This window comes from Erwinia sp. PME.40.26/001 (assembly GCF_055556675.1).
In genome coordinates this window covers 1-56855 of the sequence record NZ_JBVHNP010000014.1, presented here as the reverse complement: position 1 = coordinate 56855, position 56855 = coordinate 1, and the positions used below count along the sequence as shown (strand labels likewise).

The 56855-nt window shown below is 54.1% G+C and carries 54 protein-coding genes, 2 tRNA genes and 3 pseudogenes (1 of these 59 running past the window's edge); 25 read left to right on the top strand and 34 right to left on the bottom strand.

Translation table 11 applies throughout. The features are described 5' to 3' along the window. From ACZ3HG_RS22110 to ACZ3HG_RS22055, 12 genes and pseudogenes are all read right to left on the bottom strand, one after another. Nucleotides 1-162, bottom strand: partial view of a DUF3304 domain-containing protein gene (locus tag ACZ3HG_RS22110; RefSeq protein WP_465334438.1) — the 5' portion only. 372 nt of this gene lie to the left of the window's left edge; the window shows 162 of its 534 coding nt (coding positions 1-162); the start codon lies at nt 160-162; its stop codon lies beyond the left edge, outside the window. 217 nt (nt 163-379) lie between these two features. Beyond that, nucleotides 380-913: a DUF3304 domain-containing protein gene (locus ACZ3HG_RS22105; RefSeq protein WP_465334436.1), complete on the bottom strand. Its 534-nt coding sequence runs from the start codon at nt 911-913 to the stop codon at nt 380-382. A gap of 203 nt (nt 914-1116) precedes the next feature. Next, nucleotides 1117-1650: a DUF3304 domain-containing protein gene (locus ACZ3HG_RS22100; RefSeq protein ID WP_465334434.1), complete on the bottom strand. Its 534-nt coding sequence runs from the start codon at nt 1648-1650 to the stop codon at nt 1117-1119. 60 nt (nt 1651-1710) lie between these two features. Further along, nucleotides 1711-1929: a YceK/YidQ family lipoprotein gene (locus ACZ3HG_RS22095; protein ID WP_465334432.1), complete on the bottom strand. Its 219-nt coding sequence runs from the start codon at nt 1927-1929 to the stop codon at nt 1711-1713. A 72-nt stretch (nt 1930-2001) separates the two neighbouring features. Beyond that, nucleotides 2002-2787, bottom strand: coding sequence for a DUF4123 domain-containing protein (locus tag ACZ3HG_RS22090; protein WP_465334430.1), 786 nt, complete (start codon nt 2785-2787; stop codon nt 2002-2004). A gap of 3 nt (nt 2788-2790) precedes the next feature. Beyond that, nucleotides 2791-5169 (bottom strand): type VI secretion system Vgr family protein, encoded by a 2379-nt coding sequence (locus ACZ3HG_RS22085; protein WP_465334428.1) that lies wholly within the window; start codon nt 5167-5169, stop codon nt 2791-2793. A gap of 83 nt (nt 5170-5252) precedes the next feature. Continuing rightward, nucleotides 5253-5336 (bottom strand): annotated as a pseudogene (locus ACZ3HG_RS22080) (Clp protease N-terminal domain-containing protein); the annotation flags it as partial. 178 nt (nt 5337-5514) lie between these two features. After that, nucleotides 5515-7239: an OmpA family protein gene (locus ACZ3HG_RS22075; RefSeq protein WP_465334426.1), complete on the bottom strand. Its 1725-nt coding sequence runs from the start codon at nt 7237-7239 to the stop codon at nt 5515-5517. Further along, complete coding sequence (gene tssL, locus ACZ3HG_RS22070; protein ID WP_465334424.1) at nt 7236-7925, bottom strand: type VI secretion system protein TssL, short form; 690 nt, start codon at nt 7923-7925, stop codon at nt 7236-7238. The genes ACZ3HG_RS22075 and tssL overlap by 4 nt, the downstream gene beginning before the upstream one ends. Beyond that, entirely contained in the window at nt 7922-9262 is a 1341-nt protein-coding gene (gene tssK / locus ACZ3HG_RS22065; protein ID WP_465334422.1) for a type VI secretion system baseplate subunit TssK, read from the bottom strand. The genes tssL and tssK overlap by 4 nt, the downstream gene beginning before the upstream one ends. A 22-nt stretch (nt 9263-9284) precedes the next feature. Further along, a pseudogene (locus ACZ3HG_RS22060) lies at nt 9285-9636 on the bottom strand (type VI secretion system contractile sheath small subunit); the annotation flags it as partial. Between the two features lie 577 nt (nt 9637-10213). Next, nucleotides 10214-11152 carry a pectate lyase family protein gene (locus tag ACZ3HG_RS22055; protein ID WP_191936794.1) on the bottom strand — a complete coding sequence of 313 codons (939 nt, stop codon included), beginning with the start codon at nt 11150-11152 and terminating at the stop codon, nt 10214-10216. Between the two features lie 752 nt (nt 11153-11904). Between ACZ3HG_RS22055 and ACZ3HG_RS22050 the strand changes: the two genes are divergently transcribed. Further along, entirely contained in the window at nt 11905-13848 is a 1944-nt protein-coding gene (locus ACZ3HG_RS22050; protein ID WP_191934818.1) for a methyl-accepting chemotaxis protein, read from the top strand. A gap of 55 nt (nt 13849-13903) precedes the next feature. Here the strand turns inward: ACZ3HG_RS22050 and ACZ3HG_RS22045 are convergent, their stop codons facing one another. Then, the gene (locus tag ACZ3HG_RS22045; protein WP_191934817.1) at nt 13904-15151 is read right to left on the bottom strand and encodes a mechanosensitive ion channel family protein; all 1248 of its coding nucleotides are present in this window, start codon (nt 15149-15151) and stop codon (nt 13904-13906) included. A gap of 209 nt (nt 15152-15360) precedes the next feature. Between ACZ3HG_RS22045 and ACZ3HG_RS22040 the strand changes: the two genes are divergently transcribed. The 3 genes from ACZ3HG_RS22040 to ACZ3HG_RS22030 all read left to right on the top strand — a co-directional run bounded on the left by ACZ3HG_RS22040 (nt 15361) and on the right by ACZ3HG_RS22030 (nt 17778). After that, nucleotides 15361-15570, top strand: coding sequence for a hypothetical protein (locus ACZ3HG_RS22040; RefSeq protein ID WP_062743051.1), 210 nt, complete (start codon nt 15361-15363; stop codon nt 15568-15570). Between the two features lie 471 nt (nt 15571-16041). Next, nucleotides 16042-17268 (top strand): L-lactate MFS transporter, encoded by a 1227-nt coding sequence (locus ACZ3HG_RS22035; protein WP_191934816.1) that lies wholly within the window; start codon nt 16042-16044, stop codon nt 17266-17268. A 342-nt stretch (nt 17269-17610) separates the two neighbouring features. Then, nucleotides 17611-17778 (top strand): hypothetical protein, encoded by a 168-nt coding sequence (locus tag ACZ3HG_RS22030; protein ID WP_191934815.1) that lies wholly within the window; start codon nt 17611-17613, stop codon nt 17776-17778. 179 nt (nt 17779-17957) lie between these two features. On the opposite strand, the gene ACZ3HG_RS22025 is transcribed toward ACZ3HG_RS22030, so the two are convergent. The 4 genes from ACZ3HG_RS22025 to ACZ3HG_RS22010 form a co-directional block, all read right to left on the bottom strand. Next, nucleotides 17958-18239 (bottom strand): putative periplasmic lipoprotein, encoded by a 282-nt coding sequence (locus ACZ3HG_RS22025; protein WP_191934814.1) that lies wholly within the window; start codon nt 18237-18239, stop codon nt 17958-17960. Between the two features lie 256 nt (nt 18240-18495). Further along, nucleotides 18496-19305 (bottom strand): hypothetical protein, encoded by an 810-nt coding sequence (locus tag ACZ3HG_RS22020; protein WP_465334417.1) that lies wholly within the window; start codon nt 19303-19305, stop codon nt 18496-18498. Nucleotides 19306-19354: 49 nt separating this feature from the next. Next, the gene (locus ACZ3HG_RS22015) at nt 19355-19804 is read right to left on the bottom strand and encodes a universal stress protein (protein WP_191934812.1); all 450 of its coding nucleotides are present in this window, start codon (nt 19802-19804) and stop codon (nt 19355-19357) included. A 12-nt stretch (nt 19805-19816) separates the two neighbouring features. Then, nucleotides 19817-20602 (bottom strand): IclR family transcriptional regulator, encoded by a 786-nt coding sequence (locus ACZ3HG_RS22010; protein WP_191934811.1) that lies wholly within the window; start codon nt 20600-20602, stop codon nt 19817-19819. Nucleotides 20603-20765: 163 nt separating this feature from the next. Here ACZ3HG_RS22010 and ACZ3HG_RS22005 point away from each other — a divergent pair, with 163 nt between their 5' ends. The 3 genes from ACZ3HG_RS22005 to ypdK all read left to right on the top strand — a co-directional run bounded on the left by ACZ3HG_RS22005 (nt 20766) and on the right by ypdK (nt 23572). Further along, nucleotides 20766-22376, top strand: coding sequence for an MFS transporter (locus ACZ3HG_RS22005; protein WP_191936798.1), 1611 nt, complete (start codon nt 20766-20768; stop codon nt 22374-22376). Continuing rightward, a complete protein-coding gene (locus ACZ3HG_RS22000) occupies nt 22373-23401 on the top strand; it encodes an HlyD family secretion protein (protein ID WP_465334413.1) in 1029 nt (342 codons plus the stop codon). The genes ACZ3HG_RS22005 and ACZ3HG_RS22000 overlap by 4 nt, the downstream gene beginning before the upstream one ends. A 99-nt stretch (nt 23402-23500) precedes the next feature. Further along, nucleotides 23501-23572 carry a membrane protein YpdK gene (ypdK, locus tag ACZ3HG_RS21995; protein ID WP_156288194.1) on the top strand — a complete coding sequence of 24 codons (72 nt, stop codon included), beginning with the start codon at nt 23501-23503 and terminating at the stop codon, nt 23570-23572. Nucleotides 23573-23615: 43 nt separating this feature from the next. Here ypdK and alaC read toward each other — a convergent pair whose 3' ends face one another. Both alaC and ACZ3HG_RS21985 read right to left on the bottom strand, forming a co-directional pair. Then, nucleotides 23616-24851: an alanine transaminase gene (gene alaC, locus ACZ3HG_RS21990; protein WP_191934808.1), complete on the bottom strand. Its 1236-nt coding sequence runs from the start codon at nt 24849-24851 to the stop codon at nt 23616-23618. A gap of 123 nt (nt 24852-24974) precedes the next feature. Continuing rightward, complete coding sequence (locus tag ACZ3HG_RS21985; protein ID WP_465334410.1) at nt 24975-25502, bottom strand: GNAT family N-acetyltransferase; 528 nt, start codon at nt 25500-25502, stop codon at nt 24975-24977. Between the two features lie 121 nt (nt 25503-25623). Between ACZ3HG_RS21985 and ACZ3HG_RS21980 the strand changes: the two genes are divergently transcribed. Further along, the gene (locus tag ACZ3HG_RS21980; RefSeq protein ID WP_465334408.1) at nt 25624-26865 is read left to right on the top strand and encodes a DUF1479 domain-containing protein; all 1242 of its coding nucleotides are present in this window, start codon (nt 25624-25626) and stop codon (nt 26863-26865) included. A 176-nt stretch (nt 26866-27041) separates the two neighbouring features. Then, nucleotides 27042-27554, top strand: coding sequence for a GNAT family N-acetyltransferase (locus ACZ3HG_RS21975; RefSeq protein ID WP_191934805.1), 513 nt, complete (start codon nt 27042-27044; stop codon nt 27552-27554). A gap of 158 nt (nt 27555-27712) precedes the next feature. Here ACZ3HG_RS21975 and ACZ3HG_RS21970 read toward each other — a convergent pair whose 3' ends face one another. From ACZ3HG_RS21970 to ACZ3HG_RS21955, 4 genes are all read right to left on the bottom strand, one after another. Beyond that, nucleotides 27713-28042 carry an NIPSNAP family protein gene (locus ACZ3HG_RS21970; RefSeq protein ID WP_062743063.1) on the bottom strand — a complete coding sequence of 110 codons (330 nt, stop codon included), beginning with the start codon at nt 28040-28042 and terminating at the stop codon, nt 27713-27715. A gap of 206 nt (nt 28043-28248) precedes the next feature. Then, nucleotides 28249-28596, bottom strand: coding sequence for a low molecular weight protein tyrosine phosphatase family protein (locus ACZ3HG_RS21965; protein WP_191934803.1), 348 nt, complete (start codon nt 28594-28596; stop codon nt 28249-28251). Continuing rightward, complete coding sequence (locus tag ACZ3HG_RS21960) at nt 28568-28819, bottom strand: hypothetical protein (protein WP_118663571.1); 252 nt, start codon at nt 28817-28819, stop codon at nt 28568-28570. Before ACZ3HG_RS21960 ends, ACZ3HG_RS21965 begins: the two co-directional genes overlap by 29 nt. A gap of 312 nt (nt 28820-29131) precedes the next feature. Further along, entirely contained in the window at nt 29132-30259 is a 1128-nt protein-coding gene (locus tag ACZ3HG_RS21955) for an FAD-dependent monooxygenase (protein ID WP_465334404.1), read from the bottom strand. Nucleotides 30260-30359: 100 nt separating this feature from the next. Between ACZ3HG_RS21955 and ACZ3HG_RS21950 the strand changes: the two genes are divergently transcribed. From ACZ3HG_RS21950 to ACZ3HG_RS21940, 3 genes are all read left to right on the top strand, one after another. Then, nucleotides 30360-31268 (top strand): LysR family transcriptional regulator, encoded by a 909-nt coding sequence (locus tag ACZ3HG_RS21950; protein ID WP_245006719.1) that lies wholly within the window; start codon nt 30360-30362, stop codon nt 31266-31268. A gap of 223 nt (nt 31269-31491) precedes the next feature. Further along, on the top strand, nt 31492-31941 hold the full coding sequence (locus ACZ3HG_RS21945) for a GNAT family N-acetyltransferase (RefSeq protein ID WP_425459761.1): 450 nt from the start codon (nt 31492-31494) through the stop codon (nt 31939-31941). 223 nt (nt 31942-32164) lie between these two features. After that, complete coding sequence (locus ACZ3HG_RS21940) at nt 32165-32908, top strand: SDR family oxidoreductase (protein ID WP_191934833.1); 744 nt, start codon at nt 32165-32167, stop codon at nt 32906-32908. A 439-nt stretch (nt 32909-33347) separates the two neighbouring features. Here the strand turns inward: ACZ3HG_RS21940 and ACZ3HG_RS21935 are convergent, their stop codons facing one another. Continuing rightward, on the bottom strand, nt 33348-33563 hold the full coding sequence (locus ACZ3HG_RS21935) for a hypothetical protein (protein WP_222682053.1): 216 nt from the start codon (nt 33561-33563) through the stop codon (nt 33348-33350). A 321-nt stretch (nt 33564-33884) separates the two neighbouring features. On the opposite strand from ACZ3HG_RS21935, the gene ACZ3HG_RS21930 reads away from it, so the two are divergent. Beyond that, nucleotides 33885-34358: a GNAT family N-acetyltransferase gene (locus tag ACZ3HG_RS21930; RefSeq protein ID WP_222682052.1), complete on the top strand. Its 474-nt coding sequence runs from the start codon at nt 33885-33887 to the stop codon at nt 34356-34358. Between the two features lie 184 nt (nt 34359-34542). On the opposite strand, the gene ACZ3HG_RS21925 is transcribed toward ACZ3HG_RS21930, so the two are convergent. Beyond that, on the bottom strand, nt 34543-35553 hold the full coding sequence (locus tag ACZ3HG_RS21925; RefSeq protein ID WP_465334401.1) for an AraC family transcriptional regulator: 1011 nt from the start codon (nt 35551-35553) through the stop codon (nt 34543-34545). Nucleotides 35554-35614: 61 nt separating this feature from the next. Here ACZ3HG_RS21925 and ACZ3HG_RS21920 point away from each other — a divergent pair, with 61 nt between their 5' ends. The 3 genes and pseudogenes from ACZ3HG_RS21920 to ACZ3HG_RS21910 form a co-directional block, all read left to right on the top strand. Next, nucleotides 35615-36853, top strand: coding sequence for an MFS transporter (locus ACZ3HG_RS21920; RefSeq protein WP_191936804.1), 1239 nt, complete (start codon nt 35615-35617; stop codon nt 36851-36853). A gap of 403 nt (nt 36854-37256) precedes the next feature. Then, the gene (locus tag ACZ3HG_RS21915) at nt 37257-38177 is read left to right on the top strand and encodes an alpha/beta hydrolase (RefSeq protein WP_191934798.1); all 921 of its coding nucleotides are present in this window, start codon (nt 37257-37259) and stop codon (nt 38175-38177) included. Nucleotides 38178-38438: 261 nt separating this feature from the next. Continuing rightward, nucleotides 38439-38771: pseudogene (locus ACZ3HG_RS21910) on the top strand (LacI family transcriptional regulator); the annotation flags it as partial. A gap of 104 nt (nt 38772-38875) precedes the next feature. Here ACZ3HG_RS21910 and ACZ3HG_RS21905 read toward each other — a convergent pair. The 4 genes from ACZ3HG_RS21905 to ACZ3HG_RS21890 form a co-directional block, all read right to left on the bottom strand. Further along, a complete protein-coding gene (locus ACZ3HG_RS21905; protein ID WP_191934797.1) occupies nt 38876-39115 on the bottom strand; it encodes a hypothetical protein in 240 nt (79 codons plus the stop codon). A 106-nt stretch (nt 39116-39221) separates the two neighbouring features. Next, nucleotides 39222-39764, bottom strand: a complete 543-nt coding sequence (locus tag ACZ3HG_RS21900) for a GNAT family N-acetyltransferase (RefSeq protein ID WP_465334398.1) — start codon at nt 39762-39764, stop codon at nt 39222-39224. A gap of 119 nt (nt 39765-39883) precedes the next feature. Then, nucleotides 39884-40537, bottom strand: coding sequence for a hypothetical protein (locus ACZ3HG_RS21895; RefSeq protein ID WP_191934795.1), 654 nt, complete (start codon nt 40535-40537; stop codon nt 39884-39886). Nucleotides 40538-40747: 210 nt separating this feature from the next. Beyond that, nucleotides 40748-41320, bottom strand: a complete 573-nt coding sequence (locus tag ACZ3HG_RS21890; RefSeq protein ID WP_191934794.1) for a TetR/AcrR family transcriptional regulator — start codon at nt 41318-41320, stop codon at nt 40748-40750. A 124-nt stretch (nt 41321-41444) separates the two neighbouring features. Here ACZ3HG_RS21890 and ACZ3HG_RS21885 point away from each other — a divergent pair, with 124 nt between their 5' ends. The 3 genes from ACZ3HG_RS21885 to ACZ3HG_RS21875 all read left to right on the top strand — a co-directional run bounded on the left by ACZ3HG_RS21885 (nt 41445) and on the right by ACZ3HG_RS21875 (nt 45713). Then, entirely contained in the window at nt 41445-42854 is a 1410-nt protein-coding gene (locus ACZ3HG_RS21885) for an amidase (protein ID WP_191936809.1), read from the top strand. Between the two features lie 434 nt (nt 42855-43288). Further along, nucleotides 43289-44971: a LytS/YhcK type 5TM receptor domain-containing protein gene (locus ACZ3HG_RS21880; RefSeq protein WP_465334464.1), complete on the top strand. Its 1683-nt coding sequence runs from the start codon at nt 43289-43291 to the stop codon at nt 44969-44971. A gap of 13 nt (nt 44972-44984) precedes the next feature. Beyond that, nucleotides 44985-45713, top strand: a complete 729-nt coding sequence (locus ACZ3HG_RS21875) for a LytTR family transcriptional regulator DNA-binding domain-containing protein (protein WP_191934791.1) — start codon at nt 44985-44987, stop codon at nt 45711-45713. Nucleotides 45714-45743: 30 nt separating this feature from the next. Here ACZ3HG_RS21875 and glk read toward each other — a convergent pair whose 3' ends face one another. Together glk and ACZ3HG_RS21865 are read right to left on the bottom strand one after the other, a co-directional pair. Further along, complete coding sequence (glk, locus tag ACZ3HG_RS21870) at nt 45744-46709, bottom strand: glucokinase (protein WP_191936811.1); 966 nt, start codon at nt 46707-46709, stop codon at nt 45744-45746. A gap of 93 nt (nt 46710-46802) precedes the next feature. Further along, nucleotides 46803-48458, bottom strand: coding sequence for an alpha-keto acid decarboxylase family protein (locus ACZ3HG_RS21865; RefSeq protein WP_465334394.1), 1656 nt, complete (start codon nt 48456-48458; stop codon nt 46803-46805). Between the two features lie 205 nt (nt 48459-48663). On the opposite strand from ACZ3HG_RS21865, the gene mgrA reads away from it, so the two are divergent. Then, a complete protein-coding gene (gene mgrA, locus ACZ3HG_RS21860) occupies nt 48664-49653 on the top strand; it encodes an L-glyceraldehyde 3-phosphate reductase (RefSeq protein WP_465334392.1) in 990 nt (329 codons plus the stop codon). A 184-nt stretch (nt 49654-49837) separates the two neighbouring features. Further along, nucleotides 49838-50215, top strand: a complete 378-nt coding sequence (locus tag ACZ3HG_RS21855; protein ID WP_191934787.1) for a DUF2502 domain-containing protein — start codon at nt 49838-49840, stop codon at nt 50213-50215. A gap of 48 nt (nt 50216-50263) precedes the next feature. On the opposite strand, the gene ACZ3HG_RS21850 is transcribed toward ACZ3HG_RS21855, so the two are convergent. After that, nucleotides 50264-51502 carry an Nramp family divalent metal transporter gene (locus tag ACZ3HG_RS21850; RefSeq protein ID WP_191936814.1) on the bottom strand — a complete coding sequence of 413 codons (1239 nt, stop codon included), beginning with the start codon at nt 51500-51502 and terminating at the stop codon, nt 50264-50266. A 439-nt stretch (nt 51503-51941) separates the two neighbouring features. On the opposite strand from ACZ3HG_RS21850, the gene ACZ3HG_RS21845 reads away from it, so the two are divergent. Beyond that, nucleotides 51942-53126, top strand: a complete 1185-nt coding sequence (locus ACZ3HG_RS21845; RefSeq protein ID WP_191934785.1) for a NupC/NupG family nucleoside CNT transporter — start codon at nt 51942-51944, stop codon at nt 53124-53126. Between the two features lie 223 nt (nt 53127-53349). Here the strand turns inward: ACZ3HG_RS21845 and ACZ3HG_RS21840 are convergent. Next, nucleotides 53350-53425 (bottom strand) — tRNA-Ala (locus tag ACZ3HG_RS21840). Nucleotides 53426-53775: 350 nt separating this feature from the next. On the opposite strand from ACZ3HG_RS21840, the gene ACZ3HG_RS21835 reads away from it, so the two are divergent. Both ACZ3HG_RS21835 and ACZ3HG_RS21830 read left to right on the top strand, forming a co-directional pair. Next, nucleotides 53776-54564: a formate/nitrite transporter family protein gene (locus tag ACZ3HG_RS21835; protein ID WP_191934784.1), complete on the top strand. Its 789-nt coding sequence runs from the start codon at nt 53776-53778 to the stop codon at nt 54562-54564. 153 nt (nt 54565-54717) lie between these two features. Then, on the top strand, nt 54718-55068 hold the full coding sequence (locus ACZ3HG_RS21830) for a YfeC-like transcriptional regulator (RefSeq protein WP_191934783.1): 351 nt from the start codon (nt 54718-54720) through the stop codon (nt 55066-55068). A 44-nt stretch (nt 55069-55112) separates the two neighbouring features. Here ACZ3HG_RS21830 and gltX read toward each other — a convergent pair whose 3' ends face one another. Then, nucleotides 55113-56522: a glutamate--tRNA ligase gene (gltX, locus tag ACZ3HG_RS21825; protein ID WP_191934782.1), complete on the bottom strand. Its 1410-nt coding sequence runs from the start codon at nt 56520-56522 to the stop codon at nt 55113-55115. A gap of 256 nt (nt 56523-56778) precedes the next feature. Between gltX and ACZ3HG_RS21820 the strand changes: the two genes are divergently transcribed. Then, a tRNA-Val gene (locus tag ACZ3HG_RS21820) sits at nt 56779-56854 on the top strand. The last annotated feature ends 1 nt before the right edge of the window (nt 56855 follow it).

Genomic DNA, 56855 nt, shown 5'->3' with positions numbered 1-56855 from the left:
CGACTGTCCGTTTACGCTGAAATGGTTGATAGCCCATTTGGTATGGTTAATGGCTTCAATTGTTCCTGTACCACCACTCTGCGTTTGTGCTTCTGCCTTCGGCTGGCTGCATCCGGCCAGTAAAAAAACACCCAGTAATATTCCTGAGATTGTTATCTTCATCCTTATCTTCCTTTTATTGTGTCATCCACACTTACAGATAAAATGATTTAATTGCGCCACTGGCTGGCATAATTAAATCATTTCAACCATCGGGATAAACTGTTTTAAAACTATTACCAGCACCGTCGAAAAGGTAGCCCTCAACTGGTTTTCCTTGCCTGTGACGGCAAACGACCCTGCGCCGGAAATTCTGGCGGGTACCAGACCAGATCCGTGGTTACTTCGGACATACTTTCGGCTCCTTCATTTCCAGCGGCAGTTTGATTGGATAATTAGCATTGGCGGGTGACCAGCAGCTTGTCGTTACCTTGACATCATCGCAGGGTAAAAAGTGCACCGTAATTCCGCAGGTTTCCTGTCCTGTATAATCAGGCAGGGGCACTGTTTTACTGTGCTGACGATTCTGAGCCTTTATTTTTTTTGCCCATTCCAAAAATTTCTTTTCGTCAGCATACCCGGGGAAATCGTCAGAACTCCCAACTCCTGTTTCCCAGTCAATTCGGACTGTCATTCCAGGCGTCCAGACAGCAGGAGCCCCGTAACAACATCCCCCTCCCCCCCCTTGGTATGGACCTACAGCATCAATGCCCGACTGTCCGTTAACGCTAAAGTGATTGATAGCCCATTTGGTATGGTTGATGGCTTTAATTGTTCCTGTACCACTGCTCTGTGTTTGTGCTTCTGCCTTTGGCTGGCTGCATCCCGCCAGTAAAAAAACACCCAGTAATACGCCAGAGATTGTTATTTTCATCCTTAACTTTCTTTTATTGCGTCATCCACACTTACAGATAAAATGATTTAATTTTGCCGCCTCCAGGCAGAATTAAATCATTTTTATCATTGAGATAAATCTTTATCAGATTCTTTTCTGTTGCTTCTTAGCTACTAATACCGCCTACGACGGCAAGCGCCCCTGGGCCGGAAATTCCTGCGGGTGCCAGACCAGATCCGTGGTTACTTCGGACATACTTTCGGCTCCTTCATTTCCAGCGGAAGCTTAATCGGATAAGAAGGGCTGCCGTAGGTAAAGCAGCTGGTTGTCACCTTCACGTCATCACAGGGCAAAAAATGCACCGTAATACCGCAGGTTTCCTGTCCCGTATAATCAGGCAGGGGCACTGTTTTACTGTGCTGACGATTCTGAGCCTTTATTTTTTTTGCCCATTCCAAAAATTTCTTTTCGTCAGCATACCCGGGGAAATCGTCAGAACTCCCAACTCCTGTTTCCCAGTCAATTCTGACTGTCATTCCAGGCGTCCAGACAGCAGGAACGCCATAGCAGCATCCGCCGCCGCCGCCATCAAATGGACCGATCGCATCTATTCCAGATTGCCCGTTTACGCTGAAGTGATTGATAGCCCATTTGGTATGGTTAATGGCTTCAATTGTTCCTGTACCACCACTCTGCGTTTGTGCTTCTGCCTTTGGCTGGCTGCATCCAGCCAGTAAAAAAACACCCAGTAATATTCCTGAGATTGTTATCTTCATCCTGATTTCCTCCAAAAAAATGATATATACCAATATCATTTAAAAAATCACATTCCCGTATTAACGATTTGCAATACAAATTGCATCAACAGGCAGCGTCACTGTGTCCAGCACGGCAGAGAAAGGGACATCAAGCCAGGGAAGATAGACCCAGTATCCCGCATCCACCATTTTCTGTGTTCCCTGATAATACTCTCGATAACACCCTGAGGCATGTTCTGATATAGAGCCACAACCACTTAAAAGAAATATAAGCATCAACACTGTTATTATTTTCATTCTCTTTCCTTATTTATTATTGTCATCCTAAAAAACAATAAAAACAGTGATTTGACGTAAAAAAAGCAGCCCTCATCCGATTTGATGACTCAATCGGGTTAAATGGTCGATTACAAAGGCATCTCGCTCATCATCAAACAATACCCCAGCCTGAGTCGCATTCACCATGCCTTCAAAACAGGCTTTGAATTGGGTCTCTTTGGAGGAGAAAGTATTTATTATTGGCAACTGCTGAGCTACAAAACGTTTTGCATCACATAAGCACATAAATTTTTCATACTGACTATCACTGAAATCAAGCTGTTGGGCAGCCTCGTCGCGTTTCGGGATACTTCCCATCCCCGCCAGCAGTGCCGATTGTTCATCAAGATCCTGCCACCCCCAGAACAATGCAGGGTATTTCAGTTGTTCCTGCTGCTCAGCATTCAGAATATCCGTAAAAAAATATGAAAAAATACGAGTATCCCAGAAACGAAAAATCCCTTCCCGTCCTTCTTGCCGGGCATTAGTGATCTGAGTCAGCCATTCTCCCAATCTGGATAATGGCCATAGCGAACATAAGATCAGTAGAGGCGCCGTTGAAGACATTTCTTTTGCCAGCGCCTGAAGCCAGTTCCATTGTTGCAAATCGTTAAACATAATCCGCATCAGCAGCGGTGCGTCCTCGGGATAAATATCCTCAGGCAAATCCTTATAGAGAGACTGCCATTTAATCTGCGGTGAAAAGCCAGATAACGCAGGGATCACGGAGTAATCCACACTGCACTGATCAACAATGACATCGATATAGTTCTGCCCAATCTGCTGGCAAAGCCGTTTAGCCCCCTCTAACCAGGCATCAGAGTATTCATTCTGCACTTGTTAACTCTCCCTTGGCACAAATCCTTTCGCCATTTCCTGTGCCCTTTTCAGGCACTCCTTACAGACAGAGGATGGAAGTTCCGGCATCGGAAAGTCTTCGCTCTGCGGCCCGAGCATTTCGTGCTGTCCCTTCAGGCTCAGCAGGCCAGGCCCGTGAATATGAATCTCTCCCTGCGGCGAAAGCCGTATATACGCTCCGCCACAGCTAAGCGTGATACCGTTTTTCGCCGTAAGCTGCAGATGGCCCTGAGTGGACTGCACTGTCACGTCTTTCAGAGAAGTCAGGGCTAGAGTGTCTGCGTGTGATTCAAAAGTCATCGGGCCTTTTGCAGAAACAAGCCGTACTCCTTCCTGCTGAGCCAGCATCGAAATCGCTTTGCTGGCATTGACAGAATGACGTTGTGCCGTAGCTATATTGACCTCACCCAGACTTTGCAGGTAAAGACCTTTTCCACTGTGCATTAACGTACTTTCAGGTGTCACAGCAGCTATTCCTTTTGGTGCCGCTATTAATAAGGCGGCCTCTTTCAGATTTTCTGCTCCGTTGACGAATTCCCTCAGCGAATCGGCATCCGGCGAAAAGTTGTGATGGGCACTGGTTATGCTCCCCCACTCGATTATCTGGTTCAGAGCCCCTTTTAGCAGGCTGATGGTCGGGGCCATCTCCAGTACCTGGCCCTGCCCTGATGCCTGTCCATCCGCAGTAATAAACAACCCTTTCTGCGCCCGTATCGCCCCCCAGCCGTCGGTTCTGAGCTCAAAGCCCTCGCCGCGCCGCTGTTTTTCGCCGTCGACCAGATGGCCGAGATTCAGCTGGCTTTTGCCGCCGTACTCGGTGCTGACCTTGATGTGCTCTTTACCGCGCTCGTCGTCGAGGCGGATTTTGTTGTTGGCGGGCGTGCGCAGCACGTTGCGCTTGTAGTTGCGGATGGTGACGTGGTCGCCGTGCGCAGAGTCGTGCAGCACGCCGGCGATGTACGGCCGGTCCGGGTTGCCGTCCTCAAAGCCTATCGCCACCTCGGTGCCCGCCAGCAGCGGCAGGTGCAGGCCGTACGTATCCCCGGCGTACGGGCGGGACTGGCGCACCCACAGGCTCTCGAACCCCGCATCCCAGTTATCCCGGTCAAACAGCATGCTGACGCGGTAGCGGCCGTCTTTATCAATATGCCCGTAGGTGTCGTTTTCGGTGGTGCTGGTGACGCGGGCCGGTAACGTGCCGGCCATCACCGGACGGGTGCCGGGCTCAGGGCGGAAGCAAAAATCAGGGCTGTCCGGGATGCCGTCAAACCTGACGCCGAAGTCCTCGTCACGACGCGCATGGCTGTGCATCGCCGTAACGACCACCCCATGAGCAAAGACCTCCGCCACCTCAATGCCCCCGGTGACCCTCAGCACCTGGCCGGGGGCCAGCGTCGGGCAGCTGGTGACGGCCCGCGTCCGCGTCTGTCCGTTCAGGTAGCGCTCATGGCGGATGCGGGCAAAGAACGCCCCCGACTCCGGGGCCGGGTTGCGGTCATAGTGGCTTCCCGGCGTCAGGTAGTTGTCGGCATAGTGATACGCATCCCCGTAGGTGGTGGCATCCCCGCGGGTCACATCCACCCGGGTGTTCATGTCTTCCGTGGCCCGGCGGTAGTTGTAATCACGGGTGCTGACCTGCTTCTGCACCACGTTATGATGGCTCTCCATCCCCCACACCGAGTCCCCCCCTGCCGAATGCTGGCCCGACGGCGGCACCGACGGCAGGGTCAGGCCTTTTTCATACCCCTGCTGGCCGTCGTAAAACTCCACCACGTCGATGTTCAGACGCATGTCGGTGGTAAAGCGGAACCAGATGCCGGCCTCACCCAGCAGGCGGGTGATAAAGTGCAGGTCGTCCTCACCGTACTGCATCACCTGCTCGCGGCGCGGGTACTCTTTTGAGAGTGAGAACAGAAAATCCTGACCGCGCATGCTGTGACGCTCGCGCAGGATTTTCTCGACGATTTGCGGGACCGACATGTCCTGATAAATGGCGTTCTGGTGCGAACGGTCGAGCAGCGCCAGGCGGGGCCGGAGCGTCAGGGCGTAACGGGTCTCATCCCTGGAGGTGCTGAGGCGTTCAAAACCGCTCACCACGCCCTGAAGGGTGCGCACCACCTGCTGCATTTTGATGCCGAACCCCTGGTCAACCGGGGCCTGCAGCGTCAGGGAGGCCGCTTTCATCAGCATCCTCTCTTTGCTGATGGCATGGTCACCGCTGGTAAATTCAATCCGGTAGCTGAACGGCGTGCTCAGGGCTTCATCGCCCTCAAAGGCCAGTACGTCGAGGGCTGACTCGCACCCTTTTACCGCCAGCAGGTGGTGGCTGTGGCTGAATCTGTTGGGGGGGTTATTGCTCATGTGTACACTCCTTGTGTAAGTTCAAACGCCAGCCGGATACCCTTTTCATCGCGCCAGCCCGGCGTGAATGTCCGCATGGGCGCGGTCTGGCAGAGCGAAGCCGCGCCTTCCACCGCACGGGCACAGTAAGGGGGCAGACGTCGCAACAGAATGGCTGGATGTCCCATACATCCCTCTCTTTGTCGGTTCCCGGACACGCTACCGCCCATCGCTGTTTCCTCTTAAGGGGACCAAAGCGCATACGGTCGGGCTGGCAGTTTGAGGGTTTCTTTGCTCAACCCGCGCGGGCAGGCGTTGAGCAAAGAACGGGCAGAAGAGACTGTCCGTCAGGACGCTTGCCCTGGACTACTCTCGAAAGTGTTGTGAAACGTCTTCATCCTGTGATGACGCTGAAGGTTTGCCCGGGAGCTGGCAGGCATCAGCCTGGGGTACCAGGCTGATTTCGACACGGCGGTTCTGCGCCCGGCCTTCCGGGGTATCGTTGGTTGCGACAGGACGGCTTGCACCATAACCCTGTACCGCAAAACAGCTTTCCGGCACATCGCCGGTGTCCCGCATCCAGTTACGCACCGCTTCGGCACGTTTCAGGGACAGCGCCTGGTTCAGTCCCGCATTGCCGGTGTTATCGGTATGGCCACTCACCACAATCAGCCAGCCCGGCTTCGCTTTGATACCGACCAGTGAATTCACCAGCATTTTGGTGGATCCCGCTTTCAGCACGAACTTGCCGGAATCGAACAGCGACATGCTGTCGAGCCGCACAATTGTCGGGGCCGGTTTAGCTTTCGGCTGCGGTTCAGACGGCAGTTCAGACGGCGGTGGAGGAGGCACATACGAGCGGATCGCCTCCAGCACCGGCATTCGCAGGTGCTCCCCCCGATACAGACCCAGGCTCATCCGGGCCGGTACGCCATTACGCGCCAGGTCATCAAGCTGTGCCGCATCGTCACGCAGGATGGAAACGGCGTCGGCTTTTGGTGCGAAATCATGCATAGGGATACGGTTGTAGCGGGCAATATCAAAACTCACCCGTTGCAGCAGCTGACGATTGTTCCAGCCACTGCTGAGCAGCGCGGCAATGGCCGCCAGCGTGAAGATCCCGAGCGCACATCGCCAGGTTCGTCCGCGCGGCGTCAGGCCTTGCCCTTTCGGCAATAGCGGCAGGATAAAATCCGGGAAGGGGGAAATCACCGTGCTGTCGGTCCCCACCGGCTGCCAGCCCGTCACCTGCTGCATCGCGGTGTGCCGGGAAAGCCACACCGTCCAGACCGAGGTGGCCAGGCTTCCGGCAAGGATCGGCCCCATTCCCCACAGCACGGCAGCAGGGGCGATGATCGGAACATCGGGGTTCTCATCCATAAAGACGGCTTTCACGTGCTGATGGAACCAGCTCATCAGGGTGTTCATCAGCACCTGCTGCTGCATCGCAGGCGTCCCGCCGGTAGTGACCCATGCGGCAATTGAGCTCGGTGCTGAAGACGCCCGCCAGACCCTTACCCCTTCCTCCGGGACAGCGGCTTGCCAGAGCATGTCATTTGTCATCGCACTGCCGATCTGACCATTCAGAACCAGCGGCACAGAATGACCGGTTTCTTTACGCAGCTGGCTGATTTGCCAGCGCAGGGCCAGCAGGCGACTGGTAAGACGCTCGCTGTCAGCGTGTTTCTGCGGGCAGACACTGACCATCACCGACAGCTGACGTCCCCAGTCAGGGCGCAGCCACAGTACCTGGCGGGCTGCCTGCTCGAGATCCTGATGATCTTCCACGCGGATCCAGCATCCCTGCGTGACAGTGAGCACCGGTGACTGCTGCATACATGCCAGCGGCAGATCGCCGCAGACCAGCACCACGGGCTGCCGGTAAGTGGCGTCCGGAAGGTCATCCAGACGCAGGGTGACATCGTGCTCCGCACGACGACGAGCGACAGCCCAGAACGCCATGATAAGCCCCAGCATTGCCAGCAGAACCAGCACAGAAACCAGTCGGGTGGCCGGCAGGAAACCCAGGCAGACCACGGCACTCAGCAGGGCAGCCCACAGCGCAAGCCCGCGCTGTTGTGCAGGACTCATTTCATGGCTCCCGGCAACAGGGTCTGCAGCGTCTGATCCAGCCAGTGATCCAGACCCCACCAGAGTGCAGCCACCACCACCACGCTCAGACCAATACGCACGGGCCATGACGCCAGCCAGACGCCCACTCCCCGGCTGGCAGAACTTTCCGCCAGTACCGGATGAGTTTGTGGATAGCTGAACGGCGTAACCTGTTCACTGAGGGCGTTGACGAGTTTCTGCCGTGCCGGGTCGTTCAGAGAGCAGAAGCTGCCGAGAAACCCCAGCTTCATGACCCGCTGAAAGCAGGTTACGACGACGTGGTCAGGAGCCGGTTCGCGCAGCACATCGCGCATCCGATCGCACAGCGTGTCACCGGCGTCCATGGTACCGAGGAAGTGGCCCTGCAGGGGAATGTCATACCACTGCACGCAGGCGTCATCCTCCACGCCCCGACCTTTGACCACCTCATCAAGCAGCGCACACTGTGCGGTGAGAATATGCTGACAGCTGGCTTCATCGAGTTCGCTCGCTTTCAGCTCACGCTGCACGCGCTCCACATCAGCGATACAGCGCTCCCACAGCATCCGGCCTTCACCATCCTGAAACTGCGGACCGTGGCGCAGGCTGATGACCTGAAGCCAGGTGTCCTGAAGCAGGGAATCAATATCAATGGATGCGGCAGCGCCGCGTTTTTGCTCACTCATGTTCTCAGTACCGCAAAGAGTTCAAGTTCAGGCTCACCCAGCATTCCCGGAACGTAAAACATACAGGTCCCGCCCTGGAGCATTTCAATGGCCAGTGGATGAGAGACATCAAGGCTGAAATACTGGTTTTCCAGACGCAGTGGAATGGCAGCCGGCACATGACGCAGAGGCAACAGAGGCACCCCCACCCGCGATGAATTAACGATACTCCTGACATGATCGGGACTACCCACCTTGCACTGACGCGGGAACTGTTCCTGCAGCTGTGCCACCGGCATCGGTGAGCGTACGGAGAGATAGTAATCAGCGCCTTCGCGCAGACGTGGGTCATGCAGACGAGCCTGCCAGAAGTGAAGCCGGGCATCATGCTCAAGCTCAATCGCCACCACCCGCGACGGCAGGCTGGCTTCCAGCAGGTCGCCCAGTAAATCGAACAACGGCGGGAAGACGTCATTCAGCTGCTCGTGCTGCCAGACCGGTATCGCGCTTACCTGATGCGCCAGCGAGAAGGTCAGCAGGCTGCCTGCAAGTCGTGCCAGTTCAGGGTACAGACGCTCAGGCGGGCTTTGCGGATGGCGCTGAAACTGCCCCAGTACAGGCTCTGCACTGTTCAGGGCATTGAGCAGCCAGAACAGGGAAACGTCAGCCACGGCAAAATCGGCCATACGCTCATTGCTTTCACGGCGCATCGCCATCAGACGGCTCAGGCGGGCGCGCAACTGGGTCATCAGCTGCTCCAGTTGGGTCGTCAGCCAGCGGCTGCCCTGGAGGGTCAGGAGTGGAGGGAGAAACGTCTCATCACATTGCCAGGAACCCTGCGAATCCTGCTGCAGTCGGGCGACCGGACAGCACAGGTAATCACTGTTGTTCTGATGAGCAAACCGCAGCGTCAGCTCTGGCTGCATCACCGCAATCTGGCGGGTATCGTCGCCGAAAGTATTGCGGACATCACGCCAGCGCTGGCGATATCGCACCGGACGCTCAGCCACCTCATCGGGTTTCAGGCAGTTGCCACCATTCGCCCGCAGCAGTGGAAGCGCCAGAAGGACCACCACCTCATGCGTAATGCTTTCAAGTGACAGCACCGGTGGCAGAGTATCTGCATTGTCTGTATCAATCAGCGTCCCGTCCTGAAAACGGATGTGCAGATGACGGGCCTGCAGACGGCCCAGCTTCAGTGTTTCCGGTTCGAAAGCGACATTGATCACGCCCCAGGGCTGTAATAACCCCATCCGGGCGATACCTTCAGCAGACCAGGCTGCGTACGCGACCTGCTGCTGGAAATGCTGGGGAGCGATCATAACGCCCCTGCCCCATAACGGTTGTTCCGTTTTCATCGGCTTCCTGCCTTAATGTTACGAGCATGGCCTTCAGCTGGGGGAGTTGCCGGGAGACTTGCTCTGGAGAAAAATCTTTCATGCTCTGAAATATCAGACTGATGCGTCATTGCTACCGTCAACAGCAAGCGTGTTTTTAACGATCAGGTTTGTTTTTGGAAAATATTCAGAAAGCACTGCGTCAACGTTGTTTTATTCACCTTCACTTTTTCGCGCCCGGACAGGGGTGCCGATTCCTGACCGTTACTGAAATCACCCGCCACCCGTCATTTCAGGGGGCGTTCAGTTTTATTGCTTGCCTCACCGCTATGCAGGTCAGGTTTTAGAGGAATACCCGCCCCGGGAATGTCGGACTGACAGGGAGCGTTAGTCATGGCTGTCCCTGTTCTAAAGAGTCATAGAAGCGGTCAATGCCAGTAAGAAATGATTAAGAAAGGCAAACCCAGGCAGAACAACCTCCGGTTCACGTCATCCGACGAGCGTCAAAATCCCGGGGTTAAAAGCGAGCGCATTCCTTACACCAGCATGTCAGCACTGTATTTTTGAGTGTTTATCTGAAATGTAAAAATTCGGATAACACCCAATAGGCGGAGTGTAGAAACGTTCCCTGCCTGATCGGAAATGAAAATGTGTAACAAAAATTTACAATTGGCGATTTTAACAAGCACAGATCATCTTTCTGATTTATAAGAATTTTCTTGCAAATCTCACCCAGGCCTTGTGGGATAAGGGTGTTCAGTAAGCGATCAATTTCACTTAGGGATTAAAAATCACCCAAATACAATGAATATTGTGAAAAGTCTGATTTTTCATTTTTTGCAAAAAAGGGGAGGCAGGACGTGACTGAACAGACGTCCATCTCACGGCCGGTTCAAATCTTCAATAATATTTATTATTGACTGGCCTGGCGGGCCTTAAAAAGCCCGCTTGCGCGGGCCCGGGTAAAGGTATTCAGCCGCCAAATACCAGCGTTGTAGACTTCGCTCCGGCATTAGCCGCCGCGAAGGTTTTCGCCTCGCTGGCAGACTTCGCACTGTAAGCGTAGTTAGACGAGGCCGTCCACCGCGCTTTGGGTGACTTCTGGTTGGTAATGGCGGGTACGCTGCCGGTATCCGTGAAGGTACCGGTCCCTTTGTCATCCAGCATCCCTTTGTTCGCACTCCCCTCACCGAAATAGTTATTCTCAGAGAGGATATTGGCATTCTGCGCCAGCGTGAAGCCCAGCTGGAACTTGTTAACGTAGTTACTGTAAACGTGGAAATAGCCATAGCGCATCAGGCCGGGAGCCCGAACCTGCATATTATCGAAGTAGCTATGGCAGAGAGTCAGATGAGGGAAGCCGTTATAGGCGGTATTGTTATCATCTGCAGGGTGGCCGAGGATCAGGCCATATTTATGATTGCCAAAGTAGCAGTGACTGATGGTCACGTAGTCGGCTTTATCACCGACATACACCAGTTTATCCAGACTGCCGTCGCCGTCGGACCAGGTATGGCCGATAAATGAGCAGTGATCGATCCAGTATTTACTGCCGTAGTTAAGGTAAAGCTGGATATCATCATTGTCTTTGATGTTCACCGAGTGCTGGAAAATCAGGTTCTGCAAAATGATATTCTGCGACGTGGTCGTTGCCCGGAAGTGGATATTGTTCAGTGTCCGGTTCTGGAATGAGCCCACGATGGTTTTATTGGAGCCCAGGCTGACTTTTGTCAGGGTGGAGGCGGTGATATTACTGTTAATGACCAGCACGCGCGCCGTGCTGTCGCCCGCATACTGGTTCAGCTGGGCCAGAGAGTTAATTTCTACCACCGTCCCGTTCCAGCCGCCCGTGACGTTAGCGGCTTTGGCGAAACCGACCAGACCCTTCAGCTTACTCGTTGGATATGTCATAAAAAGCCCTTATACGTATTACGTTATAGTGAAAAACACCGTGATACGACATCCTGTCGACAGAGCCTTCCGCTATCAGCCTGTATCACTAATAACATCGGCTAACCCGCCAGTGGCCGGGTACGGAACCCGTTATACGCCAGGCTAAAAACAATGGGCCAGCCAGTTCACTCTGCTGGTCGACAGGCAAACAGAACGCTTTGTCCGACACGCCTTTTGTAAGGAGATCCTGCTCAAATGTAACAGAATATAATAACCGTGAGCGGTAAGGCCTTATATAAGCGGGTGCCTATGACTGAATAAGATTATGTATAAAACGAACAGATTCAGGCTGAAATAAATAAGACATTCATCTCATAAAGGCCCTTATCGGCAAGGTTAATTCAAACTTTAGTTTATTTTATAAATGTTAAAAACAATACACACTTTGGCTTTTATGAATGGAATTAACAGAAATTGACTTTCTTAAAAAAGCATAACAAACAAAGAGTTAAAAAATTCAGCACGTTATGCTTCTATTAATAAATATCATCTATTTTGATCGTAGACAATCATTCATCTGAAACTATAATTCAACGCACTATCAAGAAGGTTTACTTATAGGCCGATAGTGAAACTCATTCGCAGAATTGAGTTATATAACTGACACATGGAAACAATGATTTTTTTAGTTGTAAAACCCCAAGATAATTTTTATTCCCTCACCCGTGGTTTGACTGAAAATCATATTGAACATAAGTGAAATTTAAAAAATGAAAAGACTCCTCAACAATATTAATTTGCCTGCAAAATTCCTGCTCCTTGCGTTTTTTTCATTGATGCTATTTGCGGTTCCTTCCTGGTTATTTATTCAAGAAGGAAACCAGCAGATCAACGTGAAGGAATTAGAGTTACAGGGTATTCCCGTTGAAAAGGAGATGCTGAATCTGCTTAATCTGATGCAGCGCCACCGTGCTGAAGCGGCCATTGCTATCGCCACCAATGATCCCGCTACGCCAAATCGTCTGGCACTGAAAGCCCGGATTGACCAGCTCAATGCCGCCCTTCTCACCACGCTCAGTGCCACCCGTAACAACGATGCCCTGCTGCAACGTTTTAACGCGCTGACCGCTGAGTGGGAGCAGCTGCAGCGCGATATCGACAGCCGCAATCTGACGCTGGCAACCAGCCTGAATCGTCACGCTGAGGTGATCCGCTCGGCGCTGGACCTGAATGTTGACGTGCTTGATTTTTACAGCCTGTCGCTGGATGCCGATTTAAATACCTATCAGTTCATTATCAGCTCCTTCAGCCGCCTGCCTGACTTAACGGAAACGCTGGGTCAGATCCGTGCCCGTGGTACGTCGCTTCTGGCGAAAAAAGACGGGATTGAGGACAGCGATTACGCTCGTATGGAGTTTCAAATCCGCAACGGGCGAAATGCCCTGCGGTTGTATAACGCGAACCTGAAGAAGTCATTTGAAACAGACGAAGAGGTCCGTGCAAAATTCAGTGGCAAAGGGGAAGCAGCGCTGCAGCAGGCCAGTGAGGCCTTAAAAATTGCTGAAGATGTGTTTGTGAACCGGACCAAAACCGATCTCCAGCCAGCGGAGTTTGTCGCCCTCTTCACCCGCGCCATCAATCAGTACAACACCTTTGGTCTTGAAGCGAGTGACGAAATCAGCCGGATGCTGTCTGAACAAATCAGCGCCCATCGCCTGGCGCAGGTTGAGTTACTCGGCGTACTGGCCGTGCTGGCTCTGTTTGTGGTGATCCTCGGGGTATATATCATCCGCTCCATCACCGGCCCCGTCAGCGATGCCGCGAAGGTTGCCCGGGATGTCGCCTCCGGCGATTTAACCTCCCACCTGGCAGTCACCGGCAACAACGAAATGGCCGGGCTGATTGGCTCCCTGATGCAGATGCGTGAGCGCCTTTCACTGCTGGTGGCAGACATTAAAGATAACGCCACGACGATTGCCACCTCTTCAGAAGAAATTGCCCAGGGCAATGGCGACCTGTCTGCGCGGACGGAAGAGCAGGCGGCTTCGCTGGCACAGACCGCTGCCAGCATGGAAGAACTCTCCTCCATCATTCTGCAAAATGCGGATAACACACGCTATGCCGCCGGCATGGCAAGCTCCGCTACGGATGCCGCCCTGCTGGGTGGGGAAGCGATGGAGTCGGTCCTGCAGTCGATGCAGAAGATCAGCGCCAGCGCCGGACAGATTGAAGAGATCATCAGCGTTATTGACAGCATCGCCTTCCAGACCAATATCCTGGCGCTTAATGCCGCCGTTGAGGCGGCCAGGGCCGGAGAACACGGGAAAGGCTTCGCCGTCGTGGCCGCCGAGGTCAGAGCGCTGGCCCAGCGTTCCGCAACGGCCGCCAAAGAGATCAAGCAGTTAATCGGCGTGTCGGTGGATAATGCCCGTCAGGGGATCGCCATGGCGCAGGATGCAGGGGATAAAGTGAAGCAAAGCGTGGGGGCCATTGAGCAGACCGCGCAGCTGGTGAACGAAATCTCCGCCTCGTCACAGGAACAGAGCGCCGGTATTTCGCAAATCAACATTGCCGTCAACCAGATGGACCAGGTGACCCAGCAGAATGCGGTGCTGGTAGAGCAGTCCGCCTCGTCGGCGGATGAGCTGGCCGCGCGGGCCGTTCAGCTGCGGGAGCTGGTTGCCGTGTTCCGCACCGCGCAGGCCGCCCACTAAACCGATTGACCGTGAATAAACCATCCGGTGTCGCCGCAGGGCGCACCGGATTTTTTTATTCCGGGATAACGCTGCCGGCAATCGCCCGCACATCACTGCCGGTCGGTGCCTGATGAATACGCAGGCCGAACTCGCCGATCACCGCAAAAATATGGTCAAAAATATCCGCCTGAATGCTCTCATACTCCAGCCAGACCACCGTATTGGTGAAGCAATAGATCTCTACCGGTAGCCCCTCCGGGCCCGGGGCAAGCTGACGCACCATCAGCGTCATATCCTGGCGAATCGACGGATGCTGGCGCAGATACTCGGTCAGATAGGCGCGGAAAGTGCCAACGTTGGTCATTCTGCGCTGGTTCAGCACCGACGCGTCCGCCCCCTCCTTCCCGTTCCAGCTGGTAATCTCTTCCTGACGTGATGCCATATAGGGCTTCAGCAGGCGTGCCTGCATCAGGTTGTTCACCTCATCAGCCGTGAGAAAACGGATGCTGGTGCTGTCGATATTAATGCAGCGCTTAATGCGTCGCCCACCGGAGGCGGACATGCCGCTCCAGTTTTTAAACGCATCCGACACCAGCGCATAGGTCGGGATGGTGGTAATGGTGTTATCCCAGTTGCGCACCTTAACGGTGGTCAGCCCGATATCAGTTACCGCGCCGTCGGCACCGTATTTGGGCATCTCCAGCCAGTCCCCCAGCTTCAGCATGCTGTTGGCAGAAAGCTGGATACCCGCCACCAGGCCCAGGATCGGGTCTTTAAACACCAGCATCAGCACCGCGGCCATGGCCCCCAGCCCGCTAATCAGGATCGCCGGTGATTTACCGATCAGCAGGGAGATCATCATGATGCCAATAACGATGGCACTCAGCAGCTTCACGCCCTGGAAAATCCCTTTCAGCGGGAACTGAGCAGCAAAGGCAAAGCGGTGGGACAGGCCAGAGATCACATCCAGCAGCGAGAAGAATGACATCAGGGCATAGAGCATGACCCACAGCTGCGCGCAGGTCGTGACGATCAATAACGCATCACTGTCTTTTTGCAGCCACAGCAGCGCCTGAATATTGACGATCATCCCCTGCACGGTGAAGGCGAGGCGGTGGAACAGCTTGTTGCCGGTAATGATTTGCAGCCACAGATGGCTGCTGCTGTTGGCCCGCCGTTCAAAGGCACGCAGGACGATGCGGTGCAGAATAAAGTGAACGATTAATGCTGTGAGAAAAATAATGCCAAAAATAATAATCAGCGAGGTGGTGTGATCAGGATTTATTCCATATTGCTTCAGAATCGCGGTCAACTGCGGCATAAAGCCTCCTTTTTAAAGCGAGGCGCGATCATGCCCTGTGCCGAAGGCAGGTTCAAGCCTTACAGGTAACAGTATCTTGCCGATGTATTCAGAGGTTAAGTGTTCAGGCGCTTAATCGCCGCGAAAAACAGCGATATTCAACGGATTGATTCCGCGCGCGGGCGGGTAATCTGACGGTATTATTGTTGACTGCCGTACCGGAGCATTCCATGCCAGATAAAGACGCCGTTGTTGAACGCCTCTCCCTAGAGGTTCTTGCACTGAGAAACATTGTGCAGATGCTGATCGCTTACGGCAATGTGCCAACGGGCGGCAAACTGAATAAGTACCTGGAAAAAATTGCGGAAGAGGTGGAACACCGCGACGGACGCGAAGCGAATAAAGCCATTGCGGATGTGATCCGCGGTTATATTCGCTAGATCATAACGAGGCCACCCGGTGCGATCGCCGGGTGACGTCGGCAGTGAAACGACGTTGAAGGGCGGGATAGCTTCCGCCAGCGGCGACGCATCGCCATGCGTGGCGTCGGTATTTTGCACCGTCTGATGCCCCCTCGGCGAGACGGCCAGCGTCAGTTCAGCCATCGCCCTGCACTGCTCTCTCCTCCACCTTCAGCTGGTTTTTAACCCCGTCCTACCGCAGACATCCGCCGCCTTACGCCACCTCATGGGTATCCAAAACGGCAAACTCGCTTAATAAATTGATATATATCAATAAATAAACTCACGCCCTACGATCCTCTTTGCGTCTGCCAGCGGCCATTCATGTCGCCCCAGAGGCATTTCATTCCCTGGTCAGGGCAGTTCATGCCCTTTTTCCCCGCAGTAATGAAGCCCGGCTCTACTATTGGCTTAATTCAAGATCCTTAGTATTTCCACCAGGAGATTTCCATGAACGCATCAACCGCAGGTCACCGCGTTAACCGCACCCGCTGGTTAACCCTGATCGGTACAATCATTACGCAGTTTGCGCTGGGTTCGGTCTACACCTGGAGCCTGTTTAACGGGCAGCTGTCTGACAAGCTGGATACCAGCATCAGCCAGGTCGCTTTTTCATTCGGACTGCTGAGTCTTGGGCTGGCGGTTGCTTCATCCGTAGCCGGAAAACTGCAGGAACGTTTTGGCGTGCGTAACGTCACCATCGCCGCCGGGCTGCTGATGGCTGTGGGCCTGATGATGACTTCCCAGGCGGATAACCTGTTTATGCTTTATCTGAGCGCTGGCGTGCTGGTCGGGCTGGCTGACGGGGCGGGTTATCTGATGACCTTATCGAACTGTGTAAAATGGTTCCCGGAGCGTAAAGGCATGATTTCCGCCTGTGCGATCGGTGCCTACGGCCTGGGCAGCCTGGGTTTTAAATTCATCTGTAGCTATCTGTTAAGCGTCTACAGCCTGGAAACTACCTTTATGATCTGGGGGGGGCTGGCGATGAGCATGATAGTCGTCGGTGCGCTGCTGATGAAAGATGCCCCGGCGCAGCAGGGAAGCAGTAGCAAAACCAGCCAGAAGAGCCGCGATTACTCGCTGGCAGAATCTATGCGTCTGCCGCAGTACTGGATGCTGGCACTGATGTTCCTGACGGCGTGTATGAGCGGTCTCTACGTGATTGGCGTGGCAAAAGACATCGGTGAGAATATGGTTCACCTGAGCGCACAGACCGCAGCCAATGCGGTGACCATCATTGCGATTGCCAACCTGAGCGGCCGTCTGATTCTGGGTGTACTGTCTGACAAAGTCGCCCGTATCCGGGTGATCACCCTGGCGCAGATTGTCTCCCTGGCCGGGATGAGCATTCTGCTGTTCAGCCATATGAATGAAGGCAGCTTCTTTATTGCCATCGCCTGCGTCGCCTTCAGCTTCGGCGGCACCATCACCGTTTATCCGTCACTGGTCAGTGACTTCTTTGGCCTCAACAACCTGACGAAAAACTACGGGGTCATTTATCTTGGCTTCGGTATCGGTAGCGTGATGGGGTCGCTTATCGCTTCCCTGTTCGGCGGCTTTACCGTGACCTTTAGCCTGATTATGGCCCTGCTGGTTATCTCTCTGCTGATGTCAGCCACCATCCGCATGCCGCACCGGGCTGCTGAAGTGAAAAAAGCGTTACAGCACGCCTGACAGACAGCATCACACCGCATGCCCGCAGGCGACTCTCCCTGCGGGCTTTTACGTCAATATCGGCCCACGCTCAGTTCCTGTACGAAATAACGCCCGCTTGACCGGCAGGCTATTCCCTGATGTTGAAAGCTGCGCTATTTGCCCCCACTTCCGCTTTAAGATGATTCTCATCAATATCGTGATTTTTTCATCATTATCTTATTTAATATACTTGAGCAGAGTCAGAGCATTAGCATATAGAATTATTTTGAAATATTTCCTCTGATAACTCTACATTCGCGGCATTATTCCTCCACTTTTCTTGCGTAAAGTTGTAGTCATAGAAAAGGGCGGGAGATAAACATGAAAACAATAATGAAAGCGACCTCTGTCATGGCACTGATTGTGATGCTGAGCGGTTGTATTATTGCGCCTCGCCATCATCACGACGGTGACGGCGGTTATCACGGCGGTGGCGGCGGATATCACGGCGGCTATCATCATGGCGGCGGGCCACGGCGCGGCTGGTGACGAATTCGGTGAATATTCACCGATAGGCCCGGAACCCTGTCGTCGGATTGACGCCGCTTAAGCGACGTCAACACGCAGCAGGGTTCGGGGCTGGGCGGGCAAAGCCTGCACACAGCAATATAAAAAGAACCATGAAGTAGCAAAAAGTTGGGCGGGGATTTCCCCGCCCTTATTTTTATTTAACTTTTAATACTGTAATTACACTGATACCAGGCTTTCATCAGGCCAGGTACATGGCTTTCCTGTGGGCTTAACGCCTCCACTTTATCAAAGCCACGCTCAGTACAATATCGTTCAACATCTTTCTCCATTGCCGTTTTATCGACGTTAACCGGATTAAAACGATATTGAACGGTATTCACTGCCGGATCTTCATCCACCTTCTCAAAGGCCCCGGGTTTGCCGGAAGTACAGCCAGCCAGCAGTAAAATCGCCAATACGGCGGATAGTTTCTTCTTCATTATGACTCCCCTCTTCGAGTGCCGCATCATAGCAATCTCCCTCCCTGCGGCTATCAGACTCAGGCGCATTTGCACAATTTTACTTAGCTTATGCAATGTTTTGCCGATTGAATCGATTCAGGAGAGTGAATGGCCTTCAGGCGATATCAGTGCGAATATGGCCCCAGACATTAGAAGATGTCTGCGCAACACCAGGTATTTATTTACTATAATTAGAAAGTTTTTATGCCCGCGGCGAGCGGGCTTTTTTTTGGCATCAATTACCTGTTCCGCTAATAATTATACGTAAAACATTGGCTGAATCTTTACCCGGAAGTGCCAGAACCGACTGATAAAGATCTATCGTCATATCGCAGAGTTTACCTTCATCCACCCCGGGTTCAGCCGGTGTATTCAGCGTTTGCAGATCACTGCCCCAGCGACCATACAGGCCGCGTACCACGCCCTGAAGCTGCACACGTCCCTGTTTTAAATCCACAGATTGTTCTGCCCCCCGGCTGTGCTGCAGCAGGACATCCATCGACTGCAGCTCCCGGTCGGTAACGGCTTTTGGCAACAGCTGACTGACGTTAACGCCCCCTTTAACCTGGGGAAACAGAAAGCGGAAACACTGTCCGGCACCGTGCTGGCGGATCTGTTTCATCTGCTCAAGGGAGGCCTGCATGTAGTCGATCAGGTCCTCATCGCGGGCCGCATTAATACGCTGATTCAGCAGGTCAGCCACCAGAGGACGCAGGCTGTCGATCGCCTGCTGCGCCGGCATTCCGTCACGGAGATGGGTCATCAATTGATCATAGGCCTGCTGGTAGAGCGCAGGCTGCTGTACTTTCACCGTGCGCCAGACCGGCAGCGTGGCGAGGCGGGCCGCTGAGGCATCAATGGCGGCCTGTTTCTGCTGTGCCGGGTTCACCCAGCCGAAGTAGTAAATATTGCCCGCCAGCAGCGGAAGTACAAACAGCAGTATTGCCGCGGCAGGCCTGAGTTTTTTACGCTGTCGCAGGCCACCAATAATAACCAGCCAGACCAGAGCGGAGAACAGCGAGGCAAGAATAGCGTGAGAAGTCAAAGCAGGATCCTGAAGTTATCAGGCCAGCTAGCCGGCCTGTAAAAACACCTTAGTCAGCGCGCACGTCCACCAATACCGGACAGCTGGCACGTTCGATAACCGCTGCACTGCATGAACCTTTCAGCAAACGGTTGAAGGAGGAGAGATGGCGACGTCCGATGATGATCATCGCCGCCTGAAGGCGGTTCGATTCGGCCACGATGGTTTCAGCCGATTCCCCGGCGACCACCCTGCCCCGCGCCACCACGCCCGCACGGTGCAGTTCCGCCAGCGCCTGGCGCACCACCGCTTCGGCGGTATTTTGCTCGTCCAGCGCCAGGCCAAAATCACCGGGATCTTCACCCGCCTCTATATCAAACGGGCCGGAGTCCGCATAGCTGGCATCCACGCAGCACACCACCACCACCTCAGCCTGTAAGGCCAGCGCCTGTTCGGTCGCCAGCGAAACAACTTTGCGGGCAATGACCGAATTATCTACTGCAACTAAAAGCGTTTTCATAGCCTTCTCCTGTCAGTCGCGTAATGCGGCTTTTCCAATTTCATCGATCAGTGCCTCCTTACACCGCAGGATCGCCTGCCGGTTGCGCGCCTCATGCCGCTGAAAGCGGGCGCCAGGGATTAACAGACTGATGGAAAAACGCCCCAGAATGGTGTCGATCGCCACCGCCATGGTGGAGATGCCCTCCAGGGTTTCTCCCCGATCATAGGCCAGACCGGTACGGCGAATTTCAGTCAGATGCGCCAGCAGCGCAGGGAAGTCGCGCACGGTCAGTTCTGTGATGGCCTGAAAAGCCTCCCCGACCCGCTCTCTGGCCGTCTCGTCGCTGTCCAGCGCCAGCAGCGCACGGCCGCCGGACGTGCTGTAAAGCGGCAGGTTCATGCCGATGCGCGGCACCACCCGCAGCTCCCTGTCGGCCACCACATAGTGAATAATGGCCAGCTGCAGACCGCTGGCCCGCGCCAGAGAGACGGTTTCCCCCGTCTGGTCGCACAGCGCCTGAAGCCAGGGCTGGGCGATCGCCACCACATCAGTATGAACATTGGCGATAAGTCGCAGCAGAGCTGGCCCAAGGCGCACGCCTGCCGCCGTACCGTGGCTGCGTACCAGCTGGACCGAGTCAAGCGCAGCGACAATACGCTGTACGGTGGAACGCGGCAGATCGACCGCCTGGGCAATTTCGCCCAGGCTCATCCCGTCCGGTTTTGCCCCTAACGCGTCAAGAATTTTCGCCGCGCGGGTGATCACCTGAATGCCGCCGGAACGCTCGTCATCGCGGCAGCCTGAAGACTCAAACATAGGGATCCTTTTCCTTGTTACCGGCCTTTACTGTAGCACTGAATGTCTCACTGGATACAGTGTACCGCATTGCAATACATCGCATCACCCTGTAATATTCCGCACAATGTATCACGATGCAATACAGTGCATCGATAATAAAAATAGTGTTGGAGTCCCTGCAATGAATGGCCAGCCTGCGGCAATGCCGCCTCCGCACCCTTTCACCCTGCGCCTGGCGCTGGGCCTGGTGGGTGTGTTGATCGCCGCACTCAGCTCCGGCCTTAACGATCGGGTGACAGATCTCGCTCTGGCCGACATCCGTGCCGCACTGGGCATAGATTTTGACACCGGGAGCTGGATCACCTCCGCCTATCAGGCAGCGGAAGTCGCTGCCATGATGATAGCCCCCTGGTTTGCCGTCACCTTCTCCCTGCGACGTTTTACGCTGGCTGCCACGCTGGGTTTCTGCCTGATGGCGGTCGTCCAGCCACTGATTTCAGATGCGTCAGGCTTTATCGCCCTCCGGGTGATCCAGGGAATTTTTGGCGGTGCCCTCCCGCCAATGCTGATGACGGTCGCTCTGCGCTTCCTGCCGCCCGGCATTAAACTTTACGGGCTGGCTGCGTATGCCATGACCGCGACCTTTGGCCCAAATATGGCCGCCTCCCTGGCCGCATTCTGGACCGACTCCGTTGGCTGGCAGTTTACCTTCTGGCAGGTTATCCCCCCCTGCCTGATCGCCGCCCTGCTGATTGGCTGGGGGCTGCCGCAGGATCCGGTCCGGCTGGAGCGGTTTCGCCAGATTGACGGGCTGGGGATGCTTACCGGCTGTAGCGGTATCGCCCTGCTGATACTGGCGCTGACCCAGGGAGAACGGCTTGACTGGTTCCAGTCACCGCTGATTAGCGGCATGTTACTGAGCGCGGCTGCGCTGCTGCTGGTGTTTCTGATCAACGAATGGTATCACCCGCTGCCGCTGTTCCGGCTGCAAATGCTGCAGCGAAAAAATCTGACCCACGGTCTGCTGGTGCTGGCGGGGGTACTGATGGTGGGGCTGTCGGGTTCGGCCCTGCCTTCAGCCTATTTTGCTCAGATTGACGGCTTTCGCACCGCGCAGTTTGCTCCGCTGGCGCTGACGATTGGCCTGCCGCAGCTGCTGATTGCGCCGCTGCTTGCTGCGCTGCTTAACCTGCGCTGGATAGACTGCCGCTGGATGCTGACGGCGGGAGCCGGGTTGATGATCCTCTCCTGCATGATGGGAATGCAGATCACCGGCGAGTGGGCGCGACAAAATTTCTGGGTCATTCAGGTTTTACAGGCGTTTGGCCAGCCAATGATGATCCTGCCGGTACTGATGAGTGCCACCAGCGTGGTGATGCCGCCCGAGGGGCCCTTTGCCTCGGCGATGTTCAATACCGTGCGCGGTTTTTCCAGCGTGGCCGCTGGCGTGCTGGTAGAGAATTTCCTCACCCACCGCGAGAAGTTCCACTCGCATACGCTGGTCGATCAGCTGGGTAACCGGCCGTGGCTGATGACCGCCGCGCAGAGCGACAGCGCCAGCGGCCTGATGCCGCTGCTGCCCGACGGGACGGTCAGTTCCGTTGAGAACCTCAGCCATTTCAGCACGCTGCTCAGACATCAGGCGGTGATCCTCAGCATCAGTGACGCCTACCTGCTGATTACGGGGTTTGCGCTGGTTCTCATTCTGCTGACCGCCTGGCTGCCGAAACGCGTGTGGCCGCCGCAAACCTTACTCACTCCCGTTCCGCCAACATCGAGATCACAATCATGAGCTTCACACCTGCTAAACGCACCGCTTTGCTGGCGGCCCTGTTGCTGATACTGCTGGCCATTGCTTTTTTTATCTGGTCGGCCATTAACCGTCATCAGCTGCGCACCGACGATGCGGTGGTCACCGCCGACTACACGCTGGTCGCGCCCAAAATTTCCGGTTATATCCGCACGGTTAACGTCTCTGATAACCAGCAGGTCACTGCCGGAGAGGTGCTGGCCACCCTCGACGATCGGGACTACCGCGTTGCGCTGGAAACGGCCAAAGCGAATCTGCAGGTGAGCGAGGCGAAACAGGCCAGCATTGAGGCCCAGCTTGAGCAGCAGAAAGCGACCATCGCTCAGGCTGATGCCGCGGTCAGCGCCAGCCAGGCCACGCTCAACTACGCTGCACACAATGCGGACCGTTACCGCCGCCTGTTGAAAAGCGGTACGGCGACCGCCGATGAGCAGCAAAAATCCAGCGCCACCATGTTGAGCGCTGCCGCCCAGGTGAAGCAGAGCGAGGCCGCAGCGCTGGCCGCGCATAAAGCGGTGGCGGTACTGCAGGCCAGCCTGAAACAGGCGCAGGCAGACAGCAGTGCCATGCAGGCCAGCGTCGATCAGGCGCTGCTCAATCTTTCCTACACCCGCATCACCGCCCCAATTTCCGGTAGCGTTGGCCAGCGCGCGGTGCGACAGGGGGCGTGGGTAGCGGCGGGTACCCGTCTGCTGGCCGTAGTACCGCTGAAACAAAGCTATGTGGTGGCCAACTTCCTTGAAACGCAGCTGGCCAACGTGACTGCCGGACAGCCGGTTTCTTTGACGGTTGATGCGCTTCCCGGCGTGACGCTACGCGGTCACGTTGACAGTATTGCCCCGGCAACGGGATCCACCTTTGCCGCCATTACTGCCGACAACGCCACCGGCAACTACACCAAAGTGGTGCAGCGCCTGCCGGTGAAAATCGTACTGGAACCGGGCCAGGCAGATCGGGAACGGCTGCGCGTGGGCATGTCCGTCGTCCCGGAACTGGAAAGGCAATAATGTGAGAAAGGTCTCATAACAATGGTCTTTATTTTGCTGAGTAATACGGGTAGATTAGCCTCGGATCCGGCCCATATCGGGCGCTCAGAGGACTTGTTTGTGAAATATGCTTTGATGGGAATCTCTTTTATCCTGTTGATCTGGGTTGGCACTTTCTATCTGATGCTGTAAGGATAAAAGTGACGGGGTCAGGCTGCCCTGACCCTCACTGTTTTTAAATGTCGTCGTCGCTACTTTTGGTGGCCCCCGCCAGAATACCCTCTGCACGGAACATCGCTTTTATGCCTCTGACCGCCTGACGGATACGATCGCTGTTTTCTATCAGCGCAAAACGCACGTGCGTATCACCATAGTCACCAAAGCCAATACCCGGCGAGACACAGACCTTCGCCTCCTGCAGCAGCAGTTTGGCAAACTCCAGCGACCCGAGGTGCGCATAGTGATCGGGAATTTTTGCCCAGACATACATCGAGGCTTTCGGGTTATCCACCATCCAGCCCGCCTCGTGCAGGCCTTTTACCAGCACGTCACGACGGCGTTTATACTGTTCGGCAATATCCCGTACGCACTGCTGATCCCCTTCCAGGGCGGCAATGGCCGCCACCTGCAGCGGCGTAAAGGTGCCGTAATCATGGTAGCTTTTGATACGCGCCAGCGCCGAGACCAGCTCTTTGTTACCCACCATGAAGCCGATGCGCCAGCCCGCCATATTGTAACTTTTTGACAGCGTGAAGAACTCTACCGCCACGTCACGTGCGCCCGGCACTTCCATAATCGACGGGGCCTTCCAGCCATCGTAGACAATGTCGGCATAGGCCAGGTCGTGGATCACCAGCACGTTGTACTGTTTCGCCAGCGCAATCACCCGCTCAAAAAAGTCCAGCTCCACGCACTGCGCGGTCGGGTTCGACGGGAAGCCGAGGATCATCATTTTCGGCTTAGGGTAGCTCTCACGGATGGCGCGTTCCAGTTCGTTAAAGAAGTCGACACCGGCCACCAGGGGCACGGAACGCACCTGCGCGCCGGCAATCACCGCACCGTAGATATGAATGGGGTAGCTGGGGTTGGGCACCAGTACGGTGTCGCCATGATCGAGCGTTGCCAGCATCAAATGGGCCAGTCCCTCTTTCGACCCGATGGTGACAATCGCTTCTGATTCCGGGTCAATATCCACCTGGTAGCGGTCGGCATACCAGCGTGAAATGGCGCGGCGCAGGCGGGGGATCCCGCGCGAGGTGGAGTAACCGTGCGTATCTTCACGCCGGGCCACGGTACAGAGTTTTTCAACGATATGCGGCGGCGTCGGGCCGTCGGGGTTTCCCATACTGAAGTCGATAATATCTTCACCGCGACGGCGGGCGGCCATCTTCAGTTCGGAAGTGATGTTAAATACATACGGGGGAAGACGTTCAATACGGGAAAAACGGCGTGGGGAACTGTTGTCAGCCATAGCATAGCATCCTTTGATTCACGTAAGCGCCCGGACCATCCGAGCGACGCTGACCACTGTGGTGGTCGTTGAATCAACATATCTTACAATTCTGTAACCTGTCGAGAGGCAGGATAAAATTTTTTATCCGGCGGGATTAAGGCGGCCAAACAGCCAGTCATTCACCCACTGGCCGCGTAACAGGTAATTATCCCGCAGCGTCCCTTCCAGCAAAAAGCCGTTTTTTTCCAGCACCCGTCGCGAGGCATGATTACCCTCCACGACCTGAGCTTTGAGTTTATGGAACTCACACTCGTCGAATAAAAAATCACACAGCGCACCCAGCGCCTCGCTGCCATAGCCCTGACCGAAACAGTCGCTGAACAGCGAATACCCTACCTCAGCCTGCCGGTGCGGGGCCCACTCGGGATTGGCACCCATCAGCCCGACCACGCGCCCACTCTCTTTCAGCCGCACCACCAGGCACAGCATGTGAAAGCTGGTGACCTGCCAGGGGGCCAGACGGTCCTGAAAACGCTGACGAATATCGGCAAGCTGCGGCACCGCGCTGATAAATTTCATGCAGGTTTCATCGCTGTGGATCTTGAGGAAAAGCTGCCAGTCTTCAGGCTGTAATCGGGTCAGAATCAGTCGCTCAGTCGTGAGTTGCATACATCGTCTCGCTAAAAGGGGAAAAACCACAAAAAACACATCTCTTTTCTCTGCCGCTTTTTCGCCGTGTAATGATCCGCAGCTTCACACCATGATAATGAATTTGTCACAGGAGAACGACATGACTGACCTCAAAATTGACAATATTCCGGATGCTATTCGCCGCGTTAAAATGCAGCTCCGCCAAGAGCTTCCGCACTACCGCCAGGTTTTTGCCGAACTGGACAAGGAGATGCGCCGCCAGATCAATGCGCTCCACGCGGAGCAGCAGCGCGGGGAGCATCCGGTACCGCAGCTGGATGCCGACGATATTATTCACCACCGCATCACCGAGAGCCAAAAAAACCAGATCCGCCAGCGCGGCTGCTGCACGGTTCGCGGGGTTTTCTCCGTACCGCAGGCCCGCGCATGGAATGAACAGATGAGCTACTATCTTGACGATAATCAGTTCGTTGAGAAACTCAAGAATGCCGCCGAAGATAACTATTTCGGTGACCTGAAGCAGGGAAAACCGCAGATCTACGGCGTTTACTGGTCACAGCCCCAGGTTCAGGCGCGGCAGGATGCGCGCATGCAGGCGGTTCAGGTCTTTCTGAATTCGCTCTGGCAGACCGAAAGCCAGGGCAGACAACACTTTGACCCCACCCGCATCGTCAGCTATGCCGACCGCATTCGCCGCCGCCCGCCACATTCCGGTTCGCTGGGCCTGTCGCCGCACGTAGACGGCGGATCGCTGGAACGCTGGCTGGATGAAAACTTCCGCCACGTATACCGCCACGTCTTCAGCGGCGACTGGCAGCATTATAATCCGTTCGATGCCGAAGGCCGGACGGAAGTGCGCGAGTTCGCCTCACCCGCCGTCTGCTCAATGTTCCGCACGTTTCAGGGCTGGACCGCCCTGACGCCGCAGCGCCGGCACGGCGGCACCCTGAAACTGCTACCGGTGGCTAACGCCATGGCGTGGATATTACTGCGTGCCCTGCAGGATGACGTAGCAGAAGATGACCTGTGCGGCGCGGCTCCGGGCCGGGCGCTGTCGGTCAGTGAAAAATTCCATCCTCTTTTACTTGAAGGTTTTTCCTCTATTCCGGATATGGAGCCTGGCGACACGGTGTTCTGGCACTGCGACGTGGTCCATGCCGTGGAAAATGAGCATCACGGCGAATTTGACAGCAATGTGATGTACATTGCGGCAGCGCCCTGGTGTGAGAAGAACGCCGCCTATCTGCAGCGCCAGTGGCCGGCATTTGTCGACGGTCGTTCACCCCCGGACTTCGCCGCCGATGATTTTGAGGTGGATTTTGCCGGACGCGCCACGGAGGCGGATTTAACCGGAACGGGGAAAAAACAGATGCACGTCTGATCCTGCCAGCGGTTCCGGTCGGTGCGCACTGTTCCCTGCTTTGTGCCGACCGGGTTAGCGTTTAGATCTCCTGACTGACCGCATGGGGAGCGGATTTGTTTGCACCCTGAATTTTTTCGTTTACTGTGGCAGATTACTTTCCCCCTCTGATATCGACTGACAATGGCAAACACGCTATGACGTTTATTCTGCGAGATGCGAAACAATCCGAAGCCGCCCTTCTCAATCAGTTAGGCATCCGTTTATATACGCACCATTTGCAACATTACTGGGATTCAAAAGAAGAAATGAATGAATACCTTCAGCAGGAGTATTCGTTACATACGATTCAGCATAGCCTCAACGATCCCGCCGTCAGTTGGTATATTGTGGAGTCTTCAACCCCGGTTGGCTTCTTAAAAGTCACATGGCGATGTCATATCCCCGGAACCCGTCAGGAGGGAACGCTGCTGAACAAACTTTACCTCTCGCCGGATGAAACGGGGAAAAACTATGGCAGGCAGATCCTTGATGACATCGCTGAAAAAGCGAGAGAGCGCGGCAATGATTATCTCTGGTTAGAAGTTCACGAACATAACAAACGTGCGCGTCAATTCTATGAAAAACAGGGGATGGTGTTCATTCAGGATTTTTTCCATAAAACATCCACATCTGATGTAAAGGTTCATATCCTCGGTAAAAATCTTTGAACGCGGTTGATGCTGATATTGATCAGGTAACGTCACCTGATGGTCACCCCCAATCGTATTCCCCTGGCTACCCTGTGCCATAAAGGAACTTAATGAAGCAAGGCTGGGATGTGTATATAGCCTGCTTCCTGTGACATCACTTATTCTTACTAAGCGATTCAGCTGGATCGTAAATTATCAATCGCATTATTGCTAAGCATGAGCACTGATTTAACGCTGACCCTTATTCTATCGATAATGGCCTGCCGGGGGCCAAGACGCCACTCTTCACTATTATAGAAAGATTCCTGAGAGGATTTCAGCTGGGAGAGGCTGTCATAAGCCCTGATCAGATAGTAAGCGTCGTCGTCGTGGGCTGATATACCAAAAGAAATAATATCCATACCCGCTAAACGGTGAAGCGGAGCGCTCTGCTCCGTCATTATCCTGTGGAAGTCTTTCCCGGTGCCGGGTTTTAGGGTATACAGCAAAAACTCGACTGTTCTCATCGTCGCTATCCTGTTGATTTTTTTTAAAATAATAGTGACATTTCGCCCTGGAAACATGAAATCTGTCAGAACTGGCGGAGCGTCCTGATAGACACCCGGTCTTTCTTCGCTATGCTGTTTCCGAGTAGCTCCCGAGTGCCAGTAGGGAGATTGATCACCCTATAGCTGGCGGGAAAACAGATAATCAGGGGACGTTAATGGCAGGCTTAATGGCCATCCGTTCCCTGAACGGTGAGTTTCAGCATTGCCGGCACGGTCTCTTTCAGTATGGCTACCAGCCTGGGATCCATAAAGAGGTAATCGTCGGGGATATCCAGGATGTGCAGTGGCTTAAAAGCAATGATTCGGCCATATTCTGCCACCAGACGATTTTTATGCTTCTCTTCCATAACGCAGATAATATCGGCCCACTGAAGCAGATCAGCAGACACCTTTTTTTTAGCATTCCGGCTTGTGCCCGCAGAACGCACGGAAAGGGTTGGATGACGGCGGAACACCTGTTCCGCCGTGGGGCTGCGCCATTGATTACGACTGCATATAAAAAGTATATTCATCAGAAACCTGGTACTCTTCCAGACCTCGTGAGGCAAGCTGTTGGTTAGTAATACGTGGATACTCAAGCCCCAGTTGTGCGGCACGCAGCAATTTATCTGACCGCGTATAAAGCATCTTCCAGTTTTTTTCGCCACGAAAAGTTAATAAAGCATTGTGAATATCTCGAGACTTATTGCGTTGCTTTTGCGCCTTGCGCCAGCCTCGGGTACGGATCGTTTGCATAATTTCTCTCTCAAAGAATGATCGGGGTTAGCAGCCGCGATAATACGGAGAGAACAAACTCAGTAATTATAACGTTTTCAGGGACAATAGGCACCCCCGATTATTGGTTGAGAATGTTTAACTTTCTTATGTGATGAGAAGCTTGTCCCTCTTCAGCCTTGCTGCGGCATCCAGTCAGGCACAAATGTTATTCTCATTGATACCTGACATTAACTTCAGCTGTGTGTCAGAAGCGGACGTTATCAGGTAATAACATCGCACCAGTCAGTATTCATCTGACAGACAGTCATACCGCATTCTTATCACCTGGTTTCAGAAGGCTACATGCTTTAAACCCTGCATCCAGAACCGACTGAGTTCTGCTGCGGAAATAGTGGATGCAGGTAGCAGTGGTTCAGGCTGCTCAGAAAAAATTTTTTTAGCGAATTGTCTTCCAACCCACTGCGCTGCTGAGGTTTTGATATGTCTCTGTTGGTAAAAGCCTTGCAGAGCCATTTCCAAATCATCTGTCTCCTTCAGTAAACAAGTCAGGTGCCATGCGTCTTCCAGCGCCTGACAGGCTCCCTGCCCGGAGGTCGGCAAGGAAGCATGAGCCGCATCCCCGATGATTACAACATTGTCTTGATGCCAAAAGGGAAGAGGATCAATGTCATGCACGAAAATGCCCTTAACAGATGCACTATCACATGACAGCAACAAGTTCTGCACAGGATCAGGCCAGTCTCGAAAACGCTGTTGCAACTCATTGTACCAATGTGCCCGAGGACGTTCATTGTCCACAGGAGCGTTCCACGCTCCTGCCCAATAGCACAACCGGTCCTTCACCGGGACGATACCAAAACGCTCACCCTGCCCGCGAAAGTCATCAATAGCGTTGTTCGATGCACCCTCTCGTTGCCTTCCCACTCCTATGACGTTCACGAAACCATGATAACGAGGCGTTTCTTTGTCCCCATGTAATGACTGACGAACGACTGAATTCATTCGCCCGTCAGCGCCGACGACTAAATCAAACGCCAGGCTCAACTTCCTGACGTCCGCAGTAGTGACTGAACAATTGAATTTAATCTCCCTGCCCAGGCTCTCTAACCTGGCGGCCAGTAAGTGCATCAGTTCACGCCGTAACACGGTCACACTCGGAAAACCGCAAAGTGAATTCACTGCTAAAATATCGAACTGCGTCTGAAGGTAACCATTCCGATCAAACTGCCGCATCATGAACGGTGTACCACCTACATGCTTGACCTTTTCGTCCAGCCCCATCTTCTGCATGACGAACATGGCATTGGGCCATAAAGTTACGCCAGCTCCCATGTAAGAGACGTTGCTGCCACGCTCAAACAGGCTAACCTGATGGCCCTGTTGGGTCGCGAGTATTGCAAGTGCCATTCCAGCAACGCCGGCACCTACGATGGCAATTTTCTTAGGCCTGGTCATCATTATTTTCCTGTTATGAAATTTAACGAAAATTGTAATGACCACCTGATTAATGATAAATATAGAGTTATAGCTTTGTTAATCTCATTTTTTGGGATAATTAATGATTGAAAAATGTGAATTGCAGTGGCTTATCAGCTTTCAGGTGGTTTATGAAAAGCTGAGTTTTAAGCTCGCGTCAGAGCAGCTTCAGTTGCCATCGTCCAATGTCAGTAGACATGTCGCTTTACTTGAACAGCAACTTCATCTGCGGCTACTGGAGCGTACGACGCGTAAGATAATGCCAACCGCAGCCGGTAGAATGCTGTATCAATCCATTACGCCGCTCACGCACGCTTTGGATCATGCACTGCAAGAAGTCGCACTGTTTGGTGATTCACTATCAGGTCACCTGAAGATCATTACACCAGACCTTCCATTCATGGCAGATATTCTGGCTGACTTCTGCATCAAGCATCCACACATACAGCTCAGTTGTGACACACAATTGGATCCAACAGAGGGCCTACTGGATGGATTCGATCTGATATTACGCTTTGGACGTGGACCACTGGAAGATTCTTGCTGGGTAGCCAGGGAAATTCTGCGTTGGCCGAGTGGTGTGGTAGCTGCACCAGAACTTCTGGAACGTCACCCCTCACCACAATCGGTGGATGAGCTCACCAAAACCCCCTGCATTACGAGTATGTCGGTACTCCAGGGAATGCCCTGGAGATTTAAACAAAACCAAAGCGTCCAGGTACAGTCCAGCTATAAGGTGAACAGTGGACAGATGGCCAAGGCCGCTGCATTAAAAGGACTTGGTTTCGCCATTTTGCCTCTCCATGCCTGTGAATCAGAAATCAATAACGGCTCCCTTGTTAAAATTAACTGTAACCGCGAACCCGAGGATTTGGTGCTGTACGCGCTCTATTCCGGCAGAAAATACCTACAGGTGAAAGTGAAGGCGTTTCTGGAACACCTGCAAGAGGCTATTGCTCAATTAGATATACGCAGTAAGAAAGGAACATGAATGGCTCAGCAATCCAGTATCCTGGACGAAGTGAAAAGTAACGCCGCTTCTGACGGATCGGCGAAGCTAACCCGGCAGCCGGGCCGGAATGCTTAGAACTGCTATGTAAGAGCAACTTGCCCCGGCCTTGGCGTGTAGTTAGCTGAAAGGAGTAAATATGGAAATAACGGTAGAACGGTGTCCCCCAGATGAATGGGAATCCATGGTGAAAATTTTTACCGAAATGGAAGAGCACTATTATGGCAAGGGCATCATTCAGGAATCACTGTTAAAGAATTACCTCCGCAATCGACTGTTCAGTCAGCTCTCCGGGACTCTGGTACTCAGGGCTCGCTGCGATGCTCATATCGTTGGGCTGGCGTGCTGCAGTCTTCTCTACCCTTCTCCCCGATACAGTGGTCAGCTGCACATTAAAGAGCTGTATGTCTCTCAGAACAACAGAGATCAAGGCACAGGGAAATCCATCATGCGCTTTATTGCGAAACTCGCTCTTGAACAGGAGTGTCTTAGCCTCAGTTGGAACGCCGAGAAATCAAACCCCGGAGCAAATCGTTTTTATCAGTCTTTAGGGGGCAGAATAAATGACGGTATTGTGAATTATTATCTCCAGGGTGAACGCCTGAGCAAGCTGGCTTCCGGCAGTTCGGCAGAAACTGGCGGCTCTACCGGTTAGACTCATGCGCTGACGATTCGACTTGCGGTGAAACCTGCAGGGTGTAGATAACCACTCTGTGCCAGAAGCGCACGTTGCTCATCCCCTGAGTCACGCTTAAACAGTTTGCAGTGCAGCTTATTTCTGTTCCTCATGTAAAAAGGGCATTAACTGAAAGATGTCACTTAACTTCCTCATGTATATCTACTTACACACAAAGTCATCAGGAAAAGGAAGAATGAAGATGCTGAGAGGTAAAAGAGCGGTTATTACCGGCGGAGGTGGGGGATTTGGCCAGGCGCTGTGCGTGTGGCTGGCACGAGAGGGCGTCGAGGTGGAATTTTGCGCACGGCGGGCTGAAGATATTCAAAAAACCTGCAACATCATCACTGCTGAAAGCGGCATTGCAAAAGGGTATATCTGTGATTTAACCCGGCCTGAATCCCTTTCTCAGTTTTCTTCACAGCTGTTAGCTTCAGACAAGCCTATAGACATTTTAATCCTGAATGCTGCTCAGTGGTTATCAGGGAGATTAGACGATCAGCCTGATATAGAAATTATTAATACCGTCAATTCAGGCCTGACAGGTTCGATTCTCCTGACTCAGGCTCTACTGCCGGGGTTAAGACGTTCAGAAAATGCTGATATTGTCTCAATTATATCTTCGTGTGGGGTCCCCAACTTTACGGATTCTATTGCGCACCCAGCCTTTTTCGCCAGTAAACACGGGCTTAGCGGGTTTACAACTAAACTGGCACAGCAGTTATCTGAAGAAAATATCCGCGTTACCGGGTTGTACCCTCCGGATTTCGAATTTACAGGGTTAGATACGTCTGTCGATAGTCAATCCAGAATGGGAGAACGTTTAATGAACGGACGATCGGTCTGGGAAACGATTCGTTTTGTGCTGACACAACCGCATAGTTGCCATATAAGCAGCATCTACTTTCAAGGTCCAACTCGCGAAGATCTTAACGCCAGGCGCTAAACTGGGGGACGGTGAGCATTCTGCTCAACGTCCGCTTCTCGCTCAAAGCTGCCAGTCAGTTACTTCTTGGTCAGAAATGGCTGTCTGTCCAGGTGCGCGGGGAATTAAAGGCGGATCACCAGTAGCCTAACCCTGTCATCATTAGCCAGGCAGAGAATCCTACTGAAAATGTCCCGCCAGCGATGTAGAAGAACACATTTACATAAAATCCGATATCGCCACGATAATAGTAGTCTTTCTCCGGGGTGCCTTTCCGTGTTCTATAATCAAACCGGCCTGATAACCCCTGATTCCGTGTAGCAGCATCCATATAGCCATGATGAAAATCATGCATGCGACGGCTAATACTTTATATTCCAATGCACATGTCCTTATGTTGTTGGACAGAATGGGCTGTCTGTCCAGAGGGTGGAGAAGGTCAACGCTGAGAGGGCCGGAACTATCTGTCCCAGAAATCCCAGGACGGGTTCCAGTAAAATTTAAAAACCATCACCAGATACAGGCCCAATACCGCCGAAATCAGTATGAGCAGTTTACCGATGCCGCTTTGATAGTGCAGCAAGCCGCTAATCAGGCTAGCGGCGGCGATAATTAATACAGCGGCATGGAAGAGAACAGCCTCACCTAGTCCATTAAAATCAATACTTGATAACATTTTTGCATCCTTTCCCTGTGATTCGCGCTCACCATTAAGAGCAAATTGTGCTGCCTGTCCAGGGTGGCGCAGATTTTGCTGTAATGGCTCTGATCTGCATGGAAGTGGTTATGTCTGGTCAAGATTTCCTTAAGAGTGGTTCACTGGACAGAATTACGGTTTTGTCCATTACTGCATTTGTCCCGCCCAGGTATGCCAGTCATCAATGCCCGCTTTGTGCCAGGCGCTGGCGTTGTCGCCTCACGCAAATTCGATGGGTATGCTTTAGAACTCTTATGGTAAATGTAAGGGTTAGCAGAAGAAAAGGCCCAAGGAGAAGCTATGAAGATCAGATTTGCTCTGCCTGTGGAGGCAGTAGAATGCTGGAACATTCGAAACCAGGCTATACGTTACGGATGTAAGAACAGCTACGACGATGCGGTTATTGCAGCCTGGACACCGGAAAAAATGCCTGAAAGCTACAGGGAGGTCATTGTAGCGAATCCTTTTTTTGTTATTGATGGCTCAGATAACAGGCCGGTAGCAACAGGCTTTCTCGATCTTTCTTCAGGCAGTGTTGAGGCTGTTTTTACGTTACCTCAATATACAGGCAAAGGGTTTGGTAGTCAGATTATTGAAGCCATCAAAAGTGAAGCTCGTGAGCGTGGATTTGAGCAATTAACTTTATCTTCAACTCCGAACGCCCAAGCTTTTTATGAGAAGCATGGTTTCATACTAGTGCGGGAAAGCATGTATCCATCCGCGCTTGCACAGGCTGAACTGCGCTGTATGGAAATGTCTATAAAACTCCAATGATAGTGGTTCGCTGCCTGATCGCAATGTTCAATATATCCAGTTAGCACAGCGGGTAGATCTTAAAAGATTCAAATATCAACGTCCGCTCCTCGCTCAAAGCAGAGGGTATCCCCTTCAGAGTAAGCCTTGTACAAGCCCCAGTTCGCCGGTGCTTAAACCGGCCTCTGAGACGTGGCCTGACGATTCAGGGCGTATTTTTCATTAAGCCACCGCGACTGGCTCCCGGCGGCTGGCCGTTGATACGCTTGAAAGCCCGACTGAACGCGGCCTGAGAGGTATAGCCCAGACGCTGGGCAACCGTGTCGATCGATAGCTTATCCTGGCTGAGCCACTGACTGGCGAGACGCATACGAAACTCCGTTGCATAGCGCAGCGGCGGCACACCAATGGTCGTCTTAAAGCGATCGGCAAAAACAGAACGCGATACATGCGATTCCGCTGCCAGTTCAGCAACAGTCCACTCTTTGCCGGGCTGACGGTGTATAGCCAGTATGGCCCGGGCAAGGCGCGGGTCCCGCAGGGCCGCAAAAAGGCCAGATGCAGATTCACAGCCACATTCAACCCATCCACGCACCATCATCGCGGCCGCGACCTCGGCAAGACGAGCCAGAATGCCGGCAAAGCCGATGCGTCCTGAGCATATTTCGCTTTTCATGGCATACAGAATTGACACCAGACCCGGATAACGCGGCTGATCGGTATTCGCCACGATGACCTGCGGCATCAGTTTACCGAGCCTGTGCATGCCGCCGAAATCGAACGCCATGCAACCGTAAAAAAGCACTGCGCTTGGGATCGGGTGCGTACTGGGGCAGGTATCCACCCCGCTTACGGCTTCCCCCAGGGGAGCTGTAGCGAAATTGTCGATAGGCTGAAACACCGCGAGGGGGTCTGAAAGCAGCTGATGCGTTCCTCCCTGAGGCATGAACACAGCATTGCCAGCCGTCAGCTGGTGAAGCGCGCCGTCATTTGTACGTAAGAAAGCCGTGCCAGCGGCCAGATAATGAAAATAAGCATGTCCCGGCCTGTCATCAAACCCCAGCCCGAAAGAAGGGCCGGTCTGGATACGGCGATACTGGACACCGCGCAGGCGCATGCCCGTCAACAGTTCACTTATCAGATCGGACGACAGGGCGGTTGGTTCTTTATCGGTCATTTCAGGTGTTTCGGGCATAACATCAAGATTCAGCATCATAGATCGTCCTGCCAATCGATGCCAGGCTTTCCGCTGTGATAATTACCCTGGGATAGAGAAGATGAGCAATGATGTAAATAGTGCTGTACCCGCGTCTGCAAATGATGATGAACCGGCGGGAGCCGCATGGACCGCTGTATTTTCCCTGGCAATGGGCGTGTTTGGTTTGCTGACGGCAGAGTACCTCCCTGCCAGTCTGCTGACGCCTATGGCCGCTGACCTGCAGGTGTCGGAAGCGCTTGCTGGCCAGGCGGTGACCGTGACGGCAGTCGTGGCCCTGTTTGCCGGCCTCCTTGTGCCCGGCCTGACTCGCCGGTTTGACAGAAGGGCCGTCCTGTTGAGTTTCACAGGACTGATGATTGCCTCCAATCTGCTCGTGGCATGTTCCTCAAGCCTGACCGTTCTGTTAATTATGCGAATACTGCTGGGCATCGCTTTGGGAGGGTTCTGGAGTATGGCCGCTGCCGTTGCCATGCGGCTGGTTCCCGCCAGGCTCGTTCCGCGCGCGTTATCCTTTATCTTCAGCGGCATTGCCGTGGGCACCGTGGTTTCGGTGCCGCTGGGCACTTACCTGGGGGGGCTTTACGGGTGGCGCAGCGCCTTTGTGGCAGCAACGGCAGTGGGTGTGCTGACACTCATCGTCCAGTTATTCACTCTGCCGCGTATGGCGGCGCGCAAAACGGTACGAACCGCATCGGTAACAGAGTTACTCCGACGACCCGGTATTGCCCCGGGAATGATGGGATGTGTGCTTGCCCACACTGGACAGTACGCGCTGTTTACCTATATTCGCCCGGCTCTTGAAAGCGTTACCCACAGTGACGTGAATGGTTTGTCTTTAATACTGCTTGGGTTCGGTGCAGCCAATTTTGTGGGAACGCTACTGGCCGGATGGCTGATGGAGCGCAGCCTGCGAGCCACCCTGGTGCTGATGCCTGCAATAGTCGGCGTAGCGGCATTGTTCATGATCTGGCTTCCCGTACAGTTAACCGGAATGATATTCCTGATCGTACTGTGGGGGCTGGCGTTTGGTGGTGTTCCCGTCGCCTGGTCTAACTGGGTGGCGCGAGCGGTGCCGGATCAGGCAGAAACGGCAGGAGGCATGGTGGTCGCATCCGTACAATCCTCAATCGCTGCCGGCGCTGCTGTAGGCGGGCTGATGTTTGGATTTAGTGGCGTTGCGGGCGTTTTTCTTACCGCCGGCGGCTTGATGTTGCTCGCTGCGCTTTTTATTGCCGTTAAGGTTCGGGTAGAACTGCCACAGCATGGCCAGTCTGACAGCCCGGCAACACACTTTTAGCTTAAGGTTCGGTGGCCCACGAATGGCGTCTTTGCCTGAACGGCGCCCTGTGCATCAACCTGACTGAGTGTTAACTACGGTAAACACATCAGGTCAACATGGCTCCGCAATGTAGCATTGAAGAATCGACGCGATCATTGTTACCTGCGTCCCGAATGGCTCAATGCCGGGCCTGGCTCCAGTCAGGCCTGGCATTGCATGCCAGTCGGGTATGTGCCAGAAGCAGACATTACAGCGGCGATGGTATTATCCTAAGCTCATTGCAATATCTGCTGTCTTTACTGACAGAAATTGCGCTGATGAACGGCTCCCAATACTAAATTTTTAATAGCTTATAAAAAGTTCCCTGAAAAATTATACTCTCAGTTTGTTGCTCAAATTTGATCTCTGAGGATGGATTTTTATGGCTCTTGAACCAGAAATAGCAAATCTCGTAAACGATTTCATCTCTGCAGGTCGTCCGTCATCGCGTAATCAGACGTTCCGGGAACGTCGGGATGGTTATGTCGCAAGCACAGCACTGGCTGGTAGTACTGAGACACGCGTAAATATTGAAGACATGATTATTGACAACATACCGTTGCGTATTTTCTCGCCATTAAATGAAAAGAAAGTGTTACCTACGGTTGTCTATTATCATGGTGGCTGTTTTATAAGTGGTGGTTTTTTAACGCATGAAAATCAATTGCGACAAATTGCTTTCCTGGGGGGTTGCCGTGTCGTTGCTGTGCAGTATCGTTTAGCGCCAGAACATACTTATCCTGCAGCACATGATGATGCTGAATATGCCGCTAACACTGTATGGAAACACGCACAAGCGTTAGGTATTGACCGTAATTGTATAACGTTAATGGGAGATAGCGCGGGCGGCCATCTTGCTCTGATAACAGCGTTGCGAGTGAGAAGTGCTGGGCAGTGGTTACCCAGACAGCTAGTACTCATTTATCCTATGCTGGATGCAACAGCATCATCTGAAAGCTATAAGTTAAACGGCAGTGATTATGTGATAACTCGTGATACGCTAATTACCGGTTTCGAAGCCTATTTCCCTAACACTAATTTTGACCACCCTGACGCCAGTCCGTTATTCCGTAATGATTTCTCGGGCTTGCCGCCAATACATATTATTACAGCGGAATATGACCCCTTGCGCGATGAAGGTGAAGCCTTGTTTGTTCGCATGACACAACAGGGGGTAAAGTGCACGGCACAACGCTACCTCGGCGTCATCCACGGCTTCTTCCAGCTCGGAGGAATTAGCCAGACAGCACGTAATCTGATGCGGGACATTTGCTCCCTGCTTCGTTCAGTTGATGAGCGATGACATACTTTTTTATCAGGTCATTACCTTATCGCTAAATCAGAAAAATAGCGGATCAAAGGCGAACCATGGCATAACGTCAGCTCCTCGCTCAAAGCAGACACTGCGCGGGTTACATCAAGCGTCCAGCGCCCCCACAAGGCCTTATTGAACGCTGAGTCATGCAGGCTTAGACATTTCAGGGAACGTCACGCGCATCAAGATGCCGTTACATAAAGGTCAGGTCCAGCCAGCGGCCAAATTTGTTGCCGACTTCAGAGACCCGGTACGCTGGTAAGGTATGAAAATCAGGCGGTCTGGCAGGATCCCGAAAGCCATTACATTCGTCGCCACGTGTCACCGGACCCTATCCCTGTCGACCTGGTCAGCATCGCCCTTCCTGCCAGAACGGCGGTGCCGATGCCGGCTATCTCCTACCGTTCCCGGCGTCAGGTGATCTGGGTGCTCGAAGGCAGGCTGACGCTTGAAGAAGGGCCGACGACTTTTGAGATGCTCACCGGGGATTGTCTGGCGTTGGGCGTTCCGGCCGATTGTGTTTTCAGGAATGAGACTGATGAGACGTGCCGGTATGCAGTGGTGGTGCTAAAGCCCGCCTGAAGAGCCCCATTACGCTGATGAGGTGAGACACGTTTTTCATCACCCCGGGTCAGCGATCAATCACTGCACGGGATGCGTATCGCCTCCCGTCGGGTAACCGGTGATTAGCCAGGCGACGTCAGGATGAATCTGACGGCCATCCACAACAGATAAATCCCCAGCGTAATCTGCACACCCCGCAACGCCCAGCGGGCATAGCGCCACGCATGACGTTCGCGGGCGTCAGCCGCAGCGATAACCGGATCCGCGTTAATGACTCTTTTATTCGGCCTGAAATCCAGCCAGATACTGACGACGACGGCTAAGGCGACAATCACTTTATACAGCACATTATGTTCCATCATTCCGTTCCCGGTTGTCTGATAAAAATCGTCCTTAATACTGAACGGGCATCCCCTCTGATGGCGAAATGCAGAGTGAGGGCATTCGCATTTGGCATGTCAGCACGGTTCATCCCTTCATACGGCTTTTTTGCCACTCATCTAAGTGGAGTGAAAAAAACATGCTCGGCGGTGCGTCATTCACATCATCAATGTCCCGGATATACCTCAGCCCGACGTTGTGCAGGACTTTTTGCGAGGCCAGATGGTTTCTTCTGACCATCGCACCTATCCCGGCCAGCGCGATCGTTTCAAATCCATAGCGGACGGCACGATCGGCAAATTCTGTCGCCAGACCTTTGCCCCATGCCTGCGTTGCAAAGCGATACCCCAGATTGTTAATCGACATATCGGCGACGCGGGCTATCTGCAGCCCTCCGAAACCGATGATGTTGTCAGGATTATCGAGAAGCGCAATGGCCCAGTGGCCAAACCCGTGACGTTCACGATGCTCTGTCCAGCGATGCAGAACCGTTCTCGCATGGAGAATATCCGGATATGGCCCTGCGGGATTGAACAGGTTGGTGGCAGGGTCACCGTAAATACTGAACAGGGCCGCCGCATCGGATGACACGACCGGCCGAAGGATCAGACGCTCAGTTTTAATTTCCACTTTCCCCCCCGGATGGGTGTTATCCGTCCATTCGCTGTTGATGCCTGTCCGCTTACTGATGTTAATCCCCTTCGCTGAAACCTGATACCGCATCTTCGGGGTAAGTTCAGCGCAAACCGTCATGTTTTTGGGCAACCGCTGACCTGCGGATAATGGCGACAGACCAGGTTGAGCTTATTCTTCGGCTCGAAACCGTTATCCAGCATGCACCGCTGAACCTGTGCGGCTTTACGTAGCGTCGGCACGTAAGGTAGCGAGCCCAGAGGTTGCGGATAACCACACTGATACATCACCACCAGCGCCTGCTTATCATTTTCAATCTGCTGTGTGAAATGCTGTGAAGCCCCCGCTTTACGCCAGGAGATCAGGGAATATTCGCTCACACCGTAAGCCGGATCAATCGGATTAAACCCGCTGTCTGCGACAAAAGGCAGTGCTTCAAGCTGTTTCTGACTCAGGGGGTGTCCCTGCTCCTGGCTGATGCAGGCCGGGGTATCATGAAAAACCCCCACGCTGCAGATTTTGAAACCGTCTTTACGGGTAAAGCCTTTATTTTCCATGCACTGGTAATAGAGCACGGACTCATTATACGTTTTAGGGATGTCGGGGCCAGGAAGTGGCACACCGCACTGCCCCATCGCGACCCGCACGCCATCGGTGTCCGTGTCAGGACGCTGCCACTGGACCAGGTCCGGTGCGGGGGGGCACCCTGTCAGCAGGAACACCGACGCTGTCAGCAGAGATAACGTCATCAGCGTTGCTTTTCGGCACATGAACATTCCTGTTTTATTATGATTTCAGCGCATCCTCATACTGCCCGGAATGTCCCTTGGCGACAACGGTGTTGCGCTTTATCCTCACGCAGAAACGTCCTTATTACCGTATCAACGTCGTCTTCACGAACGGATTTATCCCCGTCGATCCGCTGATAGCGGGTACGTATTTTTTTCAGTCCTGACGCTCCTTTTCGCCCATCACCCCTGTCATTGCGTGGCGGAGGGCAACAGGCCTGCCTGTGAATACCCCCGGATAAGCTCATCGAAGAGGCTAATATCATTCCGGCTGCGCGCCATTAACTGAGCACCTGCAATCGCGGAAAATATCGCCCGCGCCCGCGTCTCACCGTCCCCTGGACCGCAAATACCGGCGTCCTGAAGCTGCGCATTCAGCCATGCCACATTGATATCGGCGAATTTCTGCACCTCTGTTTTGACTTTATCTGGCAGGTCGTCATATTCAGCCGACATAAAACTCACCATGCACAACCGGTTCTCACTTTCCAGAGAACGGCGAAAAATATGGGGATAGCGAATCAGACTGTTGAGTGCGTCGCCTTCTGTTTCACGTATTGCCTGAAGATCCCGCGCCGTATCCTCCCAGTAGCGTTGTGCCACTGCCGCCCCCAGATCCGCCTTGCTGGCAAAATGATAGTAAATGCTTGCCGCTTTAATCCCGACCTCATCGGCCAGGGCACGAATGTTCAGGCCGGTGTACCCATGCGCCTGTGCTTTCAGGCGGGCCGCGTGAAGGATTTCATCACTGGATGTCTTGCTCATTATTTTTCTCCTGAAGAAAGCCATTATTCTAACACCTGTTAGTTAGGTGTTGACAACACAATCTCATGCGCCTACTGTTTTACCTACCAACTGTTAGTTAGTTTTTTTCTCTCAAGAGGCAATAATGAGCAACGCTATTTTTTATTCAGACGCAACCCAACTCGCCAGCATGATCCGCAGCCGCGAAATTTCCCCGGTGGAAGTCATGCAGGCCCACATTGACCGCATTGACGCCACTAACCCGGACGTTAATGCCATCGTGACCCTGGCCGGCGATGCGATGAAGCAGGCCATCGCAGCGGAAGCCGCGGTAATGAGAGGTGATGATCTCGGCCTGTTGCATGGCGTTCCGTTTACGGTCAAGGATTCGATAGACACTGCCGGCGTGCTGACGCAGCGCGGCTCGCCGATCTTTAAAGACCGTCGTCCTGATGAGGACGCAACCAGCGTAGCGCGTCTTAAAAAAGCAGGCGCTATCCTGCTGGCGAAAACCAACCTGCCCGAGTTTTCATACTGGATTGAGAGCGACAACCTGCTTTCCGGCCGTTCCAATAACCCCTGGGATCTGACCCGGACACCCGGTGGCTCCAGCGGAGGTGAATCCGCTGCTATCGCAGCAGGCATGTCTCCGCTGGGCCTGGGCACCGATCTGGCCATTTCCGTACGCGGTCCGGCGGCACAGACCGGCATCACATCGATGAAAGCCACGCACGGCAGCATTCCGATGACCGGGATCTGGCCCCGTGCGCCTCGCCGGTTCTGGCATGTGGGCCCGATGGCCCGCTCCGTACGTGATATTGCCCTGGCCTTTTCACAGCTGTCCGGCCCAGACGGGCACGATGCCTTTTCCAGTACCGCGCCGGTTTATCCGGATGGGCTGCCCGCGGCGTCCTCACGTCCGCTGCGAGTTGGCTGGATGACCGGTCCCGGCTTTGGCCCGGTCGACCCTGAGGTGGTCGCCGTTGTTAAGTCAGCGGCGGATGCGCTGCACGGCACCGGAGTGACAGTGGAGCACGTGGGTATTCCGGCTCTGGAACAGGATTTTGCGCTGGACGTATTCAACAGGCTGCACGTGATGGAAATGAAACCCGCTTTTGCTGCCGCAACGGCAGGTCGTCACCCTGACGAGTTGTATAAAATGGCAAAAACCATGCTGTCACTGCCGGACACCTCAATGTCCGACTATATCGATGCAGAGCAGGCAGCAGAAAGGCTGCGGGATGGTTTTGCGGAATACTTCTCCCGCTTTGATGCCCTGATCACGCACGTCCTTCCCGTGCAGGCACACAAGCACGGCGTAGCGCATTTTGTCATTGACGGACAAGAGGTGGATGCAACCTATCTGCAGGGAGCGACTGTCCCGCTTAACATCACCGGTTTACCCGGCATAGCGCTCCCCTTTGGAAAAAGTCGTGAGGGGATGCCGATTAACGTTCAGATAGTGGGAAAATGGCATGCGGAAAGAACCATTTTACATATCGCTTCACTGCTTGAAGCCGTCAGCCCGGTGAAAGGATCCCACCCGTCGCTCTGAGTATAAGCGGCCTCGCCGGGTGAGGTGAGGCCGGGTACACAGGTTCACGCCGATGTCAGCTGCGGTGTAACACGTTCCCTTTTCGCGCCAGGGATGGCGGAGTACCCTCCTTACTAACCCCCCTGTTTACCGCGTCATGAGGCAACCGCAGGGATTTCCCCGCGGTCAATCTCCGCGCCCCGAATTAACGCTGGGTAAGATAATTTTTTAGAATGTGTCCGGCAGAAAGGAGATGTTCAACCAAGCGGATACCTTCATCCGGGCTGAAAGGCAGCCCGACTCTGTAGCGAAAAGAGGTCAGTTATCGCCAGAAATTGATCCAGACAGGGATCGGGGCATTCCGGCGTGCGGATGCCTGGCACATCCTGCGCACTTTCCCTATCATAGGCGCATTATCCCCACCAGCCGAGACGCCCGTGCATTCGATGTTTGAGATGTTGCTCGCCGTGTTTGACCGCGCAGCGCTGATGTTAATCTGCCTGTTCTTTATTACCCGTACCCGTCACTTCCGCCAGCTGCTGCAAAAAGACGAGCATTCGCGTCAGGAGCTGATTGCGGTCACCGCGATTTTCTCGCTGTTTGCGCTGTTCAGCACCTGGACCGGGATCAACGTTGAAGGTTCACTGGTCAATGTGCGGACCATCGCCATTATGTCTGGCGGTATCCTGTTTGGTCCCTGGGTAGGGATTGCCACCGGCGTGATTGCCGGGTTGCACCGCTTCCTGATTGATATGGATGGCGTCACCTCGGTGCCGTGCCTGATCACCAGTATTGTTGCCGGAGTGGTCTCCGGCTGGATCAACCTCAGGGTGGCCAAAGAGAAGCGCTGGAGCATCGGTATTATCGGCGGCATGGCCTGTGAGTCCCTGACCATGCTGCTGATTGTCGCCTGGGCCTCCCCCACCTCACTGGGGCTGGATATCGTGTCGGAAATTGCCATTCCGATGATCCTCGGGGCCGTCAGTATCGGGCTGATCGTGCTGCTGGTGCAGAGCGTGGAGGGGGAAAAAGAGGCCATTGCTGCCCGTCAGGCCAAGCTGGCGCTGGATATTGCCAATAAAACGCTGCCGCTGTTCCGCCAGGTCAACAGCCATTCCCTGCGTCAGGTATGCCATATCATTCGCGACGACATTCATGCCGATGCGGTGGCGATGACCAATAATAAGCAGATCCTCGCCTATGTTGGCGTGGGGGAAGAGAACTATCACAACGGTGATGACGGTATCAGCCCGACCACCACAGCAGCGATAACCGAAGGTAAAATCATCATTAAAAACAATGATGAAGCCCATCGCACCCCGGAAATTCACTCGATGATCGTCATCCCCCTGTGGGAGAAGGGTGAGGTTACGGGAACGCTGAAAATTTATTACCGCCATGCCCACCGCATCACCTGGTCGCTGAAAGAGATGGCCGTCGGACTGTCGCAGATTATCTCCACCCAGCTGGAGGTGTCGCGTGCCGAGCAGCTGCGTGAAATGGCCAACAAGGCCGAACTGCGGGCGCTGCAGAGCAAAATTAACCCTCACTTTCTGTTTAACGCCCTGAATGCGATCTCTTCATCCATCCGCATTAATCCGGACACCGCGCGCCAGCTGATCACCAACCTGTCACGTTATCTGCGCTATAACCTTGAGCTGAGCGATGACGAGATTATCGATATCAAAAAAGAGCTCTACCAAATCAAGGATTACATCGCCATCGAACAGGCGCGCTTCGGCGATAAACTCACCGTGATCTACGACATTGAAGAGGACGTTAGCTGCTCGCTGCCCAGCCTGCTGATCCAGCCGTTGGTTGAAAATGCCATTGTGCACGGCATCCATCCCTGCCGGGGCAAGGGCGTCGTAACGCTAAGTATTCACGACCTGGGTGACCGGATCCGTATCGCCGTCCGCGATACTGGCAACGGGATCAGTGAGGACGTGGTGGCCAGGGTGGAAAACAACGAGATGCCGGGCAATAAGATCGGCCTGCTGAATGTGCACCATCGGGTGAAGTTGCTGTACGGTGAAGGACTGCATATTCACCGCCTTAACCCGGGTACGGAAATTGCGTTTTACATCAGTAAAAACGGTGTGGGTCTGCCGGAAAAACCGAGTATTTCAATAGCCTGAACCGGGAGACAGCGTGAAAGCGATCATTGTAGAAGACGAGTTCCTCGCCCAGCAGGAGTTAAGCTGGCTGATACGTGAACACAGCCAGATCGCTATTGAAGCGACGTTTGATGACGGTCTGGACGTGCTGAAGTACCTGCAAACCCATCAGGTTGACGTGATCTTCCTTGATATCAACATTCCGTCGCTGGACGGGATGCTGCTGGCGCAAAATATCAGTAAGTTCGCCGATAAGCCGCTCATCGTCTTTATTACCGCCTATAAAGAACATGCGGTAGAAGCCTTTGAGCTGGAGGCCTTTGACTACATCCTTAAGCCCTGGTCTGAAATGCGCATCATCACCCTGTTACGCAAGCTGGAAAACCACAGCCAGAGCCACTCTCCGCTGAATCAGACGGCGGTACGCCCTGCCCCGCACACCATTAACCTGGTGAAGGACGAGCGCATTATCGTCACCGATATCAACGACATTTATTATGCAGAAGCCCACGAGAAGCTGACTTTTGTCTACACGCGGCGGGAAGAGTATGTGATGTCGATGAATATCACTGAGTTTTGCAGCCGGCTGCCGGATGAGTATTTCTTTCGCTGCCACCGGTCTTATTGTGTCAACCTCAGCAAGATCCGTGAGATCGAGCCCTGGTTTAACAATACCTACATCCTCAGGCTTCGCGATCTTGAGTTTCAGGTCCCGGTCAGCCGCAGTAAGGTGAAGGAGTTTCGCCAGCTGATGCGGCTGTAACCGCCGCATCGCTGACGTGAAAGGCAGGGTTTACAGCACCCGCCCCAGGGTCTGACGCAGGTGAGCGCCCGCCCCGAGCAGGCCTGGCTGATCGTGGGTGATCAGATAGACAGGAATACCAGAAACGTAGTCTTTGAAGCGGCCTTTGTCCTCAAACGCGGCGCGGAAGCCGGAGGCTTTAAAGAACTCAAGGAAGCGCGGAACAATCCCGCCAGCGATATAAACGCCGCCGAAGGTACCGAGGTTCAGCGCCAGATTGCCGCCAAAGCGACCCATGATCACGCAGAACATCGACAGCGCGCGACGGCAGTCTGTGCAGCTGTCCTGCAGGGCGCGCTCGGTGACGTCACGCGGCTTCAGATTTTCTGGCACCCGGTCATCTGATTTAACAATCGCCCGATACAGATTCACCAGCCCGCCGCCGGAGAGAATACGCTCGGCGGAGACATGCCCCAGCTCCTCACGCAGCACTTCAAGGATCTGATCCTCTTCTTCACTGTTGGCGGCGAAATCGACGTGGCCACCTTCGCCCGGCAGGCTGACCCAGCGCTTATCCACATGCACCAGATGCGCCACGCCCAGGCCAGTCCCGGCACCGTAGACCGCAACCGGCTTATCCGGCACCGGCGCACCGCCGCCAAACTGCAACACATGCTCACTGGAGAGCATCGGGATCGCCATCGACACGGCGGTAAAATCGTTAATAATTTCCAGCGCCTCGAAGCCGAGGCTGGCTTTCAACTTGCTGGTCGAAAACGCCCAGTCGTGGTTGGTCATTTCCACCCAGTCTTCCGTGATTGGGCAGGCAATGGCGATGCAGCCATGTTGAATATCCTGCTGCTGTTCGTCGAGATAAGCGCGGATCACCGCTTCAAGACTGTCATATTCTGAAGTGGAAAAGGTTTTAGCCTGTGACAGGGCACCGTTACTGACGTCACACAGTGCCAGACGGGCATTGGTCCCGCCGACATCACCTACCAGGGCATAGCTGGTCATTATTGTTCTGCTCCGCTGAATTCAATTTCCTACACTATACCCAAAAACAGTCGAGTTGCATCAAGGCGACATCTGAATTACGCCTAAACAGACTTACCGACTGTTGCTCTGGTGCAGGGCCCGGGTGACCGAGGCCAGCAGCGGCGGGATGTCATCCGCGGGCAGCACCACTTCCACCAGCGACAGGCACGACTGCGGCGGCTGGAGCAGCAACATCACGTCCTCCAGCTGCACCGTCTGGGTCACACGCCAGCTCTGCGCCTGGCAATCAACGTTGAGTGCCTGGGGCAGACGCGTCCAGTCCCAGCTGGCAATATCGTTATAGCGCTGCTGCGCGCCGTGGATAGCCCGTTCAACGGTATACCCCGCGTTATTGAGCAGGAAAATAACCGGCTTCTGTCCGTCACGCAGCATCGTACCCAGCTCCTGTACCGTCAGCTGCGCGGAGCCATCGCCGATAATCAACACCACCCGCCGCTCCGGCTGGGCCGTTTGCGCGCCAAAGGCGGCCGGCAGCGTGTAGCCAATTGACCCCCACAGCGGCTGTACCAGCATCAGAACATTGTCCGGCAGACGCAGGGCCGCAGCGCCGAACGCTGCCGTCCCCTGCTCCGCCAGAACAATATCTCCCGGTCGTAAAAAGCGCTGTATGGCCTGCCAGAAGGTGCTCTGGGTCAGGCTGTCGGACGGGGCATTCTCCATCACCGGCGGGGCCACAATGCCCTGCCGCCAGCCCGCCCCGTGCCTGCGGGCCAGCGCATGCAGGACCGCCAGCGCTGCCGCCATCGGTATACCGGGAAACTCACGCCCCGCCACATGACAATCGTGCAGGTCAACTTCAATAGTACGGCTGCGGGTAATATGCTGGGTAAAGCCGGCGGTCAGCGTATCGGTATACTTCACGCCAATGGCGATCAGCACCTCGCTCTCTTCGATCACCGCCCGCGTACTCTCCGCGCTGGAGGCCCCGGCATAGGTTCCCGCATAGCCATACAGTCCTTCCGGCAGCACGCTTTTGCCCATCAGCAGGGTAGCAAAGGGCATCGGGACCTCAGTCAGCCAGTCGCGCAGGCGCTGCTGCTGCCCGGCGCGGTCAGCAAGAAAATCAGCCAGCATTGCCGCACTTCCAGCGCCGGCCAGCAGGGTTTCGGCCGCATCGGCGAAGGCGGCCAGCGACGCACTGGTGCTCGCGACGGTCAGCGCCAGCGGCTGTTCCGGCGGTGAAAGCGGGCTTTCGCCCACGTTGGTGGCCAGCAGCAGGTAAACCGGACGGCGCGCCGTTAAGGCCGAAAGCAGCAGCCGATCGATTTCGGCGGCAGCGTTACCGACCGTCAGCACGCTGGTGGCGACGGCAATCTCCTGATACATGCGCAAAAAATGGCTAAAGCTGCCGTCCCCCAGCGTATGGTGCAGCAGCTCGCCGCTGTTCTGTGCGGCTTGTGAGGGGGCCCCGACGATATGCACTACCGGCAGATACTCCGCATAACTTCCCGCCACGCCGTTAAGGGCGCTTAACTCACCGACGCCAAATGTGGTCAGCAGGGCCCCCGCCCCCCGGCAGCGGGCATACCCATCCGCCGCATAGGCCGCATTCAGCTCATTGGCACAGCCCACCCAGGCGAGGCGCGGATGATCGATCACATGATCGAGAAACTGCAGGTTGTAATCACCCGGTACGCCAAACAGATGATCGATTCCAATCTCATTTAAGCGGGCAAGCAGGTAATCACTGACGGTGTATTGCTTCATCGTCCTGGTCCTCTCTGGCATCTGCTTTCAGTATTAGCGATTATTTTCACTCTGTTATCGGAAAACCGCAGAACCAAATGGAAAGGGATCGTTACGCGCCAGGAATTATCTTTAAGTTGCGATCCGTCGCGCGATTTCATTTAGTGTAACCGTATACACTACTATGCTGTTTAGCGACCCTCCGTTTTCATTACAGGATTTATTCATGGTTTATCAAGCAGATACCCGTCGTTATGAGACAATGACCTATCACCGCACCGGGCGCAGCGGTTTGAAACTTCCGGCTATTTCCCTCGGTTTATGGCATAACTTTGGCGACAGCACCCGCGTCGATAACAGCCGCGAGTTGCTGCGTCATGCGTTTGATAACGGTATCACTCATTTCGACCTGGCCAATAACTACGGCCCGCCTCCCGGGTCAGCCGAAGAAAACTTTGGCCGCATCCTGCGCGAGGATTTTCGCGGCTATCGTGATGAACTCGTGCTCTCCAGCAAGGCGGGTTACACCATGTGGGAGGGGCCATATGGTGACTGGGGTTCGCGTAAGTATCTGATTTCCAGCCTCGATCAAAGTCTGCAACGTATGGGCGTGGAGTATGTGGACATCTTTTATCATCACCGCCCGGATGCGGAAACGCCGCTGGAAGAGACCATGACCGCGCTGGATCACCTGGTGCGTCAGGGCAAGGCGCTGTACGTCGGTCTGTCCAACTACCCGGCAGAGCTGGCTGCACAGGCTATTGCGCTGCTGAAAGAGCTGGGCACGCCGTGTCTGATCCATCAGCCAAAGTATTCGATGTTTGAACGTGCGCCGGAAAAAGGCCTGCTGGACGTGCTGGCCGACCAGGGCGTGGGCAGCATTGCCTTCTCACCGCTTGCGGGGGGCATGCTGACTGACCGTTACCTGAACGGTATTCCTGAAGACTCGCGTGCCGCCAGCGGCAGCCGCTTCCTCAGTGGCGATCAGCTGACCCCGGAAAAAATGGATAAGGTGCAGCGGCTGAATGCGATGGCGCAGCGTCGCGGGCAAAAACTGTCGCAGATGGCGCTGGCCTGGGTACTGCGCGGCGACCGCGTCACCTCGGTGCTGATTGGAGCCAGCAAAACCAGCCAGATTGATGACGCCGTGCAGATGCTGGGCAACCGCAACTTCAGCGCAGATGAACTGGCGGAGATTGACGCAATTCTTGGCTGATCTTCATCGACGATCCTCTCAGGGCCGGTCGGAACACCCCGGCCCTGTCATTACGCCCCGTTGCAGATAAATCCCAAATCCACGTATTCCGCACATTTTCAGAGTTCCCCAGGCGTAACGGCGAGGAACTGTTTATATTGTGCCTCTACGGTGGCGCAGTCAGGCCGCTGATAAAGGAGATAATATGAAACGCATCTTGCTTATTGCCGCTTTGCTGGCAAGTTTATCCCCGCTGGCGGTACACACAGCTTACGCCGACAGCGCCCGTATCACCCTGGCTCCAGGTATTACACTGCATTTAGGCGATCGCGACGATCGGGGACGTTACTGGGACGGTGGCCGCTGGCGCGACAACCACTGGTGGCGCAATAATTACCGTTACGATGAAGGGCGCTGGTGGCGACACGAGCAGTGGCGACGTCATCAGGAGATGCGCCGCCACCATCAGTGGGAAAAGGAGCGCCGCTGGCGCGACCACGATCGCCGGCGCGAGTGGCGTCATCATGAAAATGAACGCCGTCATGATGAGCGCGACCGCCACGATCGTCACGACCGCTGGTAATTTTTCAGGGCGACCCGTAACCGGGCGCCCTGTTATTTTATGACAGGATCAAAGGTTCATTGCCATGGCCACCAGCAGGTAGCCGTTTAATACCACCACCACCGCCACAATCACCCAGCCAATACTCTGCATCAGCCGTGAATTCACCATTTCGCCCATCAGATCGCGGTTGCCGGTAAAGGCCAGCAACGGCACCAGCGCCAGAGCAATACCAAAGCTTAACAGCACCTGACTCATCACCAGAATACGCGTCGGCTCCCAGCCCGCCATAATCACGATAAAGGAGGGCAGCATGGTGACCACGCGCCGCACCAGCAGTGGGATATGGAAGCGGATAAAGCCCTGCATCACCACCTGACCGGCCATAGTGCCGACCACGGTAGAGGAGAGCCCCGCCGCCAGCAGGCTGAGACCGAACACCACGGCGGCCGCTTTACCCAGCAGGGGATCCAGCGTCAGATAGGCCTGGTCGAGATCGGCAATGCCGCTGTGACCGCTGAAGTGAAATGCCGCCGCCGCCGTCGCCATCATCGCCAGATTAACAAAACCGGCAATGGTCATGGCAATGGCTACGTCCAGCTTGGTCGAGGAGTAGCGCTGCGCGCGCGTGCCGCCCTCGTCTTTTTGCGTCAGGGACGAGTGAAGGTAGATAACATGGGGCATAATTGTCGCCCCCAGCACGCCCGCCGCCAGCAGGACAGCATCGGCCGTTGGCAGGGAAGGCACTGCCATGCCGTGCATCAGGTCGATCACTTTCGGCTGCGAGAAGAACAGCTCAATCACATAGGCGGCAGCAACAAACAGCAGTAATCCGCCAATGATAAACTCCAGCGGCTTCTGCCCGCGGCTTTGCAGCATCAGGATCAGGAAGGTCGCGACCCCGGTGAGCATCGCCCCCTGCAACAGACTGACGCCAAACACCAGCTTGAAGCCAATCGCCGCGCCGATAAACTCCGCCAGGTCGGTCGCCATAGCGATAATTTCCGCCTGCACCCAGTAAAACCAGACGGCCGGGCGTGGGAAGCGGTCGCGAATATGCTCGGCAAGGTTTTTGCCGGTGGCAATGCCCAGTTTGGCAGACATCAGCTGGATAACCATCGCCATCACATTCGCCCACACCACCACCCACAGCAATGTGTACCCGTAGGAGGCCCCGGCCTGGATATTAGTGGCAAAGTTACCGGGGTCGATGTAGCCAATCGCCGCGATAAAAGCGGGCCCCATCAAGGCAAACTTGATTTTACGATTACTGCGAATGTTCTGCTCCGCAGTGCGGCTTCCGAACATAGTGTTTACCCCTGAAACGATGACCTGACTGTCTATGCTGCCCTTTATTGATCATGCTTATCAAGGGCACAGAGAACGGTTATTTTTATCGCTGTGATAGCCAGCGCTATAAGGTATAGCAAAGGCTATACTTTAAAACAAACTACGGTAAACTCAAAAAATGAGCAACCTTTTTTACTGTAGGATATTCGGAAATCACTTACCAGCTAAAGGGTCATTATTTAATCAAACAGGGCTTGTCAGCCCGCGCATAATCGAGGATAACGTGCCTGAAGATAAGGTAAGTCGTTAAGTTTTGGTGAAAACATGTGACGTCTCATGCTTTTCTGCAATCTGCTGCAATAGGGAATTGTTATATTGCGGCGTAGATCTCGTTTTTCCCGTTCTTGTTACATAGAATGTGCAACGAAATATAACAGCCCTCAAATTTGGAGCAAACATGTCCCGCATTCTGCACTTTGCTTTGGCACTGGCGGTGGTCGCCCTGCTGGCCCTTCTGGTCAGCCGCGATCGTAAAAATATCCGTGTGCGTTTTGTCATACAGCTTTTAGTCATTGAAGTTCTGCTGGCCTGGTTCTTCCTGACCTCAGAAGCCGGTCTGGGTTTCGTCAAAGGCTTCTCAGACCTGTTCGAACATTTACTGAAGTATGCGGCGCAAGGGACTAACTTCGTCTTCGGTAATATGAGTGATAAGGGCCTGGCGTTTTTCTGGCTCAACGTTCTCTGCCCTATCGTCTTTATCTCGGCGCTGATCGGTATTCTGCAGCACTTCCGCATCCTGCCAATCATTATCCGTGCTATCGGTACTGTACTGTCGAAAATCAACGGCATGGGTAAGCTGGAATCTTTCAACGCAGTGAGCTCACTGATTTTGGGACAGTCAGAGAACTTTATTGCCTATAAAGATATCCTCGGCAAGATGTCAGAGCGCCGGATGTACACCATGGCAGCCACCGCTATGTCGACCGTTTCTATGTCGATCGTCGGGGCGTATATGACCATGTTGCAGCCAAAGTATGTCGTGGCTGCGCTGGTGCTGAATATGTTCAGTACCTTTATCGTGCTGTCGCTGATTAACCCGTACCGCGTAGACAGCGAAGAAGACCTGAAGCTGGGTAACACCCATGAAGGTCAGAGCTTCTTTGAAATGCTGGGGGAATACATCCTCGCCGGGTTCAAAGTGGCCGTTATCGTAGCCGCGATGCTGATCGGCTTTATCGCGTTGATCTCGGCGATTAACGCCCTGTTCGATACGATCTTTGGCATCAGTTTCCAGGGTATCCTGGGGTATGTGTTCTACCCGTTCGCCTGGGTTATGGGTGTACCAAGCCATGAAGCCCTGCAGGTCGCCAGTATTATGGCCACCAAGCTGGTGTCTAACGAGTTTGTGGCGATGATGGACCTGCAGAAAATTGCCGGTACGCTGTCTCCACGCGGTGAAGGTATCCTCTCCGTGTTCCTCGTCTCGTTCGCCAACTTCTCGTCTATCGGTATCGTTGCCGGGGCAATTAAAGGCCTGAATGAGGAACAGGGTAACGTCGTGTCGCGCTTCGGCCTGAAGCTGCTGTACGGTTCTACCCTGGTGAGTGTGCTGTCGGCATCGATTGCCGGTCTGGTACTGTAATCGCCTGGCGGGGCCTCTGGCCCCGCTTTCCCCTCCCCCCTGCTTCTCTCTGTACGAACCTCCTCCTACGCTTCAACACGCCCTGTAAGCGGTTAAACAACGCATAAGCCTAGCCGTCGGCGATCCTGTCGCTGAAAGCGGTCCGAAAGGGATACGGAATACGGGAAACGAAAAAAAATCCGCCTGAGCAGATTGTGGGTTTAATCAGGGAAGGATAAGAATTTGGTGGAGATAAGCGGGATCGAACCGCTGACCTCTTGCATGCCATGCAAGCGCTCTCCCAGCTGAGCTATACCCCCAAGCCGGAAAACTGTGTCGTGTTGACGGCGGGGATAATATGAAACGGTGGGGTTGGTGTCAACGCTAAAATAACAATCTGAGATCGATCGCTGAAAAAGCCGTCAACGCAGGGCAAAAAGCGATAACTCCCTGTTTTCCACCCCCCTTTCTGCCGCGGCCTTTTCCGCGATGACTTTCTGTTAATGACGCGTTAATAACAAGGTTAAAAGCTACTTGTTTTTGTTAATCGACCATGCAAAACTGCGCCCGTTTTTTGATGCCATGCCCTGCTCTGCGCTGGATGGAAGCCTTTTTTAGCGGACAGCGGAATCTGGCGCCCTTTCCCGTTATTAATTTCACCAGAGCGAATATGTCTTTGCACACACCAAAAGAGATTTCAGCTGTCGCGGTTCAGGCAGGCGTGATCAAAAGCCGTACACCGGTATCTTCTCTGCTTATTCTTGGTTTCCTTGCCGGGGCGTTTATCGCATTTGGCTTTCTTCTCTATATTCACGTCGTTAACCAGCTGCCGGCAGACTGGGGATCATTTGGCATCCTGCTGGGTGCGGCGGTATTCCCGGTAGGGATCATCCTTACTGTGCTCGCCGGGGGAGAATTACTGACGGGAAATATGATGCTGCTGCCGGTGGCATGGTTCGCACGCCAGATCAGCGCACTCAGCGTAATGCGTAACTGGTTCTGGGTGACCCTGGCGAACTTTATTGGCAGCATCACCATCGCGTGGTTCTTTGGTCATATGTTAGGAATGACGGAAGGTGACTATCTGAAGAAGACGGTGGCGATTGCCAGCGCAAAAGTGAATGCTGATTTCCTCCATGCCTTTATTTCCGGTATTGGCTGCAACTGGCTGGTCTGCCTGGCAACCTGGATGGCTTTTGCCAGTAAAGATGTGGTCGGCAAAATTTTCGGCATGTGGTTCCCCATTATGGCTTTCGTTGCCATTGGCTTCCAGCACGTGGTGGCCAATATGTTTATTGTTCCGGCCGCCATTTTTGCCGGTTACCTGAGCTGGGGAGAGTATCTGCCTAACTTTGTGGCCGTCTTCCTCGGTAACGCCGTGGGTGGTGCCATATTTGTTGGCCTGGCCTACTTTGTCGCCTTCCGCGCACCGCCGTCAGAAAGCCCCGTTTCACGCTGACATCACGCTCCCCTGCGGCTGTGGGGGAGTGTTTTTTGAACCGTCGTCAGATTTTGCGCATTAATCTGTCAAGGTTAGTAATTTGTGTTAGTTGTTCACGTGATGAATTGTTGTAATATGCTAGCGACTTTATTCGGCAAAAGGGACAAGAACGTGAAAAAGGATTGGTTAACGCCGGAAGAACTGGCACAGCAAACAGGTTTTAGCAGACAAACGATTAATAAGTGGGTGAAGAAAGAGAACTGGACTACTGCACCGAAACCCGGCGTTCAGGGTGGAAAGGCACGCATGATTCATATTGATGACCGCGTAAAAGTATTCTTAAAATCCACACGTCATGCTGCAGAACCTCATGCCCAATATCGCGTGAATCAGAATTCACTTCCTGCGCTGTTAATCACCTCAATCCAGCAATTGAGCAGTGATGAACAGGATAAGCTGGCAGCCATGCTGCTTCGCGAAGGAATACAGGGAATTTTGCAACGACTGGGTATCAGCAATTGAAATAAAACCCGGCCAGATGGCCGGGTTTTTTATTTTATACCTTCTCAGGCTTCGCGAGTGGCAATAAACGCCAGCGCTTTCTCAATACGCGCCACGCTGCGTGAACGACCAATGGCGTGGACGGTCACATCCAGCGCCGGAGACTGCCCGGCACCGGTAACCGCCACGCGCAGCGGCATCCCCACCTTGCCCATCCCGACTTCCAGCTCATCGGCTGTTGCCTGAATCGCATGATGGACGTTTTCTGCCGTCCAGTCGGTAATCGCAGCCAGTTTGTCACGCACCACTTCCAGCGGCTGGCGTGCTACCGGACGCAGGTGTTTTTTCGCGGCATCGGCATCGAACTCATCAAACTCTTCATAGAAATACCGGCAGGATGCCGCCATCTCTTTCAGCGTCTTGCAGCGCTCACCCAGCAGCTTCACCAGCTGTGCCAGCTCAGGGCCGGTACGGGTGTCGATTTTTTCCTGCTCAATGTGCCACTGCAGATGGGTCGCCACGTACTCAGGTGCCAGGCTGTTGATGTAGTGATGATTCAGCCACTGCAGCTTTTCCGTGTTGAAGGCGCTGGCCGATTTGCTAACCGCATCAAGATCGAACAGTTTTTTCATCTCATCGATGGTGAAAATTTCCTGGTCGCCATGTGACCAGCCCAGGCGAACCAGATAGTTCAGCAGCGCTTCCGGCAGGTAACCATCATCGCGGTACTGCATCACCCCTACTGCCCCGTGGCGTTTGGACAGCTTTTTGCCATCATCCCCAAGGATCATAGAGACATGCGCATACACCGGCACCTGGGCACCAATGGCTTTCAGGATGTTAATCTGGCGCGGGGTGTTGTTGATATGGTCTTCGCCGCGAATGACGTGGGTGATCTCCATATCCCAGTCGTCGATCACCACGCAGAAGTTGTACGTTGGCGCACCGTCGGTCCGACGAATAATCAGGTCATCCAGCTCCTGGTTGCTGAACTCAATCGGGCCACGGATCTGATCGTCAAAGATGACCGAACCTTCCTGCGGGTTGCGGAAACGCACCACACACGGCTCATCATCGGCATGATGCTCGTGGCTGTCGCGGCAGCGACCGTCATAACGCGGCTTTTCGTTGTTCGCCATCTGGTGTTCACGCAGCGCTTCCAGACGCTCTTTAGAGCAGTAGCACTTATAGGCACTGCCCGCTTCCAGCATCTGATCGATAACGCTGTTGTAGCGGTCAAAACGTTTAGTCTGGTAGTACGGGCCCTCATCCCAGTCGAGATTCAGCCAGTTCATGCCATCCATAATGGCATCGATCGCCTGCTGGGTTGAACGCTCCAGGTCGGTGTCTTCAATACGCAGCACAAACTCTCCGCCCTGATTGCGGGCAAACAGCCAGGAGTAAAGTGCGGTACGAGCGCCGCCCACGTGGAGGTATCCAGTTGGGCTTGGAGCGAAGCGGGTTTTGATTTTCATTAATGAATGCCTTATTACGCGGTGGCTAGGGCCTGGTCGGAACAAACTTTTAGGGGAAACATTCTATCACCTGCGGGCGAATCCTCAACGCCAATCCCTGTTTGCAGCATGACAGAGCAGAGACTTTCCAACAGCAAACCTCTGTTTTTGCCTGAAATGGGAACATCCTGACTATTTTTACGACGAACACACATTTTACGCGGAAAAAGCGTTGACTCATTTCCGCGCTTCCCTATAATGCGACTCCACACAGCGGGGGTGATTAGCTCAGTTGGTAGAGCATCTCCTTTACACGGAGGGGGTCGGCGGTTCGAGCCCGTCATCACCCACCAT

Coding starts and splice junctions, on each gene's coding strand:
- ACZ3HG_RS22105 (WP_465334436.1), bottom strand. CDS start 913: ATGAAAATAACAATCTCTGGCGTATTACTGGGTGTTTTTTTACTGGCG.
- ACZ3HG_RS22100 (WP_465334434.1), bottom strand. CDS start 1,650: ATGAAGATAACAATCTCAGGAATATTACTGGGTGTTTTTTTACTGGCT.
- ACZ3HG_RS22095 (WP_465334432.1), bottom strand. CDS start 1,929: ATGAAAATAATAACAGTGTTGATGCTTATATTTCTTTTAAGTGGTTGT.
- ACZ3HG_RS22085 (WP_465334428.1), bottom strand. CDS start 5,169: ATGAGCAATAACCCCCCCAACAGATTCAGCCACAGCCACCACCTGCTG.
- ACZ3HG_RS22075 (WP_465334426.1), bottom strand. CDS start 7,239: ATGAGTCCTGCACAACAGCGCGGGCTTGCGCTGTGGGCTGCCCTGCTG.
- tssL (WP_465334424.1), bottom strand. CDS start 7,925: ATGAGTGAGCAAAAACGCGGCGCTGCCGCATCCATTGATATTGATTCC.
- tssK (WP_465334422.1), bottom strand. CDS start 9,262: ATGAAAACGGAACAACCGTTATGGGGCAGGGGCGTTATGATCGCTCCC.
- ACZ3HG_RS22055 (WP_191936794.1), bottom strand. CDS start 11,152: ATGACATATCCAACGAGTAAGCTGAAGGGTCTGGTCGGTTTCGCCAAA.
- ACZ3HG_RS22050 (WP_191934818.1), top strand. CDS start 11,905: ATGAAAAGACTCCTCAACAATATTAATTTGCCTGCAAAATTCCTGCTC.
- ACZ3HG_RS22045 (WP_191934817.1), bottom strand. CDS start 15,151: ATGCCGCAGTTGACCGCGATTCTGAAGCAATATGGAATAAATCCTGAT.
- ACZ3HG_RS22040 (WP_062743051.1), top strand. CDS start 15,361: ATGCCAGATAAAGACGCCGTTGTTGAACGCCTCTCCCTAGAGGTTCTT.
- ACZ3HG_RS22035 (WP_191934816.1), top strand. CDS start 16,042: ATGAACGCATCAACCGCAGGTCACCGCGTTAACCGCACCCGCTGGTTA.
- ACZ3HG_RS22030 (WP_191934815.1), top strand. CDS start 17,611: ATGAAAACAATAATGAAAGCGACCTCTGTCATGGCACTGATTGTGATG.
- ACZ3HG_RS22025 (WP_191934814.1), bottom strand. CDS start 18,239: ATGAAGAAGAAACTATCCGCCGTATTGGCGATTTTACTGCTGGCTGGC.
- ACZ3HG_RS22015 (WP_191934812.1), bottom strand. CDS start 19,804: ATGAAAACGCTTTTAGTTGCAGTAGATAATTCGGTCATTGCCCGCAAA.
- ACZ3HG_RS22010 (WP_191934811.1), bottom strand. CDS start 20,602: ATGTTTGAGTCTTCAGGCTGCCGCGATGACGAGCGTTCCGGCGGCATT.
- ACZ3HG_RS22005 (WP_191936798.1), top strand. CDS start 20,766: ATGAATGGCCAGCCTGCGGCAATGCCGCCTCCGCACCCTTTCACCCTG.
- ACZ3HG_RS22000 (WP_465334413.1), top strand. CDS start 22,373: ATGAGCTTCACACCTGCTAAACGCACCGCTTTGCTGGCGGCCCTGTTG.
- alaC (WP_191934808.1), bottom strand. CDS start 24,851: ATGGCTGACAACAGTTCCCCACGCCGTTTTTCCCGTATTGAACGTCTT.
- ACZ3HG_RS21985 (WP_465334410.1), bottom strand. CDS start 25,502: ATGCAACTCACGACTGAGCGACTGATTCTGACCCGATTACAGCCTGAA.
- ACZ3HG_RS21980 (WP_465334408.1), top strand. CDS start 25,624: ATGACTGACCTCAAAATTGACAATATTCCGGATGCTATTCGCCGCGTT.
- ACZ3HG_RS21975 (WP_191934805.1), top strand. CDS start 27,042: ATGACGTTTATTCTGCGAGATGCGAAACAATCCGAAGCCGCCCTTCTC.
- ACZ3HG_RS21970 (WP_062743063.1), bottom strand. CDS start 28,042: ATGAGAACAGTCGAGTTTTTGCTGTATACCCTAAAACCCGGCACCGGG.
- ACZ3HG_RS21965 (WP_191934803.1), bottom strand. CDS start 28,596: ATGAATATACTTTTTATATGCAGTCGTAATCAATGGCGCAGCCCCACG.
- ACZ3HG_RS21960 (WP_118663571.1), bottom strand. CDS start 28,819: ATGCAAACGATCCGTACCCGAGGCTGGCGCAAGGCGCAAAAGCAACGC.
- ACZ3HG_RS21955 (WP_465334404.1), bottom strand. CDS start 30,259: ATGATGACCAGGCCTAAGAAAATTGCCATCGTAGGTGCCGGCGTTGCT.
- ACZ3HG_RS21950 (WP_245006719.1), top strand. CDS start 30,360: ATGATTGAAAAATGTGAATTGCAGTGGCTTATCAGCTTTCAGGTGGTT.
- ACZ3HG_RS21945 (WP_425459761.1), top strand. CDS start 31,492: ATGGAAGAGCACTATTATGGCAAGGGCATCATTCAGGAATCACTGTTA.
- ACZ3HG_RS21940 (WP_191934833.1), top strand. CDS start 32,165: ATGCTGAGAGGTAAAAGAGCGGTTATTACCGGCGGAGGTGGGGGATTT.
- ACZ3HG_RS21935 (WP_222682053.1), bottom strand. CDS start 33,563: ATGTTATCAAGTATTGATTTTAATGGACTAGGTGAGGCTGTTCTCTTC.
- ACZ3HG_RS21930 (WP_222682052.1), top strand. CDS start 33,885: ATGAAGATCAGATTTGCTCTGCCTGTGGAGGCAGTAGAATGCTGGAAC.
- ACZ3HG_RS21925 (WP_465334401.1), bottom strand. CDS start 35,553: ATGATGCTGAATCTTGATGTTATGCCCGAAACACCTGAAATGACCGAT.
- ACZ3HG_RS21920 (WP_191936804.1), top strand. CDS start 35,615: ATGAGCAATGATGTAAATAGTGCTGTACCCGCGTCTGCAAATGATGAT.
- ACZ3HG_RS21915 (WP_191934798.1), top strand. CDS start 37,257: ATGGCTCTTGAACCAGAAATAGCAAATCTCGTAAACGATTTCATCTCT.
- ACZ3HG_RS21905 (WP_191934797.1), bottom strand. CDS start 39,115: ATGATGGAACATAATGTGCTGTATAAAGTGATTGTCGCCTTAGCCGTC.
- ACZ3HG_RS21895 (WP_191934795.1), bottom strand. CDS start 40,537: ATGTGCCGAAAAGCAACGCTGATGACGTTATCTCTGCTGACAGCGTCG.
- ACZ3HG_RS21890 (WP_191934794.1), bottom strand. CDS start 41,320: ATGAGCAAGACATCCAGTGATGAAATCCTTCACGCGGCCCGCCTGAAA.
- ACZ3HG_RS21885 (WP_191936809.1), top strand. CDS start 41,445: ATGAGCAACGCTATTTTTTATTCAGACGCAACCCAACTCGCCAGCATG.
- ACZ3HG_RS21880 (WP_465334464.1), top strand. CDS start 43,289: ATGTTGCTCGCCGTGTTTGACCGCGCAGCGCTGATGTTAATCTGCCTG.
- glk (WP_191936811.1), bottom strand. CDS start 46,709: ATGACCAGCTATGCCCTGGTAGGTGATGTCGGCGGGACCAATGCCCGT.
- ACZ3HG_RS21865 (WP_465334394.1), bottom strand. CDS start 48,458: ATGAAGCAATACACCGTCAGTGATTACCTGCTTGCCCGCTTAAATGAG.
- mgrA (WP_465334392.1), top strand. CDS start 48,664: ATGGTTTATCAAGCAGATACCCGTCGTTATGAGACAATGACCTATCAC.
- ACZ3HG_RS21855 (WP_191934787.1), top strand. CDS start 49,838: ATGAAACGCATCTTGCTTATTGCCGCTTTGCTGGCAAGTTTATCCCCG.
- ACZ3HG_RS21850 (WP_191936814.1), bottom strand. CDS start 51,502: ATGTTCGGAAGCCGCACTGCGGAGCAGAACATTCGCAGTAATCGTAAA.
- ACZ3HG_RS21845 (WP_191934785.1), top strand. CDS start 51,942: ATGTCCCGCATTCTGCACTTTGCTTTGGCACTGGCGGTGGTCGCCCTG.
- ACZ3HG_RS21835 (WP_191934784.1), top strand. CDS start 53,776: ATGTCTTTGCACACACCAAAAGAGATTTCAGCTGTCGCGGTTCAGGCA.
- gltX (WP_191934782.1), bottom strand. CDS start 56,522: ATGAAAATCAAAACCCGCTTCGCTCCAAGCCCAACTGGATACCTCCAC.